This is a genomic window from Saccharothrix syringae (genome assembly GCF_009498035.1).
Classification (GTDB): Bacteria; Actinomycetota; Actinomycetes; order Mycobacteriales; family Pseudonocardiaceae; genus Actinosynnema; species Actinosynnema syringae.
Genome location: NZ_CP034550.1, coordinates 6,127,702 through 6,185,372 on the forward strand (window position 1 = coordinate 6,127,702; position 57,671 = coordinate 6,185,372).

General features: G+C 70.0%; 48 protein-coding genes and 5 pseudogenes (1 of these 53 running past the window's edge). 19 read left to right on the forward strand and 34 right to left on the reverse strand.

Annotated elements, in window-relative coordinates:
• Positions 1-496 carry the 3' end of a sensor histidine kinase gene (locus EKG83_RS26105; protein ID WP_228122205.1) on the forward strand. 980 nt of this gene lie to the left of the window's left edge, so the window shows 496 of its 1,476 coding nt (coding positions 981-1,476); its start codon lies beyond the left edge, outside the window; it ends in the stop codon at positions 494-496.
• A 348-nt stretch (positions 497-844) separates the two neighbouring features.
• On the opposite strand, the gene EKG83_RS26110 is transcribed toward EKG83_RS26105, so the two are convergent.
• From EKG83_RS26110 to EKG83_RS50020, 3 genes and pseudogenes are all read right to left on the reverse strand, one after another.
• On the reverse strand, positions 845-1,198 hold the full coding sequence (locus tag EKG83_RS26110; RefSeq protein ID WP_153278402.1) for a histone-like nucleoid-structuring protein Lsr2: 354 nt from the start codon (positions 1,196-1,198) through the stop codon (positions 845-847).
• A gap of 316 nt (positions 1,199-1,514) precedes the next feature.
• Positions 1,515-3,575 carry an NACHT domain-containing protein gene (locus EKG83_RS26115; protein WP_153278403.1) on the reverse strand — a complete coding sequence of 687 codons (2,061 nt, stop codon included), beginning with the start codon at positions 3,573-3,575 and terminating at the stop codon, positions 1,515-1,517.
• A 402-nt stretch (positions 3,576-3,977) separates the two neighbouring features.
• Positions 3,978-5,049, reverse strand: a pseudogene (locus EKG83_RS50020) (IS630 family transposase).
• A 302-nt stretch (positions 5,050-5,351) separates the two neighbouring features.
• Here EKG83_RS50020 and EKG83_RS26130 point away from each other — a divergent pair.
• Positions 5,352-5,597: an ATP-dependent Clp protease adaptor ClpS gene (locus tag EKG83_RS26130; RefSeq protein ID WP_033434896.1), complete on the forward strand. Its 246-nt coding sequence runs from the start codon at positions 5,352-5,354 to the stop codon at positions 5,595-5,597.
• Positions 5,594-6,064, forward strand: a complete 471-nt coding sequence (locus EKG83_RS26135) for a DUF2017 family protein (RefSeq protein ID WP_033434897.1) — start codon at positions 5,594-5,596, stop codon at positions 6,062-6,064. Before EKG83_RS26130 ends, EKG83_RS26135 begins: the two co-directional genes overlap by 4 nt.
• Before the next feature lie 368 nt (positions 6,065-6,432).
• Here EKG83_RS26135 and EKG83_RS26140 read toward each other — a convergent pair.
• Positions 6,433-7,044 (reverse strand): annotated as a pseudogene (locus tag EKG83_RS26140) (phosphoribosylaminoimidazolesuccinocarboxamide synthase); the annotation flags it as partial.
• On the opposite strand from EKG83_RS26140, the gene EKG83_RS26145 reads away from it, so the two are divergent.
• Positions 6,992-7,747: an aldo/keto reductase gene (locus EKG83_RS26145; protein WP_084717059.1), complete on the forward strand. Its 756-nt coding sequence runs from the start codon at positions 6,992-6,994 to the stop codon at positions 7,745-7,747. The pseudogene EKG83_RS26140 and the gene EKG83_RS26145 sit on opposite strands and share 53 nt — an antisense overlap.
• Positions 7,744-8,301 carry a class IV adenylate cyclase gene (gene cyaB, locus EKG83_RS26150; protein ID WP_033434898.1) on the forward strand — a complete coding sequence of 186 codons (558 nt, stop codon included), beginning with the start codon at positions 7,744-7,746 and terminating at the stop codon, positions 8,299-8,301. Before EKG83_RS26145 ends, cyaB begins: the two co-directional genes overlap by 4 nt.
• Before the next feature lie 790 nt (positions 8,302-9,091).
• Here the strand turns inward: cyaB and EKG83_RS26155 are convergent.
• The 7 genes from EKG83_RS26155 to EKG83_RS26185 form a co-directional block, all read right to left on the reverse strand.
• The gene (locus EKG83_RS26155) at positions 9,092-9,970 is read right to left on the reverse strand and encodes a helix-turn-helix domain-containing protein (protein WP_228122938.1); all 879 of its coding nucleotides are present in this window, start codon (positions 9,968-9,970) and stop codon (positions 9,092-9,094) included.
• Between the two features lie 1,060 nt (positions 9,971-11,030).
• On the reverse strand, positions 11,031-11,957 hold the full coding sequence (locus tag EKG83_RS26160; RefSeq protein ID WP_033434901.1) for a DUF5753 domain-containing protein: 927 nt from the start codon (positions 11,955-11,957) through the stop codon (positions 11,031-11,033).
• Positions 11,958-12,022: 65 nt separating this feature from the next.
• Positions 12,023-12,874, reverse strand: coding sequence for a hypothetical protein (locus tag EKG83_RS26165; protein ID WP_033434902.1), 852 nt, complete (start codon positions 12,872-12,874; stop codon positions 12,023-12,025).
• A complete protein-coding gene (locus tag EKG83_RS26170; RefSeq protein WP_033434903.1) occupies positions 12,871-13,296 on the reverse strand; it encodes a hypothetical protein in 426 nt (141 codons plus the stop codon). Before EKG83_RS26170 ends, EKG83_RS26165 begins: the two co-directional genes overlap by 4 nt.
• Entirely contained in the window at positions 13,293-14,495 is a 1,203-nt protein-coding gene (locus EKG83_RS26175) for a hypothetical protein (protein WP_033434904.1), read from the reverse strand. Before EKG83_RS26175 ends, EKG83_RS26170 begins: the two co-directional genes overlap by 4 nt.
• A gap of 189 nt (positions 14,496-14,684) precedes the next feature.
• Positions 14,685-15,614 (reverse strand): hypothetical protein, encoded by a 930-nt coding sequence (locus tag EKG83_RS26180; RefSeq protein WP_033434905.1) that lies wholly within the window; start codon positions 15,612-15,614, stop codon positions 14,685-14,687.
• A gap of 1,120 nt (positions 15,615-16,734) precedes the next feature.
• Positions 16,735-17,604: an SAM-dependent methyltransferase gene (locus EKG83_RS26185; RefSeq protein ID WP_322746602.1), complete on the reverse strand. Its 870-nt coding sequence runs from the start codon at positions 17,602-17,604 to the stop codon at positions 16,735-16,737.
• Between the two features lie 142 nt (positions 17,605-17,746).
• On the opposite strand from EKG83_RS26185, the gene EKG83_RS49145 reads away from it, so the two are divergent.
• Complete coding sequence (locus tag EKG83_RS49145) at positions 17,747-17,878, forward strand: hypothetical protein (protein ID WP_265590286.1); 132 nt, start codon at positions 17,747-17,749, stop codon at positions 17,876-17,878.
• Between the two features lie 436 nt (positions 17,879-18,314).
• Here EKG83_RS49145 and EKG83_RS26190 read toward each other — a convergent pair whose 3' ends face one another.
• The 4 genes from EKG83_RS26190 to EKG83_RS26205 form a co-directional block, all read right to left on the reverse strand.
• Complete coding sequence (locus tag EKG83_RS26190) at positions 18,315-19,232, reverse strand: helix-turn-helix domain-containing protein (RefSeq protein WP_033434907.1); 918 nt, start codon at positions 19,230-19,232, stop codon at positions 18,315-18,317.
• Between the two features lie 56 nt (positions 19,233-19,288).
• Positions 19,289-20,653 carry a hypothetical protein gene (locus tag EKG83_RS26195; protein WP_153278407.1) on the reverse strand — a complete coding sequence of 455 codons (1,365 nt, stop codon included), beginning with the start codon at positions 20,651-20,653 and terminating at the stop codon, positions 19,289-19,291.
• Between the two features lie 469 nt (positions 20,654-21,122).
• Positions 21,123-21,476 carry a hypothetical protein gene (locus tag EKG83_RS26200; protein ID WP_033434909.1) on the reverse strand — a complete coding sequence of 118 codons (354 nt, stop codon included), beginning with the start codon at positions 21,474-21,476 and terminating at the stop codon, positions 21,123-21,125.
• Positions 21,473-22,225, reverse strand: coding sequence for a TauD/TfdA family dioxygenase (locus EKG83_RS26205; RefSeq protein WP_051766842.1), 753 nt, complete (start codon positions 22,223-22,225; stop codon positions 21,473-21,475). Before EKG83_RS26205 ends, EKG83_RS26200 begins: the two co-directional genes overlap by 4 nt.
• A 162-nt stretch (positions 22,226-22,387) precedes the next feature.
• On the opposite strand from EKG83_RS26205, the gene EKG83_RS26210 reads away from it, so the two are divergent.
• Together EKG83_RS26210 and EKG83_RS26215 are read left to right on the forward strand one after the other, a co-directional pair.
• Positions 22,388-22,810 carry an NUDIX hydrolase gene (locus tag EKG83_RS26210; protein WP_033434910.1) on the forward strand — a complete coding sequence of 141 codons (423 nt, stop codon included), beginning with the start codon at positions 22,388-22,390 and terminating at the stop codon, positions 22,808-22,810.
• A 6-nt stretch (positions 22,811-22,816) separates the two neighbouring features.
• Positions 22,817-24,088 (forward strand): helix-turn-helix domain-containing protein, encoded by a 1,272-nt coding sequence (locus EKG83_RS26215; protein ID WP_051766843.1) that lies wholly within the window; start codon positions 22,817-22,819, stop codon positions 24,086-24,088.
• 464 nt (positions 24,089-24,552) lie between these two features.
• Here the strand turns inward: EKG83_RS26215 and EKG83_RS26225 are convergent, their stop codons facing one another.
• Both EKG83_RS26225 and EKG83_RS26230 read right to left on the reverse strand, forming a co-directional pair.
• Positions 24,553-26,589: a tetratricopeptide repeat protein gene (locus EKG83_RS26225; protein ID WP_228122940.1), complete on the reverse strand. Its 2,037-nt coding sequence runs from the start codon at positions 26,587-26,589 to the stop codon at positions 24,553-24,555.
• A 106-nt stretch (positions 26,590-26,695) separates the two neighbouring features.
• Positions 26,696-26,929 (reverse strand): zinc finger protein, encoded by a 234-nt coding sequence (locus EKG83_RS26230; protein WP_084717074.1) that lies wholly within the window; start codon positions 26,927-26,929, stop codon positions 26,696-26,698.
• A gap of 181 nt (positions 26,930-27,110) precedes the next feature.
• On the opposite strand from EKG83_RS26230, the pseudogene EKG83_RS26235 reads away from it, so the two are divergent.
• A pseudogene (locus EKG83_RS26235) lies at positions 27,111-27,861 on the forward strand (transposase); the annotation flags it as partial.
• Positions 27,862-27,889: 28 nt separating this feature from the next.
• Here EKG83_RS26235 and EKG83_RS26240 read toward each other — a convergent pair.
• The 3 genes from EKG83_RS26240 to EKG83_RS26250 form a co-directional block, all read right to left on the reverse strand.
• A complete protein-coding gene (locus EKG83_RS26240) occupies positions 27,890-29,071 on the reverse strand; it encodes a helix-turn-helix domain-containing protein (protein WP_084717065.1) in 1,182 nt (393 codons plus the stop codon).
• A 108-nt stretch (positions 29,072-29,179) separates the two neighbouring features.
• Complete coding sequence (locus tag EKG83_RS26245) at positions 29,180-29,932, reverse strand: Rossmann-fold NAD(P)-binding domain-containing protein (protein ID WP_228122207.1); 753 nt, start codon at positions 29,930-29,932, stop codon at positions 29,180-29,182.
• A gap of 445 nt (positions 29,933-30,377) precedes the next feature.
• Positions 30,378-31,250 carry a hypothetical protein gene (locus tag EKG83_RS26250; RefSeq protein WP_033434912.1) on the reverse strand — a complete coding sequence of 291 codons (873 nt, stop codon included), beginning with the start codon at positions 31,248-31,250 and terminating at the stop codon, positions 30,378-30,380.
• A gap of 271 nt (positions 31,251-31,521) precedes the next feature.
• Between EKG83_RS26250 and EKG83_RS26255 the strand changes: the two genes are divergently transcribed.
• Both EKG83_RS26255 and EKG83_RS48260 read left to right on the forward strand, forming a co-directional pair.
• Positions 31,522-32,265, forward strand: coding sequence for a hypothetical protein (locus EKG83_RS26255; RefSeq protein WP_153278409.1), 744 nt, complete (start codon positions 31,522-31,524; stop codon positions 32,263-32,265).
• Positions 32,266-32,349: 84 nt separating this feature from the next.
• On the forward strand, positions 32,350-32,850 hold the full coding sequence (locus tag EKG83_RS48260; RefSeq protein WP_211269267.1) for a helix-turn-helix domain-containing protein: 501 nt from the start codon (positions 32,350-32,352) through the stop codon (positions 32,848-32,850).
• Between the two features lie 133 nt (positions 32,851-32,983).
• On the opposite strand, the gene EKG83_RS48265 is transcribed toward EKG83_RS48260, so the two are convergent.
• Positions 32,984-33,403, reverse strand: a complete 420-nt coding sequence (locus tag EKG83_RS48265) for a Rossmann-fold NAD(P)-binding domain-containing protein (RefSeq protein ID WP_051766844.1) — start codon at positions 33,401-33,403, stop codon at positions 32,984-32,986.
• Entirely contained in the window at positions 33,349-33,885 is a 537-nt protein-coding gene (locus EKG83_RS48270; RefSeq protein WP_211269269.1) for an NAD-dependent epimerase/dehydratase family protein, read from the reverse strand. Before EKG83_RS48270 ends, EKG83_RS48265 begins: the two co-directional genes overlap by 55 nt.
• Before the next feature lie 262 nt (positions 33,886-34,147).
• Here EKG83_RS48270 and EKG83_RS26270 point away from each other — a divergent pair, with 262 nt between their 5' ends.
• A complete protein-coding gene (locus EKG83_RS26270) occupies positions 34,148-34,426 on the forward strand; it encodes a hypothetical protein (protein ID WP_033434914.1) in 279 nt (92 codons plus the stop codon).
• 57 nt (positions 34,427-34,483) lie between these two features.
• On the opposite strand, the gene EKG83_RS26275 is transcribed toward EKG83_RS26270, so the two are convergent.
• Positions 34,484-34,822: a hypothetical protein gene (locus EKG83_RS26275; protein WP_033434915.1), complete on the reverse strand. Its 339-nt coding sequence runs from the start codon at positions 34,820-34,822 to the stop codon at positions 34,484-34,486.
• 143 nt (positions 34,823-34,965) lie between these two features.
• Here EKG83_RS26275 and EKG83_RS26280 point away from each other — a divergent pair, with 143 nt between their 5' ends.
• On the forward strand, positions 34,966-35,217 hold the full coding sequence (locus EKG83_RS26280; RefSeq protein ID WP_033434916.1) for a helix-turn-helix domain-containing protein: 252 nt from the start codon (positions 34,966-34,968) through the stop codon (positions 35,215-35,217).
• 31 nt (positions 35,218-35,248) lie between these two features.
• Here EKG83_RS26280 and EKG83_RS26285 read toward each other — a convergent pair whose 3' ends face one another.
• Complete coding sequence (locus tag EKG83_RS26285) at positions 35,249-35,416, reverse strand: hypothetical protein (RefSeq protein WP_153278410.1); 168 nt, start codon at positions 35,414-35,416, stop codon at positions 35,249-35,251.
• Between the two features lie 636 nt (positions 35,417-36,052).
• Between EKG83_RS26285 and EKG83_RS26290 the strand changes: the two genes are divergently transcribed.
• A complete protein-coding gene (locus EKG83_RS26290) occupies positions 36,053-37,240 on the forward strand; it encodes a DUF6236 family protein (protein ID WP_153278411.1) in 1,188 nt (395 codons plus the stop codon).
• A gap of 481 nt (positions 37,241-37,721) precedes the next feature.
• Here the strand turns inward: EKG83_RS26290 and EKG83_RS26300 are convergent, their stop codons facing one another.
• Genes EKG83_RS26300 through EKG83_RS26310 form a run of 3 tightly spaced genes read right to left on the reverse strand, consistent with a single transcriptional unit; the run spans position 37,722 to position 43,092 of the window.
• The gene (locus EKG83_RS26300) at positions 37,722-39,824 is read right to left on the reverse strand and encodes a hypothetical protein (protein WP_033434918.1); all 2,103 of its coding nucleotides are present in this window, start codon (positions 39,822-39,824) and stop codon (positions 37,722-37,724) included.
• Complete coding sequence (locus EKG83_RS26305; protein WP_228122208.1) at positions 39,821-41,665, reverse strand: hypothetical protein; 1,845 nt, start codon at positions 41,663-41,665, stop codon at positions 39,821-39,823. The genes EKG83_RS26300 and EKG83_RS26305 overlap by 4 nt, the downstream gene beginning before the upstream one ends.
• Positions 41,662-43,092, reverse strand: coding sequence for a tyrosine-type recombinase/integrase (locus tag EKG83_RS26310; protein WP_033434951.1), 1,431 nt, complete (start codon positions 43,090-43,092; stop codon positions 41,662-41,664). The genes EKG83_RS26305 and EKG83_RS26310 overlap by 4 nt, the downstream gene beginning before the upstream one ends.
• A 404-nt stretch (positions 43,093-43,496) precedes the next feature.
• On the opposite strand from EKG83_RS26310, the gene EKG83_RS49150 reads away from it, so the two are divergent.
• Positions 43,497-44,165, forward strand: a complete 669-nt coding sequence (locus EKG83_RS49150) for an HNH endonuclease family protein (RefSeq protein ID WP_033434919.1) — start codon at positions 43,497-43,499, stop codon at positions 44,163-44,165.
• Positions 44,166-44,345: 180 nt separating this feature from the next.
• Here the strand turns inward: EKG83_RS49150 and EKG83_RS26320 are convergent, their stop codons facing one another.
• Both EKG83_RS26320 and EKG83_RS49775 read right to left on the reverse strand, forming a co-directional pair.
• Complete coding sequence (locus tag EKG83_RS26320; protein ID WP_033434920.1) at positions 44,346-44,795, reverse strand: hypothetical protein; 450 nt, start codon at positions 44,793-44,795, stop codon at positions 44,346-44,348.
• A gap of 999 nt (positions 44,796-45,794) precedes the next feature.
• A pseudogene (locus EKG83_RS49775) lies at positions 45,795-45,984 on the reverse strand (transposase); the annotation flags it as partial.
• 678 nt (positions 45,985-46,662) lie between these two features.
• Here EKG83_RS49775 and EKG83_RS26330 point away from each other — a divergent pair.
• Positions 46,663-48,573 (forward strand): pentapeptide repeat-containing protein, encoded by a 1,911-nt coding sequence (locus tag EKG83_RS26330; RefSeq protein ID WP_153278412.1) that lies wholly within the window; start codon positions 46,663-46,665, stop codon positions 48,571-48,573.
• Between the two features lie 362 nt (positions 48,574-48,935).
• Positions 48,936-49,532 (forward strand): hypothetical protein, encoded by a 597-nt coding sequence (locus tag EKG83_RS26335; RefSeq protein WP_153278413.1) that lies wholly within the window; start codon positions 48,936-48,938, stop codon positions 49,530-49,532.
• A gap of 23 nt (positions 49,533-49,555) precedes the next feature.
• Here the strand turns inward: EKG83_RS26335 and EKG83_RS26340 are convergent, their stop codons facing one another.
• The 4 genes from EKG83_RS26340 to EKG83_RS26355 form a co-directional block, all read right to left on the reverse strand.
• Complete coding sequence (locus EKG83_RS26340) at positions 49,556-50,224, reverse strand: hypothetical protein (RefSeq protein ID WP_153278414.1); 669 nt, start codon at positions 50,222-50,224, stop codon at positions 49,556-49,558.
• A 278-nt stretch (positions 50,225-50,502) separates the two neighbouring features.
• Positions 50,503-50,775, reverse strand: coding sequence for a hypothetical protein (locus tag EKG83_RS26345; protein WP_033434924.1), 273 nt, complete (start codon positions 50,773-50,775; stop codon positions 50,503-50,505).
• 182 nt (positions 50,776-50,957) lie between these two features.
• Entirely contained in the window at positions 50,958-51,860 is a 903-nt protein-coding gene (locus EKG83_RS48280; protein ID WP_211269275.1) for a hypothetical protein, read from the reverse strand.
• Between the two features lie 509 nt (positions 51,861-52,369).
• A complete protein-coding gene (locus EKG83_RS26355; protein WP_153278415.1) occupies positions 52,370-52,507 on the reverse strand; it encodes a hypothetical protein in 138 nt (45 codons plus the stop codon).
• Between the two features lie 136 nt (positions 52,508-52,643).
• Here EKG83_RS26355 and EKG83_RS26360 point away from each other — a divergent pair, with 136 nt between their 5' ends.
• Together EKG83_RS26360 and EKG83_RS26365 are read left to right on the forward strand one after the other, a co-directional pair.
• Positions 52,644-54,059, forward strand: a complete 1,416-nt coding sequence (locus EKG83_RS26360; protein WP_051766848.1) for a pentapeptide repeat-containing protein — start codon at positions 52,644-52,646, stop codon at positions 54,057-54,059.
• A 262-nt stretch (positions 54,060-54,321) separates the two neighbouring features.
• A pseudogene (locus EKG83_RS26365) lies at positions 54,322-55,129 on the forward strand (transposase family protein).
• Between the two features lie 197 nt (positions 55,130-55,326).
• Here EKG83_RS26365 and EKG83_RS26370 read toward each other — a convergent pair.
• Entirely contained in the window at positions 55,327-57,630 is a 2,304-nt protein-coding gene (locus tag EKG83_RS26370; protein ID WP_153278416.1) for a tetratricopeptide repeat protein, read from the reverse strand.
• Between the last annotated feature and the right edge of the window lie 41 nt (positions 57,631-57,671).

The window sequence follows — 57,671 nt, forward strand, 5'->3', positions numbered from 1 at the left end:
CGCCCGCCTCGACCATGACTCCACCGCCACCGCCACCGCCAGCCGTATCGCCGGCGACGACGTTCTCGACCTCACCGCACTGATACGCGATCAGACCAACATACGCCGCAGCCGCCACACCCTCACCACCGACCTGCCCGACCACCCGGTGTCGGCACGCGGCCGCCGTGCCCTGCTCGACCGCCTGCTGGGCAACCTCCTGGACAACGCCGAACGCCACGCCACCACCACCATCACCGTCCGCCTGAGCACCGCCAACGACCAGGCGATCCTGGAAGTCCTCGACGACGGCCCCGGCATCCCACCCGACGACCACGAACGCGTCTTCGACCGCTTCACCCGCCTCGACGACGCCCGCACCCGCGACACCGGCGGCACCGGGCTGGGCCTCCCCATCGCCCGCCGCATCGCCACCAACCACGCAGGCACCCTGCAGGCCGTTGACCCGGACGTCGGCGGCGCGCGGTTTGTTGTCACCCTCCCCCTGACCCCCTGATCGGCGATACGGAAGCAGTGTTGCAGCCGAATGCAAGGGTCGCCCTGCCGTAGGTGTCATGGGCGCTGTCGCGGAGTACCTGTGACGGCAACGCGCCCGGCGAGATCTGGTGTGCCCCGAACGCGCAACCGTGCCCCCACACATGCCGTCTTCCGCCGGGCCGATTTACCCGCCCCTTGCCGGTCGGCACCGGTCACAGTGCTCCCTGTGCGCCGACTTGACCGGTCCCGGTGTGCACTTCTACCCGCGTCAGGTACGGCGTTTCGGTCACATCGGGACGCCGAACCGGCTTCTCTCCCGATCTCTGCCCGCCAGCTCATCCGCGCGGATGCGGGTGTATGTCGCGGTTCAGGCGGAGTGGGCCTGCTGGAACTGTTCGATCAGTGCCGTGGAGATGCGTCCCCGGTCCGAGATCTGCTCTCCTCGGCTTCTGGCCCACTCACGGATCGCCTGGTTCTGTGCCCGGTCGCCGCCTGCGGGAACTGTCGTCCGAGTGTGGCGTTGCCGCGTAGTGCGCTGCTTGCGGCCACTGGATCGTCGTCCGCTCGCGACGAAGTCGGCGAGCCGTCGGCGCAGCTTGTCAGCGTTGCCCGCGGACAGGTCGATGGAGTAGCTGACTCCGTCCAGGGCGAAGTCCACGGTTTCCCGTGCTTCACTGCCGTCGAGGTCGTCGACCAGCGTGACGATGGTCTGCCGCGCCATGCGGAAACTCCTTGCCGGGATCGCCGTGTTCGGTGATCGGAGCGAGCGTTGCGCACTACCGAACCGGCACGAATACGCGGCCGGCCGGCCGCGCGCAGCGATTCTATCGACCGACATGGATCAGCGCAAGCTATTCCAGTGGCCGAAAGGCTCGAGATCGACGCATGTCACTGTAGGGCTAGCGCCGCCATTACCCGCAAGCGGAGCATCTCTTACCAACAAATGACAACCGATGTGCTCGTCATGCTTTCCCACGCAAGCAAGCTTGCTGAAATCGATTACTTCCGACTTGGCATGCCCGGCCTCTCACAGTACTTCAACGAAAGTGAGGGCGACGCAGATGGATCTTGCGAGAACCTTTACAAGGGTATCGGGCGGCAAGGTATTGCTGAATGCGCAAGTGACGAAACCGATAGAGGGCGCCGGTACGGTGAAGCACTCCAAGTTCGTGAGCTCGTTCCAGAAATTCCATGAGCCGCCATGGCACACCTCCGTACCTCCAGAGCAACAAGCACGTTAGGGAGTACTTGATCCAGGCACAACTGAATGGGTACAGAGAGGTGAAAAGTGCCGCCATACCCAGAGCGGTCGATAGAGAGCCGATGAAACTGACATCCGCGCTTAGCCCAGCGAGTAGCACGAGGAGCGCCATACCGAAAAAAGTAACCGCCCCGTTCAATATTGCCATGGCGCGATCAGAAGCAAGGCTGTCACGAGGATGACCGGGGTCGTCAGCCGGAATGCGGCCGACAAGTTCAATGTTAATCAACCCCAGAAGCACAACCAGCGTACCAAGTCCGACCATGATGCCCGGAGGTTGATCTCGGGCAACCAGATAACCAACCACAGGTCCCCCGACGAGGAGCCCGACAACGTACCGGACGATCGCCGCCCCGGTCGGCCGCGACATCATTTTGGGCAGGGGCACCAAGCGTGTGTCGTCGTCGCTGCCGATGAGCATGCGCATTACCAGCCCAACGAGTGCGCCGATCGCAAGGCCTACCACACAGCCCAGGATGGCCAGCACAATCAGAGTAAATACGCGCGATATCGTCAGGACGCCAGGACTGACCGACCGCGACGCGGGCGTAGTGAATATCGTCGCAACGAACAGCAAGACAGCTATGACCGCCCCAGTAATTGCACCCTTAATCGCCGAAACTTGAACTTGCGGACGGGGTAAAAGTAGACACAAGCGCCACCAGGTCAAATCTGTGCCGGGTTTCGACGCCTGAGCAGCGGCGAGGAACGCCAACACGGCAGCCACCTGCTCCGGATTCTCTTCCGGAGAGTAAAGTGCAGGAATATAGGAGTCAAGCAATAGTCGCTCCACCCCCTCGACGGTTGTTAGAGCCAACATTTGAGCCGGGTCGGTCTTGACAGGCGCGTAGGCGGTTCGAGCCAAGTCAGCCATCAACGGAGTGGACAGCGCCTGCGCCAACACCCCGTCCGGATGCGCTCGTAATTCCGCTGTAACCGGCGCAAAACGGGCATCTCCAACCGGGCGTCCAGAGTCCAAGTAGTCCGCCACCGCCTCTGCGGTCACCTCCATGAGGTCGACTACCAGCGCACGTCCCAATGGAAAACCTATCTCACCGATCGCGGCCTGATACTCCTCGGGGCGGCTGGTAAGCACTAATGGCCGGTCATAACCGACAGTGGCGGCGATCCCGCGCAGTGCTCGAACTCGTGCAGTGGTAGCGATCTCGTCGAATCCGTCCAATACGGGCAACACCATGCCTCGCCGCACCAATTCCTTCGCGGCCTCGGGCCCGTGCGGGCCTCCCTTGCTGAAAGGTGGATGCTCCACGGCGATCCGCCGGGCCAGCCAACTCTCTAGGCCCTCCCTTTCCGGGTTCCATGCCGACAGTGACACCAGCATCGGCACCGGTTCACCGGGGTTGCGCCGGTTGATTAACGCTATGGTGAGGCCCACGGCAGCCGTGGTCTTACCTGCCCCTGGGCCACCGAGAATTACCAAGCGGCGAGCAGGTAATCGATCGAATGTCTTTATCAGGTCAGCGCTGTCACCGTGAAGGTCCAGCGGAATCGAGCGTGTCAGAGTCGTCGGGGGACCGATCACCTCGTCCGCAGTCGCAGCAACTGGCCGGTCGGTAGACAGGAAGCGCACCTCCAACCCGTTCGACGGGGTCACCAGTCGAACCTGGGCTTCCTGCTCGTGTCGCCGCTTGATCAACTCCGCCAGTTTGTCGGCAGCCTGCTCCAGGCCAGCCTCCTGATCGCTGGTGGCACTGCCGCTGTCGGCGCGTCGAGAGAAGAACAGTGCCACGAACGTAAACAGTGTGAGCACCGCCGCGATGACGCTTCCCAGTTTGTCCAGCACATCCAGCACGTCCTCGTCCTGCAGCACCAGCACCGCGATAAAGGCGGTTGCCGACAGACATGCCGCTCCGAGCCACGCTCCGCGTCGATCCACTCTGACATCCTGACGATCATCCGGTACCCACGCATACGGCCTAACGAGTGTAATGACATGCAGACCGCGACATCCTGACGGCCGAGCGACATGAGCCTGATCAACGCCGTGCGCATCAACAATCTGATATCGATCCAAGCACCTCCGCCACGCAGGCCGCGCCCCGACTGGTCCTACTCGGCCTCCGGCAGAGCCAGTGGCTGCGGCGGCACGATGAGCCGCTCGGGGGCGTCCCAGAGCAGGCTGATGTGGCTTCCGAGGTGGGGGGTGGGTGTGGGCGCGTCGGAAGCTGTTCGTCGTAGCTCGTTACAGAGGTTAAATGAGCGATGGCGGTCGGTGTGGTCATGGCGTCGTGAGGGTCAGTCCGGTCTGGGCCAGGCAGCCGTCGAGTACGTCGGGGCGGTACTGGATCTTCTTGAGTTTGCATTTCACCACGCGCACGAGGTGGTCGAGGTCGGCCGCGGCGAACTCGGCCAACGACCGCTTGAGCAGCGACCATCCCTCCTCGGCCGGATTCAGGTTCGGCGCATAGGACGGCAGGTGCACCACCCGCAGCCAGTCCCGGTTCGCGTCGACGAACTCCACCAACTCGTGCGTCTTGTGGACATTCAAGTTGTCCCGGATCCGCACCAACGGAGCCCGAAGCCGGTGGTGGGTGGCCAGGAGGAGGTCCCGGTACTCGCTCCAGGTGAAGCCGCGCCGCTCGCCCTTGCGGCCGTGCCACAGCCGTAACCGGTAAAGCAGGTGCGGCCGCCGGCCGGGCCTGAAGCACAGCACGCCGGCCATGGACACCCAGCCCTGACGGCCGTCGCGCACCCGAAACACCGGGGTGTCTGTCCGCGGGGAGCCCAGCTGCGGTCTCTCGGCGGCCTCAGGCCCTGCCCTGCCTCGTCCTCGAAGCAGATCCAGGCGCCCAGGTCCGCGGCGAGTCTTTTACCCAGGGCCAGACCTCCCCGTGCCACACCCCGACCGCCCCGTCGTCACGCTCGATCGCCCGTGCGCGGGCACCTGCAGCGACCAGCCGTGCCCGCGCAACAGCCGCCACACCCCCTGCACGGTGTAGCCGACGTGGAACAACCGGCCGATCATCGTCTTGACCCGGCCCAGGATCCAGCCCTGCCCCTGGTTCCAGCCGTGGACCAACGGCCCTCGCCCCCAGCTCGCGCACCAACCGCTCCCACTGCGCCGGGGACAGCCGTTCCACCGACATCAACCCCGCCGAACGCAACGCCTCCAGCCCGCCCTCGCGCCACGTCCGGCGCCACTTCTCCACCTGCCGCACCCCCACCCGCAGCTCCGCCGCGACCGCCGTGGTCTTCTCGCCGCGGGCGAACCGCGCACCGGCCTCAAGTCGAATGCGCTCCCGGGCCTGCTGCTGGCAGGGCGTCATGCCGCCACCCTGCGCATACCTCATCCACCCGGCATACCGCGACGATCAAGAAACGTCACGGGGCCGGTTCCACCCCGCCAACACGAAATCAACCTCTGTAGGCACGGGCCTGCAGCGGGGATGTTCTCGAGGCAGTCGGCCGCCGACAGACGCACAAGTCAAGGCCGTCGGCCTATGGTGGATCGGTGCGGGTCCGGCTCTCGCCGTCATGGCGGCGACCCGGGCCGGCTGGGCGGCGTTGGTCCGGCTGTCCGGTGTCGGTGCGCCTCGTCCCCGGTGAGGGCTGTCCCTGCGGGGCGGTGGTGGGGATGGCGCATACTGCGCCGGTGGCCGATGACGCACCCTGGCGGGTGACCCTGCACGACGACGAGGTGAACACCATATTCATGGTCGCCTACCTGCTGCGTGCGTTGTGCGGGTTGGACGACCTGCAGGCGCGGGCGGCGACGATGGCGGTGCACCGGCGCGGCCGGTGTGACGTGGCGGCGTTCCCCGACCAGGGCGGCGCCGAGCGATGTGCGGTGCAGTTGCAGCGGTTCGGCCTGCACGCCACGGTGGGGCGGGGCGCATGATCCCGATTACCGCGGACTACTTCGACGCGGCGCCGGTGCCCGACGGCGTGCTGGTGCGGATGGCGGCCAATGTGGAGGACACGCTGGCCCACCAGATCACCGGCCTGATCGGGTTCCTCCAAGCGCCGGCGGTCACCCGTGCGCAGGCCCGGCTGCATCGGCGGGTGTTCCCCGACGCCTACCGCTCTCGCGCCGCAGCCCGGGACTTCCGGGGCCGCCACGCCGCGGATCTGCACGACACGGCCGCGGCCGAACGGGTGCTGGCGCGCTGCCGGGAGCGTTCACCGTTCGTGCTGGACCGGTCGGAGCTGCAGGACTGGTTGTCCACGGTGGGGCTGCTGCGGTTGCTGGACGAGCCGCGCCGCGGCGGCCGGCGTTCGGTGAGCGGCGCCTGGTACGGCCACATCCAGGACAGCCTGGTGCTGGCGGCCGATCCGGGCCTGGCCACCGGCTGGGACCGGCTCTGACCGGCGTGTCGAGTTCACCGGGCGGGTGCGTGTCGGTGGTGGCGTGGCCCGCGGTCCGGGGCCAACCCGGCCGATCAGCGCACGGGACCGACTACCGGGTCGATCCCCTTTGACACGCCGGTAGTATGCCCGATCCGCGTAGCCCCTGCCGTCTGGCGGGGGCTACGCGGCCGTCGACGCGGCGGCGAGCACGGTGACAGCGGTGGACGAGCGCCGAAACACTGCCGGGGTGGCGTGGTCGCCGGTTCGTGCGGTCAGTCGCCGTGGATGCGGCGGTTGTAGTTGAGGTGGCCGTCGAGGGCGTCGGTGCGGTAGCCCGCGTAGGCGGGATCGGTGGCCGGGTCGCGTCGGAATTCCGGGTCCTGAGGCCAGGTGTTGCCGGTGATGCGTTCGTAGACCTCGACGTAGCGGGCGCGGGTGGCCTCGACGATGTCGTCGGGCATGGCCGGGCCGGGCGGGGTCTTGTCCCAGCCGGTGGTCAGTGACCAGTCGCGGACGAACTGCTTGTCGAAGGAGGGCTGGCCGCCTTCGCGGCCGGGTTGCCACTGGTCGGCGGGCCAGAAGCGCGAGGAGTCGGAGGTGAGGACCTCGTCGCCGAGGACGAGGGTGCCGTCGGGGGCGAGACCGAATTCCAGCTTGGTGTCGGCGATGATGATGCCGCGTTCGGCTGCGATGGCCGCGCCGAAGGTGTAGATGGCCAGGGTCAGCTCGCGCAGGCGTTCGGCGGTCTCCCGGCCGACCTGGTCGACGACGTCGTCGAAGCGCATGAACTCGTCGTGGCCGGTGTCGCCGCCCTTGGTGGTGGGCGTGAAGATCGGCTCGGGGAGCTTGCTGCCGTCGAGCAGGCCGGGCGGGAGCGCGACGCCGGAGACGGCGCCGTCGCGCTGGTACTCGCGCAGGCCCAGGCCGGTGAGGTAGCCCCGGGCGATGCACTCCACGGTGATCATCTTCAGCGGGGTGCAGCGGATCGCGCGTCCGGCCCTGGACAACTTCGGCACCGACCACCTCGACGTCTACTTCGTGCACAGCACCGACTTCGGCGAACAGGACCACTACCTCACCGGCGTGGTCGACCTGCTCGACGAGTGGCGCGTCCAGGGCCTGATCCGCGCGGTCGGGATGCGCGCCCCGCACACCTTCGCCGAGCAGTGGGCCGACCAGGACCGGCCCGAGGCCGCCGACACCGGCCGGTTCCTGCGGCTGTTCCACACCATCCGACCCGACGTCCTCACCGCCCGCTACAACCTGCTCAGCCCGCTCTACGGCGCGGGCGAGACCGACATCTTCGCCTTCGCCCGCCGCCACCAGGCAGGGGTGCTGATCAAGCAGGCACTCGGCCAAGGGCTGCTCATCGGCGCCCACGACCACCGCGCCCCACGCCACTTCAGCGACACCGACCACCGCCACCACGACCCCCGCTTCGCCCCCGACGCGCTGCGCCGGCTGGCCGACCGGCTCGCGCCGCTGCACGCCCTCCACGGCACCGGCACCACCGGGCTGGCCCGCGTCGCGCTGCGCTACGCACTGCACCACGCCCCCGACTCGATCGTGCTCGTCGGGTTCCGAGACCCTGAACAGATCCACACCGACGTCACGTGCCTGGGCGGCCCGCTCACCGACGACGAGGTCGCCCGGATCCGCGCGGCACTGCACCCCGACACCCCGGAAGGACACCGTCCGTGAAGTACACCGAGGTCGAGCAGAAGTACGCCCTGCCCGACGCCGACGCCGACGCCGTCACCGCCCGCCTCACCGAACTGGGCGCCACCGCCGCCGAACCGTCCCGCCAGATCGACGCCTACTACAACCACCCGGGCCGCGACTTCCTCGCCCCGGACACCATCACCGAGTGGGTGCGTTTCCGCACCGAGCAGCGCGGCTCCTCGTTCAACTACAAGCAGTGGCACAAGCCCGGCGAGGGCACCGCCCACGCCACCGAGTACGAGACCCCCGTCGGCGACATCGAGGCCCTGCGCCACGCGTTCGAGGCCCTGGGCTTCCCACCGCTGGTCACCGTCGACAAGACCCGCACCACCTGGCAACTGGACGACGTCGAGATCGCGCTCGACCGCGTCGCCGACGCCGGCGACTTCGTCGAGTTCGAGTTCAAGGGCGAGGCCGACACCGTCGAGGACGCCCACGCCCGGCTGGACAAGACCATCGCCGACCTCGGCGTCGACCTGGGCGAACGCGTCAACCGCGGCTACCCCCACATCCTGCTGGGCCGCGAACGCTGACCCCTTGCGGGTGCTTCTGGGCGGGCGCCAGACCGCACAGAAGCACCCGCAAGGACCGTTGCGGTGGTCGGCAGCGCACGACCACGACGCCGGCGACGTGGTCGGTCACCGAATCGGATGGTCGGTGGCCGTCCGGCACGTCCTGCACGTAGGCAGGCGGTCGGGGACGAAGACCACGTAGAAGATGGGCGGGTAGGGACGCCCCAGATGGCCCTGATCACTCGGAAGTGTGGGGAACAGTGGGCCGGCGGCCTCGACGGGCTCGGCGAGCGCTGCGGTGTACCGTCCGCGCCGGACTGCGCGGACACGATCGACCATCATCCGCGCGACGCCGCAGGCGCCCTCCTGCTTCAACCACAACAGCGTCATCAGCCCGGGTTCGACCAGGCCCGGGCCGCTGACCCAGCAGGGTGGCCCGGGTGACCACAGGCAACCGCGTTCTCACCCGCCAGACGTCTGCGGCCGGCGTCCCACGGCACACCCCCGTGAACCGACCCTGGAACGAACACCGAACACACCACCGACCCGGACGCCCCCGGCCGGCACAGAGATCGACCACCGCGGCCGAGAGGACGGCGACCACCCCGGCCCGAAGCTCATGCCCTCACCCGCGCGCGAGCACGCGGTCGCGTTCGTCGGGGACCAGCGCGCGCACCGTCACCACCGCCGGGCAGTTTGCCCGGGTGGCCGGTCGACGGGGCGGCGTGCGGGCGGCGCGGGTCGGTGCCGGTGCGCCGAGGAGGCGTCGTCGGGCGGGCCGTCGTCGGGTGGGGTGTCATCGGGCGGGGTGTCATCGGGCGGGGTGTCCTTGGCTGGACGTGGTGGCCGCCTGGTGGATCGCGGTGCCGCTGAGGGCGTCGGCGCGACGGTGCAACTCCTCGACGGTCCGGTCCGGATCGAGCGCGATCCGGTCCAACTCGGCCACCAACGGCCTGTAGACGGCGTCGTGTCCTTCGGTGAATACCGTTGCGGTGGCCGTCCCGGTGTAGGCCAATGACCGCAAGGGCCGGGCGAAGGTCATCAGGGTAAACGGATGCCGTGGGCCGTGTCGCGCGGCCGGTACCAGTCGTACGCGGCGATGGAATTCCCTGCCCGCGAATGCCAACCACAGCAACTGGTTGCACATGACGTCCGTTGCGTCGTCATCCGGAACGGGTGTCGAGAGTGCCGATTCGTGGATGTAGAACACCGCGGGCGTCTCCGGTGTCCAGTCCTCGTACATGCGTTTCTGCCGGTCCAGCCGGATGCGGAGGGCGTGGTCGACGTCCTGCGTGTACGCGAGGTCGAGTCGGGCGTAGTCCTCGGTTTGCAGCAGCGGTGGCACGCCCGTGCGGTCGTAGGTCGTGATGGTCGCCGCCCGCTGCTCATGGACCGCCAGCACCGCCAGGTCGTCGTGCGCCCGCCGCGGGTGCGACCGGACGAATTCCCTGGTGACGGGTTGTCGCAGCAGTCGGTTGACCCGTTCGCACGTTTCGGTGTCGGCGTGGAGCACGCCGAGCAGGCGGGCGATGTCCCAGGCGCTTTTACCGCGTCTTCCATCTTCGAGCCTGAGCAGCGTGACCTTTGCCCAGCCGAGGACCGACAGGATTTCCTCGATGGTCATCCCGCTATTCCGGCGGGCGCGGCGGAGTTCTTCTCCGAGTTCTCTGGCCTGTGCGTTTCCGTCCACCCGGGGGGTGGCGAGGGCTGCTTTGCCGTATTCGTGCGGGGTGTCGGGCAACGACCGTGCCTTTCGGTGTCGAGGTGGTGCTGCGGGCTCCGGCCCACCGGGTGGGAGAGTGATCCCGGTGGGCCGGGCAGGGACCGGCGGTTGCGCTCCGGCGGGACCGCGGTCTCCGGCGGCCGATCACCTGGTGCCGCGGTTCGCGGTGCGGACGGTGGCGAGCGGGTACGCGGTCGCGTGCCCGACCGGACCGCGCGGTGCACGACAGGCGACGCCGGGCCGGACGGGACCATGACGCGTCGGGCCGTCCGGATGTCGGGCACGGCCGTCACCGGCTCCCCGGCATCGGCGTAGGTCTGCCGGTGCAACCGTTCCTGGCGGATGCCCGGCGCCGGCAGCGCGGCGCAGGTCGTTGCGGTCGACGCAGGGCCGGCGGCGGGTCGACCAGCGGGGACGCGGGATCGTGGTGTGGCGGCTCACCTCGGCCCACCGCCCGGTCGTCACTGCGGATCGTGAGGGGATGCCCTGTTCGTCGTGGCGGGGTGTCGATGTGGTCTGTACGGGCACGTGGGCCAGGTCGTGAAGTCCGGCGAGCACGTCGTGGGCGTTGTGGCCCGCGGCCGGCAGGGCCGCCATGGCGTGGGGGGTGAACCGCACCGGCGCGATCGGCGCGACGCTGCGCGCCGTCCGGGCCCGGCCCCGGGGCACCAGCGGCTGGAGTCGTGGGTCGCTGCTGCGGGCCAGGCGCGTGAGGTCGACCCACAGCCCCCGAAGCCCATGGTGTGGGTTTGGGCGCGTGCTTCGGCGTTGTGCAGCAGGACCGAGGCCGGCAGACCCAGCACCGCGGCGAGTTCGGCCAGGCGCAGCACGCTCGGGGTCCGGGTGCCGAGTTCGTAGCCGGCCAGGATCTGCAGGCACAACGTGCCTTCGGTCTCGCCCTCGGTGTCGGGGTGGGCGGCGCGCCAGTCCGGCAGTGCCCGGCGAAGGTCCTGACGGGTCCAGCCGAGCGTGTCGCGTGCCTGGCGGAGTTCGGCGTCCAGCGCCGGCCGGAGCCGGTCGAGCGGGTTCACGGTGCCTCCGGTCGGTCGGGGGACGGGGTGGTGGATGGGGTTGCCGTGGCGCCGGTGGTCGGCTCCGGGGCGTGGAGTTCCTCGGCCAGGAGGCGCAGCCGTGTGGTGGTCGCGGTCCGCGACAGCGCGATGCGGTCCAGCAGGTCCAGCTGTGGCGGGTAGACGTGCTCGTCGCCTTCGGTGAACACGGTGGCGGTGGGGGTTTCGCTGTAGGTCAGAGTCCTGATCGGCTCGGGGAAGGTCATCAGGGTCCAGGACCAGGGCATCAGGGTCCAGGCCCAGGGCGGTGCCTCGGGGATGTCGGGGACCAGCCGGATCCGCCACGGATGGTCGTCGTGGCGTGGTGCCAGGGCCAGCAGTTGCCCGTGTGCGATCGTGTCGTCGCCGAGGCTGCCCAGGGCGGCGCGTCCCAGGGCGGCCTCGTGCAGGTACACGGTCACCGTGGGGGCGGGTGTGCGGTCGAGCAGTCGTTGTTGGCGTGCCATGCGGAGGTCGACACGTCTGGCGGCGTCGGGCAGGTGCGCGAGGACGGCGCGGGCGTAGTCCTCGGTCTGTACCAGATCGGGTATGCGCAGGCGGCTGTAGATCGTGATCGTCGTGGCGATGTCCTCGTGGGCGGCCAGCATCGCCAGGTCGTCGGGGGCCAGTGCCGGATGCGCGCGCACGACGTGGTCGGCGGCGGGTTCCTGGAGCAGGTGGTGGACCCGCGCGTGGGTGGGGAGGTCGCTGTGGCAGGCGCCGAGGAGCCGGGCGACGTCGAGGGGGTTCGTGCCGCGCCTGCCCCGTTCCAGGTGGTGCAGCATGCCGTCCGTCCAGCCCATCACGGACAGCAGTTGTTTGACGGTGACCTGGGAGGCCAGTCGGGCGCGGCGCAGTTCCCGGCCCAGTTCCCTGCGCTGGGCGCTGCCGCCCTCATTGAGCAACGGACGTGACGTGCCGGGCAATACACACTGCCTTTCTGCCTGGGACAACGGGATGTGCGGGCCGGTCACGGCCCGGGTGCGGTGAGCGGGTCGGGTCGGCCGGTCCCGGTGATCACCGGGGCGGGCCAGGCGGGCGTGCCGAACTCGGCCAGCATGGCCGCGGCCGCGGTGGGGTCGGTGGCGGTCATCGCCGCGACCGGGTCCGGCCCGCCGGTGCGCGCCGCCGGGCCCGCGACACTCACCGCGGCCCGGGCCGCGGTGAAGTGCCGTTCGCGTCCGGCCTGGTCGGGTTGCGCCCAGCCCAGCAGGACCAGGCAGACGGCGTGCTCGGCGGCGGCCGCCGCCGAGAACCGCAGGCGGTGACCCCGCAGGTCCCGGTACAGCTGCGCGGCCCGGGTCAGGTGGTGGTCGGCGGCGTCGGGCCGGCCGACTTCGAGCATGACCGCGCCCAGCTCCCGCAGCGCCCAGGCCCGCAACAGCTCGTCGGGCACCTGGAGGAGCTGGAGGAGCTCCAGGAACTCCTCCAGCGCGTCGGCCACCTCGTGCAGCACGCCCACCGCCCGGTGCAGGCGCGCCAGGGCGTGCAGGGCGTCGCGGTAGCCGGCCACCGTGGCGGGGATCGGCGTGGCGGTGCTCGGTGCGGTGTCGGCGCGGGCGCGCCACACCGCCAGGGCGCGCAGGCCCATCCCGTGGGCCAGGCGGTGCTGACCGGCGCGGGCGTAGAAGTCGCAGGCGGCGTGCAGCAGCCCGGCCACCTCGGGCGAGGTCGGGGCGCGGTCGGCCAGGTGCTCGGTCAGGTCGCGCAGCCGCCGCATCCGCTCCGCCGGGACCTCCGCGGGGGTGGCCGCCCACTGCTGCGCCAGCGACGCTGCCAGCACGGCCACGTCGTCCCAGGGGCCTTCCGCGGCCGGGCTCACGCGGCCTGCCCGAACGTCTCGGCCCGGCGGGCGAGCCGGGTGATCGTCTCCTCGGTCGACCGAGCGTGGAGTTGTCCGCGCTGTCGGCCCGGTCGGAGCCGGTGTGCGTACTGCGCCACGATGTCCGGGGCGTCGTGGAAGACGGTGGCGGTCGCGTGGGTCGACGAGGCGAACGGCGTTCCCGTGGTGGTCTCGGCCAGCATCACCGCGTCGATGACCGCCCGCGTCGTCGAGTGGTTCGTCCCGTCCAGGGACAGCAGCGACTCGCGCACCCCGTTCAGGAGCGTCGGCAGTTTGTCCCCGCGGGGTGGGCGGGCGGGCAGAGGCGTGCGGGGCATGGTGTCGTGGTCCTCGTAACAGGTGATGCCGGCCCGGTCGGGTTCGGCGTTGTGGTCCAGGTGGTGGGGCGGGGGTGCTCTCACCGCACGGTGAGCGGGTGGTGGCGCCCTTGGCTGGTGAGCCAGTTGACGCGCCACCGGATGGGCGCCCCCTGGGGACCTTTGAAGTGGCCTTGGACGGGATGGTCCTTGTGGTGGCGGCAGGTTCCTTGCTGGTGCTTATGGGTGTCCAGGCACTTGTTCTGCCGGTACTGGCCGACCAGGTGGCGGTGCTCCAGCGGTCCCCACAGTCTCCCGGGGTTGGCAGGATGGGCGGGCTGTGTGCGGTGTCGGCTGCGCAGGCGAACCACGTGCACGTGCCCGGTGTCGTGGATGCCGGCGCGGCGGTCGCGTTTGCGTTCGCTGGTCGGCACGTGCACGAGATCGGTTTCGCCGAGCGCGTCCGTGGTGGGGCCGAGCGAGTGCAGTTGGAACAGCGCGTAGAGCGTCTGGAGCCAGGGTTGGGCGTAGAGGGGCAGAGTCGGGGATCGCAGTGGCTTTCCGATCTTCACCGTCGACTGGCCGTACCAGACGAGTTCGGCGCACTGCTCGGCTTGGAGTTCCCGCTGCATCGCTCGTGCCTGAGAGCCGGCGGTCGTCGTGCGGCCGTTGTCCCGGTTGACGGCGACGACGGTGTCGGGGGGAAGGCGGGCCCAGAGGTTTTCGGGCTGGGGGGTGTAGAAGGACACCCTGAGGCTGTCGTTCCCGTCGAGGACGCCGCGTGCCCAGCTTGCTCCGACGATAGGCACCGGCCAGGTCGCTGCGGGATCGAGCCAGATCGGTCGCTGCGCGGTGCGGTATCCCAGCTTGTCCACCAGCCGCATGCGGAAGCCGCCGATGGGCTCCTCGAACAACGCGAACCCGCTCTGGCTGGGCAGGTAGTCGGCTTCGAGTCGGGTGGCGGGGGTGTCGGCCGCGAGGTTGAGCGCCATCAACGTCATGTCCGGGTCGACCTGGTACAACGGCGCGCCGCCGAGCAGGTCGGCCTCGAAGTCCAGCATCCGCAGCACGTCGAGGTCGAGTTGGTCGTCGCGCTGTGGTGCCTCGCGAAACCACAACGGGTCGGTGGTGGCGACCTGGTGGTGGTACTTCTCTATCGTCTTGGCGATGAACTGCGAGGTCATGAGGTGATCGCGGACGTCCCTGCGCACGCGGGGCAGTTCGGCGGGCGCCGTGGCCCGCCACCGCGGAGGGCGTTGCAGTTGTTGTTGCAGCTCGGCGGGGACATCCGGAGAAATGATCATCACAGTCCTCGGCCCACGACCAGCGGTGAAGGTGGTCGTGGAGAAGTTCGTCGACCGGAGGGTTGGTCAGGCGCTTCGGGTCGGATCCACGGCGGTGGCCGGGGCCGCGACGAGCGCCGGGTGATGCCTGGCGGACAACGCGGAGGTGTCCTGGTGTGCATGGCCGCCCGGATGAGGGGAACGTCCAGGTCAGTGACCTCGGCCGGGGCGGCGCAGCAGCCAGCGGGGGTCCAGCGCGGTACCCGTGATCGCGAAGAACAGCGGCATGATGACGAACACGATCACCGCCGATGGCAGTCCGCCCAGGCCCGCCGCGGTGAGTACGGGGAGCGTGAACGCCGCGACCAGGTCGTAGAGCGTGTGTCCGACGACGATGCCCGCCAGGTTGCGGTGGTATCGCCACCCGGCGACGGTCAGCAGCACCGGCGCGACGAGGAACAGGGCCGTCGGGCCGGCGTCCAGGTGGTAGGAGACCTGCACCACGACGACGATCGCCGGTGCCCACGCGGTGTCGGCGACGGTGCGGCCCCTCCCGGCGGGCAGGTGCTCCAGGACCACCCACACCAGCATCAACGCGACGACCGATTCGACCAGGCCGGCGGCCATCGCGTGCTGGACGTCGAGAAGCCAGGGGCGGCTCCGGGCGCGCTCGCCGAACATCAGGGCGCCCAGGCCGGGCACGACGGCACCGACGAGCGCCAGCAGCGGCCCGGCGACGGTGGCGACCGGGCAGACCACGCGCAGGTAGTAGGCCAGCGCGTAGCGGGTGGTGGTGCCGAGGATCGGCCGCAGACCGGCGGTGTGGCTGTTGGTCGCCATCCGGACGCATGCCACCGTGATCACCGCGGCGGCGCAGTAGATGAGGTTGCGGGTGGCCAGGTCGGCATCCGATGCCGCCTGCGGTGGCAGGCCGGCGGCGATCCTGTGCACGTGCTCGATGTTCCTGCCCCACTGCAAGGCGAGGAACACCGACCCGGCCGCGCACGCGGCGGCCAGCATCCACCGTCGCGTGCCGGTGGCCCGCACGACCGGCTCGTCCGGCGCCGCGATCGGCCCGGGGCGCCAGAACGTCGCGACCGGCGGCGTCGCTGCCGGAGAACCGGTATCGGTGGTGGTCATCGGTTCCTCCTGTGGGTGGACGGGTGGGCGAGACGGAGGCGGCGCGGCGGAGGCGGCGCGGCGGAGGCGGCGCGGCGGAGGCGGCGCGGCGTGCCGCCCGGTCCGCGGACGGGCAACGCCGAGCCCGTACCGGGCGGGTGGGCTGCCGTGCGGGCAGGCGGCCGGTACGAGGCCGATCCCGGCCGGCAGCGGCACCCGCGGCCCCGCGGATGCCGGCGTGTCGCGGGTGTCGTGCGCGGGCCACTGGTGGGCGGCCGGTCGACCGGTGGCAGGGCGGTCCGGGCGGGGCGGCCTGTCGGATCGTCGCCCGGTGGCCGGTGCGGGGCGGGCAGCAGCATGCAGTCGGCCGCCGCCGACTCGTGGCGGGGTGGAACTCGGTGCGCGCTTGAGACACGTCGGGGCCCGTTCGGGGCGCCCGGCGGCGAACAGCGTCCCGGCGACGCGCCCTGACACGTTCGCTCGACCGGTGGAATCGACGCCAGTGGAATCGACGTCGCCCGGTGCCCGGTCGATCCGATGTGCCAGGGCCGCCTTGCCGACGGGTCCAGGGCAGCGGTCGCACGCCGGGCAAGCCGGACGTGGCCCGTGTCCCGGCCCGTGTGCGACATCCACTCCCCCGCACCGCCCGGGACGGTGGTGGTTACGTCGTGATCGGGTGGTTACGTCGTGATCGTCGAGTGCGGTGTGGGCGTGCACCGGTGCGACGTCCGGTCCGAGAACCCGGAGGCGATGCCGGAGCCGCTGGTGGACCGTGGGCGGTGGCCCGGCGGCGAACGGCTCACGGACGTCGGTCGGCGCCGTCGCGGCGCAGCGCGGGATGTTGGAAGCCGGGTGCGGCTGCCCCGGCAGTCCCACCCTGGTCGCGGTGTCGGGCCTGGGCCCGGGCCGTTGGCGGATCCGCGTGGCGTGGCTCGGTGCGCTGCGGGCTTGGATGAGGGTGAGGTGCGTGGGCACAGGTCGTGGGTCCTTGGTTGTGGTGATTACGCCCGCGAGGACGCAAGGGTGGGCAGCGGGCGCGTCGGGCACCGCACTGGGCCGCCGGTCACGCCGGCGATGCCGGCACCCCGGTCCGGTTGCCTCGACGGCGGGGTGATGAGGTCGCTTGCGTCGGGGACATCGGTCACAGCGGACCCGCAGTTGCGGGTTCGGCGTTGACCGCCAGACACACCGGGGGCGCGGGGACGTCGACGTCGACCTCGGGACACCATCGGTTGGCGCGTTGCACGGGCGCTTGCACTGTCCAACCGGCCCGCTCGACCGCGGCCGCCAGTGCCCGCTCCGGGCCGGGCCCCGGGCGGGCGGCGGTCTTGAGTGCCGCGGAGACCACCAGCAGCGACCCGACCGGCAGGATCCGGCGCCAGCCCGCCAACACCGATCCCCATCCACCGGTGCCGTCGAGGTGCTCGGCCAGTCCCACCGCCACCAGCACGACCGGATCACACGGCGCGCACCGCTCGGTGATCAGCACCCGGGTCCACGTCGAGATCGGCAGGCGGGGGTCGGCGAGCACCACCGCGTACCGGGATTCCCCGACGAGCCGGCGTCCCAACGCGGCCTCGATGCCGTCGGAGCACACGTAGGTCACCGTGGCCTGCGGCTGGTCGGCCAGGACCGTGTGCGGCGCGCCGACGCCTCCCGGCCCGCACCCCAGGTCCACGAACCGCCGCAGCCCTCGGGCGGCGGCATGGCGCACCGCGCGACGTTGGAAGGCCCGACTCGCCACCGCGGCCGCCCTGCACTCGGGACAGGCCCTGAGCCACTGCCCGGCCAGGTCGCGGTCGACCCGGAAGTTGTGACCTCCTCCCACGAGATAGTCCGTCGCGCGCCCGGGGTGCGCGACGCCGGGACCGATGCCCGACACGTGCGGCGGTGGCGCCGTGCCCGGGGCGTCTACTGCCGATGCCCCGGCATCACCGGTTCCGTCGCCGACGAAGGCGGTGATGCCGTCTCCGGGTCGTACCGACGACGTGGCGGGCACGTTCTGGTCCACTCTGGATTCACCCCTCGTGTGGAGCGTTGACGGTGGCCGACGATCTGGGCGCTCTCGGCTGGTGGCCTCGGCAGGAATCGGATCCGCGCCGCAGTGTCACGGCGCCCGTCTCCGCAGCGCGGACCACGGGGATGCCGGTGGCGTGCGGTGGTCGACGCAGTGGTCGACGCGGTCGCTCGCCGGTGGTGGGCCGGGGCGCGACGCGGTGGCGGAGGCCGGGGTGCAGGCGGGCGGCGGTGCAGGCGGCATCGGCCGGGTGGGACCGCTGCGGTGAACCGGTGGGGAGGGGGCGGCGTATGCGGTGGTTGCGGTGGACGGGCCGTGTCGAGAAGAAGGTCGCCACGGCCGGGACCGGTAGGAAGACCACGCCTGTCGCCACAGTCGGCACAGCGGGCGCGGGCCGGTCGCGCAGCACCAACTCGCCGCCGCCACTCTGGTCGGCCGCCACCCGCCGGTGCCGCGGGGCCGGTCGAGCAGCGGGTACCGCCTTGCCCACCGCCCGCACCGGCACCGCCGCAGCGGCGACACCGGGCAGGCATCGGGCAGCACAGGTCACGGTGCGACCGACGCGGTGCCCTGCGGCGCGGTCGGGTCCCCGCTCGATGCGGTGTGCCGGGGTGGCGGACATGGACGGTGATCTCTGTGTTCGGGAGGGTGCGGCAGCGGGTCGTGCGCCGGCGGGCTCGGCCGGTGGCGGCCGGTCGGGTGGGTCAGGCCGTGGTGGCAGCCGCCGACACCGCAGGTGGGGCGCCCGCCCTGGAGGGCGTCACCGTGGCCTGCTCCGGCGGGTTCCCGTGGCCGTAGCGCAGGATGAGTTCCACCGATTCGCCCGCCGACAGTGCGATCCTGTCCAGGACCTTGATCTTCTCCTTGTACCGCTCGATGGCCTCGGGGCTCTCCATGAAGACCGTGGCCATCTCGCCCCTGACGTGGACCAGCGGCGGCAAGGGATCCGGAAAGGCCACCAACGTCCCGGAGTGCCGCAGTTCCGGGATGATCGGGGTGGACGCGGGGACCACCCGCAGGACCGCGTCCCACACCTGGCTCTGTGTCACCATGTGCGACATCTGCTTGACCATGGTCCGCCGTGACCCCACGGTGCGGATGAGCGCCGATTCCGGCAGGAAGAAAGTGACGTTCGCGCGCCCTTTCCTGGCGAAGTTCCGGATCCGTTCCGACCGGTCGTCGACCACGTCCTGGTCGCCGGTCAACGCCAGGGTGTAGTCGGAGGTCTGCAGCAGATCGGGGACGAACCGGGCGTCGTAGACGACCATGCGGGCGGCCAGCTCCTCGGTGATCGCGAGGCAGGCCATCGTGTCGGAGGCGGGGATGTGCAGGCGCGCGAACGGCCCCTGGTGCCCCACCTCCGCGGCCAGCGTCTGGATGCGTTCGCGCGTCGGCCGATCGGTGCGGAAGACGCCCAGCGCGACCGAGATCTCCTCGGAGCTGGTGTTGCGGTAGCCGTTCTGGAGCTTGCTGACCCATCCCAGGGACCGGCCCATCGCCTGGGCCATGCCGGCGGTGGAGAACTCTGCTTTCTGTCGTGCGCGGCGCAGTTCTTCGCCGAGTTCCCGGGTGCGGGCGGTGCTGATGCGCGGGCTGGTGGTGTCTTCGCGTTCGGTGTTCATCGTTCCTCGTCGGGTGGGATTGTGAGCGTGTCCGGCGGTCCGGGTGGGTGCGGTGGTCACGGAACCTCGGGGGTGGTCGGTCCGTTCGGCGCGTCGGAGTCGCGGTGGTCACCGGTGTCCCGAGCGCGGATCGAGGGGTCCGGCTGTTGCCGGGCTTTGTGGGCCGGGTGGTCGTGTCCGGCATGGTGGTAGAGCCGGATCGCGTCGTCGCGGTCGCGTCCGGCCTGCTCGTAGTCGCCCAGCGCGGCGTCGGCGTCGGCCAGGGCCTGTTTGACCCGGGCGAGGTCGACAGGGTCGGTGTCGGGGTCGAGCAGGCCGGCGGCGGCGTGCAGCGTGACGATCGCTTCGGCGGCGTCGCCGGCCGCGGTGAGCACGCAGCCGAGCACCGTGAGCACATGGGCGCGGTCTCGTCGAGGCGCGTCGCGGGGCAGCTGCTCGACGGCCTGGTAGGCGTGGTCCACCGCCGCCGTCCGCTCCCCCGCCGCCAGGTGGGTCAGGGCGATCTCGGCGGCCAGTAGACCGCCAGCGGTGTCCGCGCTGGTCGCACGCCCGTCGGGGCCGGTCGGGGTCCCGGTCGGGTCGCTCTCCCCCGCGGCGTTGACGTCCCTCGCGGCGTGGAACTGCGCGAGGGCCAGGTCGTACTGGCGCAAGCCACGTCGGGCGCCGCCGAGGACGGTGTGGGCGAGGAAGCGCGACCGGGGGTGCCGGTGTCGCCGGGCCTGCGCCAGTGCCTGTTGGGCGGCTGCCTCCGCATCGGCGTAGCGACCCAGGGCGTTGTGGGACGCCCCGATCCGGGCGAGCAGCACGCCGGCCACGGGGTGGTCGAGCTGGTCGGCGGCGGTGGCTCCCAGGTCGTTGACGGCCATCAGGTCGTCGTGGCGTCGGGCATGGTGCAACGCGGGATAGGCGGCGTCGGCGAACTTCCAGGTCAACGGCAGGTCCTTGAGTGCGTAGGCCACCCGCTGGGCGCCGAGCACGCAGGTCCGTTCCGCGGCGAACCAGCCCAGGGCGGCCCGGTCGTCGGCGAACACCGGGAGTTCCGGGAGTTCGACGAACCGGTGCTCGCCGGGGGCCAGCCGCGCCGCCACAGCGGCGCAGTGCCGCAGCAGGTATCCCAGCACCCGGTACAGCGCGTCCTTGTCCTCGGCGTCGGCGGGGAGTTCGAGAACCGGTTGTCGGGATTGTCCGGTCGCCCGGTAGCGGCGGGTGGGGTCGCCGGCCGGCGCGCAGGCGTCGGCGGGGGCCGGTGTGCCGGAGACCTCCAGGACACCCGCGGCCACGAGTTCGGTGATCGCCGCCGTGGTGGTGTCGGTGTCCTGGTCGAGCAGGGCCGCGGCGGCGTCGACACCGAAGTCGTCGCCGGGCAGCAGCCGGTGCAGTGTCCTCAACCGGGCGGCGAGGGACGGTGTGGGGCTGTTCATGACGCCTCTGCGGGATCGGTCGGGTCGAAGCAGGGGGTATGGGGGTTGCGGCGGTGTGTGGGAAGTCGGAGACGGCGCACCACTGTGTCCTCCGTGGTTGCGGGCGCACCTGCTCCGACGGGCTTGCGGCTGCCCGGTCGACGCAGCCTGTGCGGTCGACCGGCAGGACGCCTGCTCACGGTGGAGTCCTCCGGCAGTCCTCTCGAGCGCCGACGGGGAGTACCGCCCCGGTCTGGTGCGTGCAGGTCGAACCGGGGCGGCTGCCGTTCGGGGACGGCCCACACTGCCCGGTTGTCAAGTATTCGGGCACACACCGGGCACACCTCGCGCGCCGGCGCTGGGCCGGTGATCAGCACCGATGCCGCACCGCAGGCGGCGAACCAGACGGGAATGCCCCGGAAGTCGATCGGCTCGGCTCCCGCCTCGATCAGGTGGGCCAACGGCCGGAAGATGCCGAAGGCGGTTCGGGCTACGGCGTCCATGGCGTCCACAGTGTCGGCGCGGACGCCACCAGCAGGCGGGGAGCGAACCGCTGGTGTGGCGCGGACAGGCTCAACAGGCCCTCGACCACATGGGACAGCGAACCGGTGCGCTCCCACACGATGCCGGGCGGCTCGTCGCCGTCTCCGCGCAACGCCATCGCGTCGGTGTCGCCGCGCACCCGGATGGCGTCGTGCCAGCCGTCCGGCCACAGTCGGAAGCCGTCCAGCCGGGTGGGGACACCGTCAACCAAGCCCTGGTGCACGAAGCGCCATCCCGCGTCCCTGATGGCGATCAGTCCCGCCAGGGCGGGGAACGCACGTACCGCGATCTCGTCGTTCATGGCGCGCTGCTCCTCATTCGAGCGGGGATGCCGGTTCGGATGCCGAGGTGGAGCAGGGGGTTGCCGTTGACGCGGTGCACCACCCGGTGCCCGGTGAACGCCCTCCTGCCGTGCAGCCACCGGTGGTTGTCGAGGACGTAGCCGTGTCCGGCGCTCAGGTCCAGCTCGACCCGGTGCCGGTCGATCGCCGCGTGCAGCGTCGGCAGCCACCGACTCACCTCGGGCGAGAACCGCACGAGGTCGTCCTGGCGCAGCCTGATCACGATCCGCCCGTCGTCGCACTCGGTGAAGACCGCGCCGAAGTGGCCGGACGCACCGCCGAAGAGCACGGACCGGGGCGCATGTAGCGCCGCAAGCGCGTCAGGGGCGGTTTCGGCGAGCGTGTCGTGCACCGCTGCCCCGTCGATCAGCACGCACTGCCCTCCGCTCACGGCGGGCTGCGAGCAGCTCAGGATCGTCAGGGCGGGCGGGTCGGCGACGCCCGAGCGGTCCGTGTGCGGCGCGAGCGCGCACGAGCTGAACCCGGCGAACGCGCCGCCCTCGGTCGAGCCGAGGTCAACCAGCGTGGTCACGCCGTCCGACGCGCTGTCCCGGTGCGGGACGACCGTGGCGACGGAGCCGGCGAGACGCAGCAGGTCCGCCGAGTCGGCGAGTCCTTCCACCAGCGCCACGCCGTGCCGCGTCAGCGCGTCCACCACGGCCGATCCGTCGTCGGCCGCGATCCGACCGCCCTCGAACGGGTCGTTCATCGTCCCCACCTCCCGAAACGCTCGTTTCGGAAGATCATGAGAACGCGCCACGCTCGAACACGTCCAGTGACAACCTGTCAACACTGCGTCAGATTCAACGGTGTCACCCGGTGCTACGTTGCAGCCTCGACGCCGTTCGCACTCCCGGAGGTCAACGCCACGATGGACCAGTTCGTCTACCCCGTCTCGATCAAGGGCGTGGTGGTGCGCGACGACCGGGTGTTGCTGCTGAAGAACGAGCGCGAGGAGTGGGAGCTGCCCGGCGGTCGGATTGAGCCCGGCGAGACGCCCGAGGAGTGCGTGGCGCGGGAGATCACCGAGGAAACACGGTGGAAGGTGACCACCGGCCCGATCCTCGACACGTGGATGTACTACATCAGCGTGGCGGAGAAGAACGTGTTCATCGTGACCTACGGCTGCCACCCGGACGGCGACGCCGAACCCGTGCTCTCCCACGAACACAAGGAAATCGGCCTGTTCACCGAGTCCGAGGTGCGCGGGCTGACCATGCCGGACGGTTACAAGCGCTCGATCGCGACGTGGTTCGCACACCTGCGCGAGGCCGACCGGGAACCGGCCCGGTAGCCGCTCATGACCGGTGGACGGTGCGAGGTATGCGGGGCCGGGCTGAGCAGGCTCGCCGTCGAGCCGATCTGCCCGACGTGCCACGCGAGCGCACGTCACGCCCCGCCGACCATGCCCGTCCGCCCGCCGACACCGGCGGTGTGGCTGTGGTCGGCCCCGGAGGCGGCAGCGGCGCTGAGGACCCGCGACCTGGCGACGATCCTCCGCCTCCACCGCCGGGTCAACGGCCTCAGCCAGGAACGACTCGCCGCGCTGCTCGGCTACGACAAGACCTACGTTTCCATGATCGAGACCGGTCGGCGCACCATCAGCGATGTCGCCACCCGACGCCACATCGCCCGCGTGCTCGGCTTGCCGATGCACGTGCTCGGCGTGACCGACAACGACGACGCCGACTTCGCCGCGATGATCCAGTTCGGCGACTCGACCATCCGACTCGCCGAGATCGCCCGCCAGTCCGGGCGCGCGGTCGACGCGGTCAACGAGCTGTGGCCGCTCGTCGCCAGGTTGGAGGCACGCGCCGCCGAGGGCCGCGCCGAGCGGGACACGATGATCCTGCTCGGACAGGGCAGGGCCGCACTCGGTGTCTCGCTGGGAACCGTCCTGCCCGAGGAGCGCCTGGCCGCCGCGGCACGGTGGACCGGCAAGGCCCTGCTCGTCGCCGAGCGCCTGGGCGACCCGGTGTTCCTCGCGCACGCGCTCCGAATGCACGGCAACGAGCTGCGCAAGGCCGACCACGTCGGCGCGGCGATCGCCCACCTGAGCCGAGCCGTGGCCGTCTCCGGTGACCGTGAGGGCCAGGGGACGGCGTTCGCCCTGCTCGCGCGTGCGGCAGGAGAGCGGGGCGACCGGGACCTGTTCGACCACGCGATCACCGGTTACCGCGACCTGCTCGACATCGGCACAGGCCGCGGAATGCTGTTCAACCCGTTCACGTTCCGCGAGATCGAACTCCGCGGCCTGATCTCGACCGGTCGCGCCGCCGAGGCGGTGCGCGTCATGCAGGCCGACCAGGTCCACGGGCCACCCGTCGCACCGCAGTGGCACATCATCGAACGCGTGACCACCGGACAAGTGCTGCTCGCCGCCCACCACCGCGACGGCGCGTCGGAGGCGTTCCGGGCGGCACTGGTTGCCGCCGAGTCGCACAGACTGCCCCATCAGGTACAACGCACGATCCGGGCGGCCGACGGGGCTGGTCTCGCCGAGATCGGCGCCGAGGGCCGCGCCGTCCTCCAGCGGCTGACCGATCAGCTTGCCCCGGCAGTACGCCGGTAGTCCGAGAACATCCGAGGTTCGTACCCGGCGCGAGGTGGTGCCGGGCAGCAGCCGGTGCGATGCCCTCAACCGGGTGGCGGCCGGTGGCGGTGTCGGGTTGTTCATGACGCCTCGGTGGAATCGGTCGGCTCGGAGCAGGAGGTATGTGGGGTCGCGGCGATGGGCGAGGAGTCGGAGGCGGGTCGCTCCGCCGTGTTCGGATCGCCGGGAGTCCGGTACCCGGAATCGGGCGGTGTCGTTCCCGCCGGTCTGCTGAAATAGACCGGCCGTCACCAGCTCGGTCAGGCCGGTGTCGAGCCAGCCGGGTTCGCGCTCGGACAGCAGGGCATGGACGGCGCCACAGGGCAGGCCACGCTCTGGGTGGGCGCAGGCCAGGGCCCTCGGGCGGAAGTCGGTGAGGTCGTCGGTCACGGTCGCAGCACGTCCAGGGGTGCGGATGGTCGGGTCGGGATTCCAGGGCACAGTCAGCGCTCGTCCTGGGCCGTCGCGGCGGCCAGGCGGGTACGGAGCCGGTCGGTGCGCGGCGAGTTGACCGATTCGTAGAGGGCCAGGGCTTCGGCGAGACGCTGCGGATAGGACGGGTCGTCTGTGGCCTGGGCGATGTCGGCCAGCACCTCCACCGCTCGCGCACGCTCGGCGGGGTTGCCCACCAGCGCCATGCCGTCCGCGGCCTCGACCGCCAGGTCACGGGCTGCTCGGTAGTGCCGCAGTCCCAGGTGGGCTCGGGCCAGGTCGATGCGCACGCGCAAGGCGTTGTACTCGTCCGGCTCGGCCAGCGCGGCGAACTCCTCCGCCGTGCGCTGCAACTGGACCACCGCCAGGCTGTACTGGCCGGTGTCCACCTGGAGCGCGCCGAGGTTGTGGTTGGCCAGGCCCTGCTCGCGCAACGCGCCCACCGCCCGGTAGGTGTTCGCGGCCAGGCGGAACTGCGTGGCGGCGAAGTCGCTGTCGCCGACCGCCCGGTGGTACAGGCCCAGGGCGTTGCGGCAGTCCGCCTGCCCCCACTGGTCGCGCAGCGTCAACCGCAACGCCAAGGCCGCTCGCAACGCCTCGTGGGCCTCCTCGTACCCGCCCAGGGAGATCTGCACCAGCCCGATCCGCTTGAGCATCTCCGCCCGGGCGGCCTCGTCGCCCAACTCCCCGGCCGCACGCAGCGCGAGCGCGTCGAGCTCCAGTCGCAACTCGTAGTGCTTGCGGTGCAGCCACAACGGCCACAGCGCATCGACCAGCAGCAGCGCCCGCCGGTACTCCCCCGCGGCATACAGGGCATGGGCGTAGGCCGCGAGGGTGTCGACGTGCAGGTCGAGCCAGGTCAGCGCCTGCGCGCGGTCGGCGAACACCACCTCCCCGAACCGGGCCAGGTCCTCGGAGGGCACCGGGTAGGGCGTACGGCGCCGGTAGGGGGTGATCAGGATGTCGGCGGCGTGCAGCGCCGGCCACAGCACCTGGTCGACCACGCGCACCACGGCGGCGGCCCGGACCTCCGGGAGGTCGAGCGTGTCGGCGAGCTCGCGGGCGACCTGGTGCGGCACCGCCTCAATGGTCCACACCGGCCCGGACATACCGGTCGGATCGATGGCGGCGCTCACGGGCGCGGTGTCGAGCGGGTGCCCGACTAGCAGCGCGGCCCCGGTCAACTCGTCGATCACGCGCCGCACGCGGCTGTCACGTCGAGACCGGGGCCCCGACGGGTCGAGACCGTGATCGTAGTCGGCCGTCCGGGTGCCCACCGGAAGCGGCCGGGCCTGAGCGGGCGGGAGCAGCGCGGTGAGCATGCGGAAGGAGAACCGGCTGGTCGGCTGCACACCGATCAGCCGGAAGAGAGCTTGGCCGAGCGGGGTCAGGCCGTCGTAGTCAGCCTGGACTGCGTGGTTCACGAGGATGTCGCCGTTCCGGTCGAGCATGTCCAGCGGGCGGTTAAGGTCGTCGACCAGGTCCGCTAACGGCACACCGGGACGGATCGCCGCGGCCGCGGCGCAGGCGGCGATGGTCAGCGGACGCCCGCAGCACAGCTCGACCAGCCTGGCGGCGGCCGGGCGATCGGAGTGCACGCGATCAGGGCCGGTGATGCCCTGGAACAAGGCCAGCCCGTCCGCATGGTCCAGAGGCCCTACCCGGTGGACGCGCGCACCGTGTTCAATCAGCGATCCCAGCGGGTGCCGGCTGGTGGTCACCACCAGGCAGGCCGAGCCGCTGGGCAGCAGCGGTGTCACCTGCTCGGTGTGCTCGACGTCGTCGAGCAACACCACCAGCGCCCGGTGAGCGGTCAGGGTGCGGTAGAGCGCGACGCAGTAGTCGACATCGACGGGCAGCACGTCCTGCGCCGCACCCAGCGCGAACAGAAACCCGACCAGGACCACGCCCCGGTCATGAGTGTGGGCTGGGCCGCCGGCGTCGAATCGGGCATACGGCACCTCGTCCGGGGACCGCTCGCGGATGTCTAGCAACCACCACACAACCAGGATCGACTTGCCGGGATCGGCAGTACAACACAAAGGCATGTACACGGGATAAGCCCTGCTCAGGGGTGCTTTAGTTGGTCTGGTCACGACCTGTGCCATCCCCTGGAGATCACGGCCACGGCCGGGACACTGCTGAATAGGGCGGTCATAGAGCACACGCCGCAATCCTGTTGCACCGCAACGGAATCTCCTCCCGTTGCCGCCACTCGCCATCACACCCCGGACACTCGTGCCACGACGCAGGCCACTCCGAAACCGGCGTGCGCTCCGGGACTGGTGAAACCGCTGTGCCGCAGAGGGTTTCGCCGTCGTCACCGGGTTGGAGGCCCCTATGGACGGCGTGCCGCTTCCCCTCGTAGGGGAGCCATCGAAACGACATCGCGCACCACCTCCACACGTCCAAGTTCGTCGATCAGGACCGTAGGAATGCGGGGAGTGGATCTTTTGCCACCCAGGCAAAGTCGCTCGAACGGGTTAAGCGATCAGTTCAAAAAGAGGTAGCGTGCCAGCTTTGCCAAAGCCCCAAGGTGTTCCAGGACCGCCGTACGCCTGAGGAGGTCATGACCGATGAGCTGTGGGCTCGCCCGGAGCCGTCGATGCCGGTGCGGCCGAGGCGCTTCCGGCACCTGGGTCGCAGGCATGCCGACGATCGGGCGGCGTTGGAGGAATCCTGTACGCGGTGCGCACCAGCATCGGATGGAACCGGCTGCCCACCGAGCTGTTGGGCGCCTCGGGTGTGACGTGTTGGCGACGGTTGACCGAGTGACATGAGGCTGGCGTCTGGCAGCAGCCGCACGAACGTCTGCTCGCCGAGCTGCGGGCGACCGGACTGCTGGACCTGTCCGCCGCACTGGTCGACTCCACCCACCTGCGCCCTCACGGGACGGACACACCGGGCCGTCCCCTGGTCCGACCGGCGCAAGCCCAGCTCCAAGCACTACCTGATCACCGACGCCACGGACGTCCTGCTCGTCGTCACCCCAATCGGCGGCAACCGTAGGCAACGTCACCCGACTGATCCCGCTCATCGACGCCGTGCCACCGACCCGGGGTGCGGTCGACAAACCCCGGCGGCGCCCGCTTCGGCTCTACGCCGACTGTCGCTACGATCACGACAAGTATCGTCGCCTGGTCAGCGCCCGCGACATCACCCCGATTGCCGCCTACCGTGGCGTCGAACCCGGCTCCCGATTGGGCAAGGTCCACTGGCCGGCAGAACGCACCTCCGCCTGACACCAGTTTCCGGCGACTTCGAGTCTACACCAAGCCGACGTCCACCAAGCGATGCTCAGGTTGACCTGCCCGATTATCGCCTGCGAAACCCATTCCGGGTTGACCACTAAACAGGCAGGCCAGCACGGTATGCCATGCCGCGAAGCTCACGGCCCACTGCGTCCCGCTTCGCCTTCACCAGAAGTTCGGCCAGTATCGAACGCATGAATGGGTGGCGATGGATACGTGCCGGGGAGATCATTTCCGCCCGCCGCAGCGCCAGTACGGCGTCATCCTGCCGACGCGGGAGCCGGGCCAGCGCGCGGCCATACTCGCGCCAGTACGCGGATTTCCTTGTAGGAGAAGGAAGGGCGTCCGGGTTCACGGTCCTTGCAATACGGGCCGCTTCAGCGTAGTCACCCATTTCGAGTGCGATGGACATACGCCACACACCGACGTTGCTGGGACCGAATCCGAACCACAGCGCGTTGCCCTCCCCGGTGTGGTCCGCGAGATCCGCCGCGTATTCGATCGCAGCCAAGCGCTCCGACTGGTTCTTACGGGCAGCGGCAATCAGCGACGACGTCAGAGTGAGCATTCCTGTGGCCTGCACTGCTTCAGGAGAGGCCGTACCGAGGTTCTGCACTGTCAAAACCTTTGACGCAAGGTCGAACGCGCCAGCGCCCATCAGACCGAACGCCGTGCCGAACGCGCTTACGGCGTGCGACAACGGGTCGTCAGTCTGGTCCGCCGCCCGTTTCGCCAACGCGGCGGCTTGCCACCCCAAATCCATGTTTGCACCGATATCACCTAGCCACGCTTGAGTCCCTTGAACGTGCGTCAACACCAGCAGTTCAAGGATTCTCTTGACGTCGCGACCAGCCTTCAACGTCGTGTGCATATCACGAATAAGGGCGGGAAGATCGCGACCGACACTGACGTAATCACACTGACGTTGCGCCTCAAGAAGAGCAGTGGCGCGTTTCGTGAGAATGTTCACCGGAACTACTTCGCCATCCGGTTCGCCCATGGTCACGGAAAGAATGGCCAGTCGAACAGGTCCTAGCGAATGATCTTCTTCGAGATGATCGACCGGAGCGAGTGTGGTGATTTCACTGGGAGCTACTTCCAGGGCATCCGCCAGCCCTTTGATAAGGGATCGACGGTCCAGTGCCCGCGCACCCGATTCCAACCGCGAAAGGTATGAGACGCTGATTCCGGCACGTCCCGCGATAACGGCTAGGGACTTCTTCTTCGCGTGACGGAGTTGGCGGAGTCTCCGCCCGACCTCGCTGGGTGCGTCGCCCATGCTTCTAAGGGTAGCCGCCCGGAACGGTGAGGCCAGACACCTCGACGAGCACATCGAGGACTTCGCCCGCGAGGCCCTGGCGACCTCGGCCCCACGGCTGGCGATCAGCTAAAACCGGCTCGCCGCCCAGGTGGCGAGCACCGCGGTCTCCTTCTCCGGGTCGATGCCGAGTTCACCGGCGCACTCGTGCTCGACCAACCGGCCCTGCCGTATCCACGCCCAGGTGTCGCGCACCGTCTGGGCCAGCGGCCGGGTCCGCAGTCCCGCCGCGCGTGCCCCCGTGGCATCGACCGCCCACGCACCCGCGTAGGTGCGCCACAGAGGCACCTCGGTCCACTGGCGCACGCCCCGCGAGACGAGGAAGTCGTCCGCCACCCACTGCAACTCCGTACCGGCGGGCGCGGCCTCGGTGACACAGGCACCGAGGAAGTCGGCGAACGTCTCGTCACCGGGAGCGGTCACGTTGAACACACCCGCGGTCTGCATCCCGAGCAGGGCGAAGGCGGCGACATCGCGGACGTCGACCGGCTGAATCGACCGGCCCGGTTCGCCGGGGGCGAGCACGCGCCCACCGCGCCGCACGCGGTTGAGCCACCACGGCAGACGGTCGACGTACTCGCGCGGCCCCAGGATCGCCCCCGGTCGGAGGATCATGGTGCGGTGGCCGCCGAACACCTCGGTGACGGCGCGCTCGCAGCCGGCCTTGGTGAAGCCGTACACGCTCGGCCCCGGATCGCCGTCGTGGCCGAAGTCTCCGTCTGCGTCAGGCGGACACTTCAGTACCGGGGACGACTCGGTCAACGGCTCGATCGGCCAACCGGCGTAGGCCGACACGGAGGAGACGAACACGTACCGGTCCACAACCGGCTCCAGGACGCAGGCCAACGTGAGCACCTCGCGTGGCACGTACCCGGAGGTGTCGACCACGACGTCCCACGGCCCGTGCGACGCCAACCGGGACAAGTCCTCCAAGCTGGTGCGATCCCCGCGCACCACGTGAGCACCGTCCGCGTCCTCACCGGTCAGGCCCGCCGAAAGGTCGTCACCTGATGCCTGGCCTCCAGTGCCGCGCCGACCACCGCCCGACCGAGAAACCAGGATCCACCAAGTACCAAAACGCGCATGGTCACCATCCTGGCGAATCCCGTTTCAAGGGAGGAACGCGGGCGACCGTCGCTACGAGGGGGCGCTTGTCCTCCGAATGATGGTCCCGCTCGTCGCGGGCTGCGAGCAGCCCACGGTCAGTAGGACGGGTATCAGCTGTCGCAGAGGCGGTGATCCCCGTGCGGTCCCCAGGCCGCACGCCTCACGGTGCGGGGAGCACCAGGCGTCGGAGCAGGTCCCGCGCCTCCTCCCGACATGCCTCGCTCCATCGGGCCAGGCACCGGGCGGCGCGCTTGCGTACGTGTGCGGGCAGGGAGTCGTCGAAGGCGATCGATCGCACCACGGTCGCCGCCTGGTCCTTGCGGTCCCGCCGGAACTCCACGGCGAACTCGGCACAGCGGACCCGGGCCACTGGGCTAGTGGCCCCGTCGCGCATCATCCGGCCGAGTTCGAGCGCGGCGGCGGTCGGGTCGGCGTCGCCGATCGCGCGCAGCACCTGAGCGCGATGCAGGGGGTTGTCGGTCGCGAGCAGTTCGCCGGCGGTCCCGAGGACCGCACGCCGATCGGCGAGGGCGAACCAGACGAGCGACTTCAGCGCCTGCGCGCGCAGCGCGGTGGAGGCGTCCTCGTCGCGCGCGAGGACCCACATGGCTTCCCGCGCCGGGATCCGCATGGCCTCGCCGAGCTGGAGGAGCCGTACGGCGGCGTGGTGGCGCAGGGCAGGACGGTGAGCCGGGTCGGTCGCGATGGCGAGCAGGACCCGAGCCGCCGCCACCCGGTCGGCCGAGGAGTAGTTGATCAGGAGGTCGGCGGCCTGGCGGCGGACTGCGGGACGCTCGCGTTCGTCGTCTCGGACGGTACGGACGGCGCTCAGCCCGTCGCCCCACCGGAGGGTGAACAGGGCGTTGACCCGGTCCCGGGACGAGGTCCCTCCATCCGCCGCGTCCTTGCGCAGGAATTCGACGATCTCCTGCGGCGGCGTGGTGGTCAAGTCGGCGACCAGGTGCGCCGCGCGCCAGCGATCGCGAGTCGGATGCGCCCGGTCGCGGACGACTACCAGCGCCTCGGCGACCACGTGGGCGAAGTGGCGCCGGCCCAGCTTCGCGAGAGCTTTGCTCGCACCCCTCGTCGGGTTCCCGGCGAGCGCGGGCCGCCTCGGGCACGTGCCGGGTGGAGAGCGCGGCCAGGGCGGAAGCCGCGGCGGCCCGTTCGGCGGGCTGGTGCTCGGGGGCGTGGAGCACCGCCCTGACCGCTTGTTCGACCTCCGCGGCGAACGGGATGTCGTCCCACACGTCCGGAGCCGGCACCCGCAGGTCGATCGGCAGCGAGCGGTCGGTGAGGAGATCGTGCTCGACCTCGGTGCGGGCCCACCGCAACATTCGGCTCACGATGCCGCGAAGCGCATCGGTCTTGATCGGAAACCGCGTGGTCGAGGTGACGAGCGGGAGCAGGGCGTCGAGGTCTTCGGCCGGGGACAGAAACATCAACCGCTCCACGGCGGTGAAGCGCTCGCAGGGAGCCGCTCGGACGTCCTGGGCGAAGCGCCGCAGCAGGGCGAGCCCGGTCAGGGTGAACGCGCGGTCGAGGCCGATGAGCGCATCGGCCGCCCTGCTCTTGTCCTCCGCGTCGCTGTAGTCGTCGGCAAGCACCTCCCGGTGGTGGGCGATCGCCTGGTCGGCGGTGTTCGGGTCGCACTCGACGAGCGCGGCGAAAGCGCTCCTGCGCTGCCGGAGCACCTGGTGCTCCTCAAGCGCCATGCGACGCAGCTCGGCCAGGGCGAGGTCGCGGGCACCGGGGCACAGCTGGGCCAGCAGGACGGCCGTGTACCGCCGCAGGGTGCGGTGGGTGTCCTCGGCGGTCAGCAACGCACGCAGGTGAGGTACCACGTCCGCACCGGACCGGGCGAGCGCTGTCACGGCCCGCTGCCAGTAGTGGAGGCCGTTGCTCTCATCGGAGGGCCGCAGCACGTCGACCGACGCCGGGTCGACCCGGGCCAGCAGCGCGGCGGCTCGGTAGCGCGCGACCGGGTCGGCGGACTCGTCCGCGGCGGCGGTGCGCAGCGCGGTCGACCCCTCGGGGCTCGTCCCTAGGCCCAATACTAGTGACTTACTGATCTTCAATTCGTCTTGTCGTTGAGTGCTGACAGGTCTTGATCGTTGCGGTATGCCGGTGGGATGCGGTATGCGCAGGGTGGCGGGCTGACCGACGAACAGCGGGAGTTCCGGGAACGGCTGCGCCTGCAGGCGGCCGAGCGGTTCGCCGCAGGTGAGACCAACACGGTGATCGCCAAGGAGCTGCGGGTCAGCGTGCGATCGGTGCAGCGGTGGCGTCGGTCGTGGGCCGCAGGCGGTTCCCGGGCGCTGGCCTCGGCCGGGCACGACCCGTTGCCGGACGAGACCGGCGGGGAACTGGGTTTCGACCGTTCCCGCCGTGCGCTGTGCGCCGGGGCAGCGTTCGTCTCCCTCGGCGACGGCGAGCGCGCCGAGGCCGAGGCGACGACGGCGCTGGAGCTGTTCGCGCGCACCCCCGAGGCGGCGCGGTGGAGCGCCGGAGAACTCGGCCCCCGTGTCGACCCCGCGGCGGCGCACACGATGCGAGGTGACCTGGCCGGGACGGAGGACGCGCTGGCCGAGGTGTTCGCGCCGGCGCCCCCGAACGCCGCACCGAGGCGCTGAACAGGCGGCTGACCAACCTGGGCCACATGCTGGGCGGCACACGCTTCCGGGCGGCGGTGGAGGCCGGGCGACTCGGCGAGCGGATCGAGGATTTCACCTCGCTGTCCCCTGCGCGCCGCCGCCCAGCTGGCCATCACCCCCGGCGGCCAGCCAGGCAGTCGTCCCACGCGGCCAGGATCTCCGCCTCGCGCCGGGGCTCGATGCCCAGTTCCGCGGCGCGCTCGTGGTCGAAGTCCGGCCGGTCGCCGGTCAGCCACTCCCACGTGTCCCGCACGGTCTCGGCGAGCGGGCGGGTGGTCAACCCGGCCGCCCTCGCCCGCGAGGAGTCCACGTCCCAGGCCCCGGCATAGGTGCGCCACAACGGCAGCTCGGTCCACTGACGCACGCCCCGCGACACCAGGAACTCCTCCGCCACCCACACCAGCTCGGTACCCGTCGGGGCGACCAGACCGGCACACGCGCCCAGGAAGTCACCGAAGGTCTCGGTGCCCGGCCCGGTCACGTCGAACACCCCCGTGACCCCCGCGGCGCAGCGCAGCGCGAACTCCGCCACGTCCCGCACGTCGACCGGCTGAATCTTCCGGTCGGGTGCGCCGGGCGCGAGGACCCTGCCTTGCCGAACCCGTAGGTCGACGGGCCCGGGTCGCCGTCGTGGCCGTAGCCGGGACCTGCGTCGGGCGGACAGTCCAGCACCGGAGAGGCTTCGGTGAGCGGTTCGAGCGGCCACCCCCGGTAGGCCGACACGGACGAGACGACGACGTAGCGCTGGACGTGGTTCCTCAGCACCCGGGCTACGGTCGAGGTCTCGCGCGGCACGTACGCCAGCGTGTCCACCACCGCGTCCCACGGCCCGTGATCGGCGAGTCGGGCCACGTCGCGCGGGTCGCTGTAGTCGCCTCGCAGGCTGAGGACGTCGGCGGGGTCGACGCCCGAAATGCCGCGCCGGAAGACCGTCACGTCCCACCGACGTTCGAGGGCCGCCGAGACCACCGCGCGGCCGAGGAAATGCGTGCCGCCGAGGACGAGAAGTCGCATGGCCCCATCCTGGCGAAGAACGAGGGCTCCGACGCCCCGGCCCGGTTTCAACCGGTGGCGCATCGTCCGGATGACGCGATGCTCGATCCCTCTCCGCAAGGCGACCTGCCGACTCCTCGAACACGCCGCCGTGGCGGTCCATTGCCACCTGGACCTGCCGACCGACGGTGTAACGCACGTCGAGGACGACACGAGGTACAGGCGACCCCCGAGGAGGAGCCATGCCCGCCGAGATCGACACCCCACCTCGCAAGGAGCAAACGTGAGGACGCTGTACTACGGGCTCGCCGTCGCGGGCTTCCTCGTGCTGGTGGCGATCACGGCGCTGCTGACGAACGAGCACGCCGACGGCCTCGGCGTCCTACTGCTTGCCTTACTGTGGCTGGCAGCCCCACTGGCCAGTTTGGTCTTCCTGATCTGGTTCATCGTCACGCTGAACTCGATCGCCCGAAGCCTGCGCGAACAGACCCACATCGCCCGGCACACAGCAGGGCAGCTGGATCTTCTCGCCGCCCGCGAAGGTGCCGACGCCACCCCCTGACGACGAAACGCCGGCGACCGGGCCTACCCGGTCGGCACCACAGCATGCCGGGATAGCTCAGTACTCCCGTCGACTTGCCCGCTCGAAGTCGTGAAGCGCATTGGCGTGGCGGTCCAGCGCCTGCTCCTGCGCTCGCAGCGCGCCCGCATGGCCGGTCAGCGCGCCATGGTGCTCCGCCATCCAATGGGAGTGCTTCGTCAACGCCTCCGTGTGCGCCTCGGTGTCCAGGTTCGCCCGGCGCAGCTCGAAGAAGGTCGCGATCCCGATGTCCAGCGTCGCCTGCGCCAGCAGCTCGGCACGCTCAGCGCCGGTCGCCTCCATGGCACGGTGCCTCGCGTCCAACGCCTTGTGCAGGTAGTCGTCGGCCTCGTCCGCCGCGTCCGTCGGTGTGCCCATCGGTCGAGCCTGGCGCGCGGCACGGACGCCGGAAACCGGCCGTTCGGGTCGTCATCCGGCCCACATGTCCCGCATCGCCACACGATCGGGTGGACGACGTCGTGAACCGTTTTCACGATCTACCGTGCACGCACCCCACCCGCATGACCGACAAGCCGCTGTTCCACACCGTCTCCGAAGCCGCGCGCATCCTCCGCGTCGCCCCCTCCACCCTGTACCGGGCGATCCGAGAGGACGCCTTCCCCGCGGTGCGCGTGCGCACCCGGTACGTCATCCCCGTGAAGGCAATCGAGGCCCTGGCCTCCGGCGCGACGCAGACGGGCGGGGTGCTCGACGTGGCCCGGATGGTGGAGGAGCGGCGGGTGGAGCGAGAGCTGGCGCAGCGCTGGCGGTGACACTGCGGATCAGGAGCAAGCCGACCGATGGTTACTCGACCAGTTCGGGCAGGCCGTCACCTTCCCGTCGCCAGCGGTACCCCTCCGCGGAGAACTCGATCACCACGGTGTAGGTCTTCCAGTAGCTCATGCCCTTGTCCGAGGCGACCATCACCACCACCTCGTCGGAAATCGTCTTGCCTGAGAGAAGGACCGCCACCGGATTCCACCTTTCGAAGGGCCACCGCACTATCGTGGGCGCGCCCCTTGCCCTCACCCCGGTAGCCGTACCGGTACTGGCCAGCGACGCGCCGTCCCGTGGCAGCCTTGACGCGCCAGCCGTCGCAGAGCCCTTTGGTGGGCATCACACGGTCGAGCCGCATGAAGACTCCAGTTGATCGACGACTCGAACGCGACGACCGCCCGACAGACAAGCACGGGGCAGCAAGTCGGCTCGCGCTCGACCGAGACCGGACTGCCGTTCCCCCTCGGTGCGGCCGAGGTGCGCGACGACCTGCACAACGTGTTGTCGACATGGGTTCGCGACCTGTGGGAGACGCACGGACCACGCCGCGAGGTGCCCACCGGAACAACAACGCGACCGTTATGTCAACGATCTAGCTGTCGCAGGGGCGATCGTGTCGCAGGTGACGATTGCCGCGGTGACGAGTTCGGCGTCAGCTCAGCCAGTCGTGGTGCAGGTGCCAGGAACCCATGTGACCCGCGCCCGTCCGTGACACCTGCACCATCCCTGCCGACGCGCCCGCCCCTACAGGCCATTCAGAAGCCGATTTTGCAGTCGGTACCTCCCTTGTCGTCTGCCGCCGTATCCACAGGATGATAACCTTGTGGGATAATGCGGACGTTCATCCGTGACGGCAAGGAGACGCAAGTGGTCAGCGGTTTCGGCTTGTATTACCCGCACGTTCACTTCCGAAATGCGGCCTGGTTGAAGAACGCGGCCTTGCACTGGGATCGCCTCGATCGCTTCTCCGCCGAGGATGCCGCTAGCACACTGCCACACCTGTCCCGAGCCGAGATTGAGCTAGCCGCTGCCGAATTTATCGGTCACATAAAGCCCAATCCTCAACAGCTTGAGGTGGCAGCCCGCGAGTTCGACTCCGTTCTGGCCGATGTCAACCAAGAGGGTCAGTGGGAAGATGCCGATCAGTACGAGATGGCTGACGGTGTGGCGACCTGGAAAATGCCGAATTCCTTGGTCGAGCGCCTAGTTGACAACGGCATGGGCAGCGTACGCGGGGGTAGAATTCATATGCAGCCAACCCTTGCACATGCATACCTGTTGGTTTTAGGGCGACAACTCGCACGAGAACGAGGAAGCCATCTGGTGGCCGACAATGAGTTCGAGCAGGCCGCCAGCACCATCGACGCCAAACGGCTTGTCGCCGGCATGGTGTCCCCGGCGTCAAATCCGCCGCTCTCCCCCGATGAACATAGAATATTTCTGGTGAATATCGCGATTACCACCGTGCTGCCACGGGGAATCGAAGACGTACCATCTCGCGAGATTATCAGGTTCCGCGAGAAGTATGCAGATCAACGTGTCCGGTTCCGGGAAGCGGTCGCTGAAATGGTGAAGGAAGCGATCGAACTCGAAGACATCAAAGACCGACAGGTTCTCATCGACCATCTGCAGTCACGCTACGACACACGGATCCACCCCCAACTGAAGCAGCTTGAGCGCGCTATGCGCCATCATGGTTGGGTGAACACCACGCTGGGAGCAGTGAATGTTCAGGCTGCGGCCCCCTCTGTTGCCAGTACTGCGCTCGCCATGCTCGCCTTCCAGCCGCCGCCTGCTGCTAGCGCGGGCATTGGCATGGGCGCTTTCGCACTCGGCGTCTGGCGTTCCGCGCGAGATAGCCGGCGCAAGCGTGAGGAGATCCTCGACAACCACTCAATGTCCTACCTGCACTATCTGAGCACGGATAGGCAACTCACGCCCAGCAGGCTGTTGGAGCGTGTCCGGTCCGCGGCGCAACCGTTTCGATACAGTCTGCCGGTTCGTAACCGACGGCGCTAGCACGGAGTTGCTGACGCCTCCGCCGCCCCGTATCCTGATCGCTCACTCAATGCGAACATCATTGATCGCTCTTGAACAGGGCAATCGTTGTGTTGTCGGGGGCTGTTCAGCGCTGGTTGAGATCCTGCAGCTCGATATTGCGGAGGGTGAGAATCTGGATTTGGTTAGCATAGAGCCGGATCGTCGCCTCCAGTTCGCGCACTGTTCGTGCATGGTCGCGGTCGGCTTGCTTCCGCGCGTTTTTGAGCGCGTAGACCTCCTGGCGTAGCGCGACCAGCTCTGGTTGCTGGGCCTCGCGGTTCGCGAAGGCGGCGACGACGGTGTCCTTGAACTGCTGAGGTGACCGGTAGTAGGAGTCCCTGCCGACGCCTGCTTCGCGGCATAGGCTGGAGATCGTCAGGTCGCCGTCGCTTGTGGCCGGTTGGCCGGTGAGCAGCCGATTGAGCGCTTTGTTCGAGGCGCGTCTGGGTGGTCGAGCGGGTCACGGGCGTGCCTCTGGAGAGTCGAGTTCGGCGATGAGGTGGTCGAGTTCGGTGAGGTGGCTGTCCAGGGCTTGCTGCTGGAACTGCGGGACCGGTCCGGCGTCCGCCGCCGCGGCCACGAGTTCGGCGGCTTGGCCGCGAGCGAGGGTCAGGCGCGGCAGGTGCACGGTGGTGGAGCGGCGCGCGTTGGAGCAGCGCAGGCACATGTTGTGCTGGGGCACTGGTCTTCCGATGATGGTGGCGCGCTTGACGCACATCGCGGTGGCGGCGTTGAAGAAGCAGTCGTTGAGCACGCCGGGATGCAGCGTCTTGGTCAGGTGCACGAGCATCGTGCGCAGCCGGGGCTCATCGGCGACGGTGCCGGGCAGGTCGCCGAGTTCCCGGCGGATGCGCTCGAACTCGGCGTCGATGCGCTGGGCCGCGGCTCCGCTGGTGCGGGCGCCGCCGTTCCAGTCGCGGTAGAGGTCTTCGACGTAGTCGAGCGCGGCGACGGCTTCCTCGGCCGCCACCTCGGAGGCGAAGCCGGACGCTGAGGTGCCTGCGTAGCCCTCGAACATCGAGAGCTTGGCGTGGTGGTACTGCCGGGCTCCCGCGACTACGCCGTACGGCTGGTGGGCGATGTGCCAGGCGAGGGTGCGGCGGAACTGCCGGGTCGTGAAGGTCCACGGTGCGTCGCCGTCGGCGGGGATGAACGGGTTCTGTGGTGTGCCGAACAGGTCGTTGACGTGGTTGTGGAATGCCATGATCCGGTTGGTGATCTTGCGGGCCAGCCGGGGTGGCGAGGTCGGCCAGAGGCGATAGCCGAACAGGTGCGTCGGGTCGTCGTTGATGTGCAGCAACAGGTTCACGGCGTCGTGGACGACGTCGAGCACCACCCACTCGGCCTCGTCACCGGAGAGCTGGCGGCCCTTGAACACCCGGCCGCGCAGCTTGTGCCGCGTGCGGCCGTCGAGGGTGGGCGCGGTGAAGGCGCAGTCGCGGCGCAGCTCCATCACCTCCATATGGCGCATGCCGGACAGGTACGCGATGACGATCCAGCAGGCGGTGCGCAGGTGGTGAACCTCGTCGTGGAGGCTGCGGTGGTTGAGCCGGGGCCGCCACAGCCGGCCGGTGCCTGGCCACTCGGAGATCGCCGTGTCGAGCCCGCCGTCCTCGTAGCCGAGCTCCGCGCCGTACTGCTCCATCAGCCGCATCGGTGCGTGCTGGTAGCTGTTGGTTCCGCTCATCAGCGCGACCAGGCTGGCGTTGGGCGCTTGGACGACGCCGTCGATCACCGCGGCGTTGGGTCGCTGTGGCAGGCAGTACAGCGGCAAGGCAGGAACTCCCCGGCCTGCGGCGCGGCGGCGTTCCAGGAACGCCCCGACTTTCTCGACCACCTCGCCGCGGTTGCAGCGGATCCCGGCCCGTGCCGCTTCGAGTTCGGCGAGTTCACATTGTGCGGCCAGCAGGTCGGTGCTGGCGGTCTGGACGTAGAACAGCGCGGCGCGCAGCAGCGGAGCGAGGATCGGTTCCGGGATGCGGGGCGTGGTGTTCTCCTCGTCGACCAGGCGCCCGGCGACCTGTGTGGCCGGGCGACCGCGCCACGGCACGATGGTGAGCCGGTCCCGACTCAGGTACCTGCCGTGCGCCTCGACGTGCTGGATCACTCCGATCCGGACCGCGATCGTGTTCGCAGTGCACCGCGTGCGCCAGGCTCGAACCACGGCGTCGAGGTGCCGCTGCCGCGCGTGGGCCAGCCGGGTGACGCCCTGCGCGCGCAACTCGGCGTACAGCAGGCTGAGGATGTTGACGTCCTTGTAGGCGTTGGTCAGCTTCATCAGCCGCGCAGGCCGCTTGCCGTACGAGGTCGGCACGGCGTGCCGTAGCCGCGAGTACAGGAACTCCTTGGCGGTGAACGCCGCGACATCGTCGGGGAAGCAGGCGAAGTCGATGCGCAACGAGCCGTTGCTGCGCGGCGCGAACGGCCGCAGATCCCAGATGTCCTCGCTGAATCGCGGTCCCCGTCCGGCTTCCGGGGTTGTCAGCGCCTCGGGTAGGACCCACGGGTCGGCGTCCACGTCGGCGGGGGTCGAGGTGGCCTCGACGGCGAGTGGGCGGGTCACGCGCGGCTCCAGAACTCGGGCGGCAGCAGAAGGCGAGCGCCTCCGGCCTCGGCGACTGCTTGGGCGGTGGCGACCTGTTCGTCGCGAAACTTCGCGCGGATGCCGTGCACGATCCGGTTCCACGCGAGGCCGAACCGGATGGTCCATTCCGGACCCGAGTACTCCTCGCGCTGTCGTTCGAGGAAGTCGAGGAACGTGAGCACCTGCGGCAGATGCCGGGTGGTGAACACCGCGTTGGTGCACTCGAAGCATCCCCACAGCGACACCGGGCACGGCTTGCCCCGCACGCCGAACGGCGAGTCGTTGAAGTCGCGGCACGAGGCCAGGAACACGTCGCGTTGCCGCGTGAGCGCGGCGTCGACCTCCTGCGCGGTCAACGTCTCCTGGCTGTCGTCGAGCCGGGCGCCGTCGTCGTCGAGCACGACGGGTGGCGGCAGTGTCACGCCGAGCGCGTCGACCAGGCCGTCCTCGACGGCCTGGTCGTGCAGCTCGTCGTGGGCGGGGATGTCGGCGTAGTGGCGGGCGGCGACCTCGGTGGTGTGGCCGCTGGCGAAGTCGGACAGCACACCGGCGGCCTTGAGGTACTGCTGGGACTTGTACGACTTGCGCAGCCGCCGCAGATCCAGCCGCACCGGCTTTCCATCGGAGTCGGTGAGGTCGGTGATGCCGTGCCGGACCTGCCAGTCGTGCAGGTGCTGCCACGGGCTTTGCCAGCCGGGCGGGAACGTTTCACGCAGGCCCAGATCACCGTGGTCGACCCACAGGTCGGTGCTGCCGCTGTGGGCGCGGGCCCGCGCGGTCAGCCGCTGCGCCAGCCTGACGAGCGCGCCGGGGTGGTGCAGGGTGCCGCCGTCGCTGATCCGCACGCTCTTGGCCCGTGCCGAGCCTGCTCGGCGCTTGAGGTAGTTGATCGTGACGAATCCGCGCGCTGGACTGCTCAAGCAGTCCGAGCGCAGCCGCTTGGCGCACTCCGGTTCCATGCCGGTCAGGCAGATCAAGGCCACGAGCAGGACGCACACGTCGGCGCGGGTCAGGTACAGTTGGGCGTTGAGGGTACGGCCGTTGCCGAGGCGCTTGCCGATCAGCGGCCGCAGGAACGCCATGGTCAGCGGGCCGTGCCGGTCGATGTGCCATAGCGCGTTCTCCACCCGGTCCCAGCCTGCGATCTCCGGGTCCTGCCCGGCCGCGGCAAGAGCCTCCCCGGCCTGGATGCGGCGCTGGATCGCCCGCACATCGGCCAGCGCGGCGTTCTTGATTGCCTCGAACACAGGGGGTGGGTAGGCGTCCAGGGGCCGTTTGCTGCGCGGGTGATGTTCGCGTGCGGCGAAGCGCAATCGCTCGCCGAACTCGGGATCGAAGGACTCCGGGCGCCGGTCGAACTCGAGGCGCAGCAGCCGCACGATGGTGGCGACCACAACACTCGGATTCCGGTGACCCGCGCCGTACGTGCGAATCAGCGCCTGCTCGAAGCCGTCCAGGTGATCTGGTTCGAGGTCGCCGATGTCGAACGTCGCCGCGTTGTCGGGCTCGGCGGCGTCGACGAAGCGCAGGAACTTTCGGATCGACATCATGGCCTGGGTGACGGTGTGCCACGCCATGTTCGGCTTGTCGGCCGCGTTGACGTGGACGAGGTCGGCGAACCGGCGGGCCAGCTGCGGGCACGGCAGCTCGGACAAGTCGATCACGCGGTCCGCGCCGTCGAGGTGCAGGCGCAGCACCACGGGACTGATCGTCGGCAGCATGGCCGGCTCGGCGGGCACCTGGTCGGCATCGGGGAACGCCGCCCACCGACCCCGGCGCCGCGGACCACCGACGGCCGCGTTGTTGGTCGCGTCGGTCATGAGACCACGTCATCGGTGATCTGGACCCGTGTCAGGGCCTCGGCCTGCTCGTCCCACTCGCGCAGCGCGGACAGCACGATCTCCTGCGCCTCGTCGAGCACGTCCAGGTAGACGAAGACGGTGTCCCGGTTGCGGTGCCCCAGCAGCAGCTGCAGGCGCCGCATCGGGTCGCCGACCAGCAGCCGCTTGACCCGCTGGCTCAGCAGCGTCTCGCCCGGCTCCATGCGCAACCGGCGGACTGTCTCACGCAACAACAAGCCCAGCATGTGCACCGCGAACGTGTGGCGCAGCGTGTGCGGGTGGACATCGAAGTCCAAGCCGAACCTCGCGCACCGCTCGTTCGCGCGCCGGAACACCGCCTGCCACGTCGACCAGCCTAGCGGCATCCCGTTCTCACCCAGCCACAACCACAACGGCCCGCCAGGCCCCGTCTCATCACCGAGCCAGCGCAGCTCACGCCGCTGCTTGATCTCCAACTGCCCGTACGGCCGCGCCCTGCCGTCGTCGGCCAAGGTCAGCGTCGACCGCCCAGCACTGCACACGCCCAGGGGCAGCGCGGCACCCGCGTACGTTCCCGCCGCGCGGTGTCGTTCGACCAGCTCGCCGCGCTCGATCTCCACGTACTGGTGCAGGCCGCGCAGCACCCGGCGCGACACGTACACAGTGCGGGCGCGCCGACGCTTCGTGATCGTCGCCGGCAAGTGCAGGTCGCCGGTGAGCCTGCGCGGCGTGATCAGCGGCAGCTCGGTCACCAGCAGACTCGACGCCTCCTGCAACCGCACTCCCGTGCATACCAGCAGATCGGCGAAGACCGCGTTACGCTCCCCGTGCCGTCCTCTCCACAGCGGATCCGCTGCGCCGCTGGGAAGTTGACCGCGTAGCCCGACATCACGCCAGAGCAAGTAGTCCTCATAGGACAGAAACCGGACGGCGGTGGACTCCTCGTCGACCTCGCGCTCGGCGTTGTGCAGCACGATCATCGGACCGGTTGGCGTGAACACCGTCTTCTCCAACAGTCGGAACGGGCGTTGGTCCAGCAGCCGCTCATGAAGCGCCCACGCCACCCACTTGTCCAACGCGGCGATGAACCGGTTCCAGGTCGACGCCGACACCTCGAACCCTGGCGTTCGGCGCCGTGCCCGCTTGTACGCGCGCAGGTCCTCCTGGTCGACGTGCCAGATTGATCGGCCGCCGCGGTGCTGGTGCAGGAATCGCCCGAACAGCATCAGGTCGCGGGCGTAAGCCTCTCTGGTGTGTTCCGATCTCGCACCCCAGCTGTCGAGCTCGCGAACGAACCGGTTGAGGTGCACGTCGTACGAGCCGTCCGGCCCAAGTACGAAGGGCATCCCCTCGCCGATCCCAGCTCGATCGAGCACCGCAGCACCGTCGACCGCCAGCCAGCCAGCATCGACGGAGGTCTTGTACATCAGCACGCGCAACGCCTTCCTGTCACAGCCGTTCGGCACCAGACAGGCGGTGGAACTGCGACAGGGTAAAAGTTACGACATAATCGGCGAATCGTGCTCCATCGCCCGCGCCAACAGCAACTCGTCCAACTCTTTGAGCTCCAACGCGGTGGCCAGCAGCTTCAGTGCATCCTCGGCCAGATCGCCGGCACGCCTAGCGTCTCTTTGCTCTTCGATGCCTTCTCGAACAGGCGCCGCCCGTAGTCGTGGGAGCTGATCCAGCTTCGTCGGCAGCCGTGACCTACCCGGATGACGTGGTCTCCCGGTCGAGTGGATCAGGTCACGCCATGCCGCCGCGCGCCGCTGGCCCCGGTACTGCTGGTTCCGACAGCTCGTGTTCGGCGGTGGACGGGGTGTGGTGGGGGATGCGGTCATGGAAGCGGGCGACGGCGGTAGCGGCAGCGGCGTGCGCGGCACTGGTCGCGCTGGTGGCACCGGGCGTGGCTCATGCGCAGAGCGGGCAGCGGGCGGAGGTGCCGCTGCGGGTGGCGGTCGCGGTCCTGCCGGTGGCCGACGAGCGTCGCGAGGGCTACGACCGCGGCCTATTCCGGCATTGGATCGACGCCGACCGCGACGGGTGCTCCACCCGCGCAGAGGTACTGCTGGAGGAGGCGGTGCAGGCACCCGAGGTCGTCGACCGCTGCACCCTGATCGGCGGCTCCTGGTACTCCTACTACGACGACGTCACCGTCACCGAGGCCCGCGCGCTCGACATCGACCACATGGTGCCCCTCGCGGAATCCTGGGACTCCGGCGCGTGGAACTGGACGCCCGAGCGACGCCGGGCCTACGCCAACGACCTCGACGAGCCCGTCGCCCTGGTGGCGGTGACCGCCAGGAGCAATCGGTCCAAGGCCGACCAGGACCCGACCACCTGGCTGCCGCCGCACCGGCCCGCCGTGTGCCGCTACCTCGTTGCGTGGGTGACGGTGAAGATCCGGTGGACGCTCGCCGTCGACCCCGCCGAACACGACGTACTCACCGAACTAGCCGCAGGCTGCCCGGACGAGCCGATCTCCGTCGAACCCGCCTGACACCCCCGGCCTGGGCCGGTTGCCCTCGGTGGCGCCGACCGCATGCTTTACCCCACGAGGTCCATCAACGGCCGCCTCGCCAGCACCGAGCCCTCACTCCCTTGCCTGACCTCGGCCGACAGCACGAATTGAAGGGCGGTAAAGGCTCGTCCGGGGACCGCGTACACGGTCCCCGGACGGTCAGGCCGGCCAGAGCTGTACGTGCCACCGCTTCACACCACGCGGCGGCTCGGGCGGATACGACGGGACGTTCGACCGGCCCGACACCACCACCAGGACCGAGTAGGCATCCGGCGCGGGCAGACGCAACGAGGTGGAACTCGCCCACGCCGTGCCCGAGGCCAGGCGCAGCTCGGCGCTGTCGACGACGAGCACGCCCTCGGCCTGCTCTTCCCAGGCACCCGATGGCCTTGCGGGACGTGATGACCAGGCCTCGACGCGCATGCGCGCGACGTGGTCGACTCCGCCGCTGCGGAAGGTGACCCCGCCGCGTCCCGCGCGGATCAGTTCGTCCGGCCCGGGTATGCCGAGCGCCAGTGCAATCTGCGCGCTGAAGTGCGCTTGGAGGACGAGGGCTCCGAACTCGGCGTACACGTCCTCCGCGACGGCGTCGAGCGGTGTCCCCGTCACGGGTCGATCCGTCCCCAGAATGCGTCGCGGGCGAGGATGTGGTCCTGCGTGTACCAGACGCCGAGGGCCGACCCGGCGTTGCCGTTCCGGGTCCCGTCGACCATCAGAGCCTAGTACTTCCACCTGACACCGGGGACCCCCATGGTGCATTCGTCCCTTCCCACACAGTCGGGACGAAGCCGCACTGCGCGGCGCAGGCATCAGAGCCTCTTGCTACCGCTTGGAATATTCTTTATTACTTCGAATACGGCGCCGACAAGCGTACCCGGTCGATCGACTCTTGACCTTCGAACAGCTTCCTCCTAGGCTCGCCAAGCTACGCTGCGCATATTGTTATGCCCACAAGGGGGATTCGTGCCTACACGTCTATACAAATTTTGTGCCGCACTCGCGGCCGTCGTGCTGGTTGCCACCGGCACCTCAACCGCCAGCGCTTCGCCTACTGCTGCCGCGGTTACCTGCGGGCCAAGTGCACCCGACAAGGACAGAGGCACCGCGCAAGTGATCAACCGGAATCCCGCCTTCCCCACCGGGGTTGCGATGCGGACCGGCCCTGGCAGCAACTGCGACCTTATCGTCCGAGTGCCCTGGACCGCCTGGGTCGACCTCAACTGCTACCGCGCCGGCGAGACCGTCAACAGTGTCACGACCTGGTCCGCCGTGCGCTATGCACAGTATTTCGGATGGATCTCCGACTACTACCTTTCCGGTCGCGGAAGCGGTTACCGCTGTACGTAACAGGGGTGACAAGAGACCAGATACCGACTCCACCGTTTCGACGTAGAGCTGCATCCCGGAATGCCAACCCGACAATCCACCCGGTGAGACACTTCTGTGATTGCTAAATGGTGTTTGGTCGTGGCCGGGCGGCGGTGAGGAGTCGGAAGAGTCCGCAGCCGACGTAGCGCTCGAAGATGCGGATGATCCCGCGTCGGGTGTGGCGTCGGACGGTGCGGCGGGCGAGGCAGGCGAGGCTGCGTGGGTCGTGTCCGAGCCGGATCAAGGCGACGGTGTGGAGGGCCCCGCTGAGGCGGCAGTCTCCGCCGCGGTCGAGGCGGTGCCGCCAGGTGCCGCCCGATAAGGCCGGCAGCGGAGCGACGCCAGCCAGGGCGGCGAACGCGGTCTCGAAGTGGAGCCTGCCTGGCTGTGACCAGGCTTGTAATACGGTCGCGGCCACTACGAGGCCCACTCTCCGCCCGAGTGGCCGTCGGCGGTGAATCTGCACGTCGAGGGCGCCTACACCGCCGCGCGCCACGTCGACGGCACTGTGCCCACACCGCCGATGCCCTACCTGGCCCCCGTGTTGTCACCGACACCTACGAGCGAGGCCGGATCGCCGCATGCCTCAACTGGACCCGCCTGCTGCCCGCCGCCGACCCAGAGCACACCCGCTGCTCTCACCGGTGTCGGCGGTCCTGGTACGCAGCCGCAGGCAGCGCCAGGCCTAGCGCAACAGGTCGTGGACCGAGGGCGGGTCGACCAGCTCCCGCGGTGCCCGTTGACGAGCACGGGCGAGACGCTGTGGTGGTGCGACACGCGGCGGCCGAGGACGAAGAAGGGCCGCCAGGTCGGGGCTTCGGCCGTCGTGGCCCGCGAGGCCGGGTTCGCCGTCGAGCACGATGCGGGCAACCACCGGGACACCGCAGCCGGAAGGAATTCACGCTGGCGTCACCCGATCGGTCGACCCGTTGCGTCGTCACTGCCCGTGTCGCTTGAATCTTCGGCACAGGTGCTCGTTGAGCTGCGCCCCGAAGGCCAAGTCCACTTGGTTCGTGCGTGGGGCTGTTCGGGTCTGGTTTTCGGATCGCGCCGCATCCGGGGTTGCGGAAGCCGGTCCCGGTAGTGGTGGTGGAGTGGGCGGAGTCTGGTGCGAAGCGCCGGGCGGGTGGGTGGCGATGATCGGGGTATGAGTAATTCCGCTGCCCGTGAGGATCCACCCCGACGGTTCGATCCACCCGTCCTGCGGCCGGTGCTGTCGCCGTGGGTCACCGCGATGGTCGCGGCCTCGGCGCTGGTCGCCGCGGTGCTGGTGTTGGTATTGCTATGGCGGTGGGCCGACCGGCTCGGCCTGCCGCCGGACAGGGTGGCCACCGCGCAGCTGGAGGCGGTGAAGATCGCGGCCTCGGTGCTGGTCGCCGCGGGCGGGCTGTACGCGCTGTACCTGACCGCCCGCCGCCAGCGCACCCAGGAGCTGGAGCTGGCCCAGCGCGACCGCGTCCAGGAGCACGCCGAGCGGGTAGCCGACGATGCCCGCGACGACGCCCGCACCCGCCGCACCAACGACCTCTACGCCAAGGCCGTGGAACAACTCGGCTCCGAGCACCACGCGGTCCGCCACGGCGCGCTCTACGCGCTGGAACACCTCGCCCAGGACAACCCCGACTACCGAGCCCCAGTGGCCAAGGTCCTGTGCGCCTACCTCCGCAGCCCTTTCACCCCACCATCCGACGCCCCCACCACCGCCCGACCACTCGGCGTGCGCCGCCTGCCGCGACGCCACCGCGCCCACCGCCTCGCCGCACCACGCCCGACCACCGGCACACCACGACCCGGCCCGCACGTCAGCCTGCTGGGCCGCCACCAGGAACGCGAGGTGCGCCTGACCGCCCAACGCATCCTCGCCGACCACCTACGCCCCGGACCCGACGCCGACCACCCCGCCCCCACCTACTGGCAGGACATCGGCCTGGACCTCACCGACGCCACCCTCATCGACTTCGACTTCGCCCACTGCCGCATCAACAGCACCGCCACCTTCACCAACGCCACCTTCACCGGCGACGCCCGGTTCGACGAGGCCACCTTCACCGGAGCCGCCCGGTTCGGCGGGGTGAGCTTCGCTGGCGACGCCACCTTCACCAACGCCACCTTCACCGGCGACGCCCGGTTCGACGAGGCCACCTTCGCCGCCGCCTGGTTCGATGAGGCCACCTTCACCGGCGACGCCACCTTCACCAACGCCACCTTCACCGGCGACGCCCGGTTCGACGAGGCCACCTTCGCCGCCGCCTGGTTCAGCGAGGCCACCTTCACCGGCGACGCCACCTTCACCAACGCCACCTTCACCGGCGACGCCCGGTTCGACGAGGCCACCTTCACCGGAGCCGCCCGGTTCGGCGGGGTGAGCTTCGCCGGAGCCGCCCGGTTCGGCGGGGTGAGCTTCGCCGCCGCCGCCTGGTTCACCGGGGCCACCTTCACCGGCGACGCCCGGTTCGGCGGGGTGAGCTTCGCCGCCGCCGCCTGGTTCACCGGGGCCACCTTCGCCGCCGCCGTCAGGTTCGGCGAGGCCACCTTCGTCGGCGACGCCCGGTTCAGCGGGGTGAGCTTCGCCGCCGCCAGGTTCGGCGAAGCCACCTTCACCGGCGCCGCCTGGTTCGACGAGGCCGCCTTCACCGGCACCGCCACCTTCACCAACGCCACCTTCACCGGCGACGCCGGGTTCGGCGAGGCCACCTTCGCCGCCGCCGCCTGGTTCACCGGGGCCACCTTCGCCGCCGCCTGGTTCGACGGGGTGAGCTTCGCCGGCGATGCCTGGTTCGGCGAGGCTACCTTCGCCGCCGCCTGGTTCGACGGGGTGAGCTTCGCTGGCGATGCCTGGTTCGGCGAGGCTACCTTCACCGCCGCAGCCACGTGCCCTGGTACGCGGGTAGCGGTGAGGCGTGATCGGGTTGATGTCTGGATGGAGGGTTGGACGGCCACGGACGCCGAGGACGGTGAGTGGACTTATCTGGTCCCCGTGCCCGCAGTGCTGTCCACACCACCTGTCGACAGCCCTTGAAACCACCATCAGGTGGAGGCGGAGACACCGATCACGGCACCGCCATCACGGGCTCTGGCATCGACGCACGCTCAACGAGCGCCCTCGGGCACCGGTGACGCACTACCCGGCAACAAGCACACTCGGCTCCAACACGCGGCGCATCCTCCCGGCCGGTTCCCATCGCAGTCCGAACGGTAGGTCCGAACACCCGAAAAGCAGGTCCGGAACCCGAAGAGTTCACCCGGAACGGACAGCGCGGCGTTGGTCAGGGCGTTCGAGCCCTGCGCGCAGGAAGCCCACCGGGTGCTTCAAGTGCGGACCGGGGCGGTGTGCGCCAGGCTCGCCGAATGGATTCAGGCGCTGTCGAACCCCGTGTCCTGTTGATCGACTTGGAGAATAGTGTCGGCGCGGTGCGGCCGCGGCGGCGCGTTCTCCAGACCCGTGTGGAGGCGCTGCTGGTCGCGGCCGGGCCGGTGCACCACGCGGTCGCCGGGTACGGCGGGGCGGACCTGGCCGACGACCCGACGGCCTCGGTGCTGGCCGAACTGGGCGTGTCCGCGCTGCGGGTGACACCGGCGCCGGACGCTGCGGAGGAGGTGCTGCTCGCGCACGCCCGCCGCGTGCACGCGTCCCTCGGCTGCCGGGCGTTCATCGTCGCCTCGGGCGACCACCGCTTCGCCGAGTTGGCCGGAATGGGCCAGCTGGAAGTGGTGGCCTGGGACGGGCAGCCGGTCGCCGTGCGGCTGGAGGACGCGGCACACCAGACCCGGCGTGTCCCCCGGCCGGGCGGCACCGTCGCCGAGACGGGCGAGGCGGCCGACACGGTGCCGCCGGGCACCGGTGTCGGGGCCGAGGCAGCGGCGCCGGTGTCGGCCGTGGGCGGCGGTGTTCGGACGATGGCGGCCGCGCTGCTGGCCGGGATCGGTGTCGGTCTCGGGCAGCGCCTGGTCGACGTGCTGCTGCCCCGGCGGCGGTGAGACGGGTCGCCCGTGGGCGGCGGTCACCAGGACACGGGGTTGGTCGATGCGGGGTTGGTCGAGGTGGTGGGGGCCGGGGCGGTCGCCGGTCGGGCGGCGATGTTGGGTTCGCCGTACCGGGCGACGAGCTGGCGGCGGAGGTCGACGGAGTCCCGGCGGCTGGTGCAGGGCAGGGCCAGCCAGGACTCCCACGTCAGCCCGTCGCGGTCGAGGGTCTGCAGGCGGCGGAAGAACTGGTGGGTGTAGCCGATGAACACCGGTGCCCCGCCGTTGCCGAACAGCACGAACGCCACCTCGGCGCCGCGGCCGGGGTATTTGCCGTTGTGCAGGCGGTCGAAGCCGGTGTCGCCGCGCCAGGTGCCGTCCTCCCGGACCGGCAGGGTCTCGACCAGCCTGGTCAGGTTCTGCCGGTCGTAGGGGATCTGGGCCAACCAGCGCCTGCCGTGCCCGGTGACCCCCTCGGCCTTCGACCACGCCCGCACCTGCTCGTAGGCGGCCAGCATCCCGCGCCAGTCCAGCTCACCGGCCCGGTGGGCCTGGGCGACCCGGCCGATGAACTCCGCTTCCGCCTCCAGCATCGCCGCGGTGATCCGGGCCCGTTCCTCGCGCAGCTGCTCCACCCACGCGGCGGCGTCGTCGATCGCCGGTACCCCGGACGCCCACGGCGCGGCGACCGGCACCTCGGTAGTCATGGCGGCGAGGGTCGCAGCCGGGGCGTACCCGTGGACGTGCCGCTTCGCGACGACACGGCAGAACCACCCGAAAGGGGATTCGTCGCCGCGGGCGCGGGCCGTGACAACGCCTGCTGATCAGGCCGTACCTGCCCGGCGCGAACACGACCGGCGCAACCCGGCGGCGCGGGGTTCACGTGGATAAGGTTGCGAACGTTCGCGTCCCTGCTAACGACGCCGCTCCCGGCGCGGCACCGACGCGGCCGGGTAAGGCTCGACCGACACGATCACTCCGGTGCTCATCGGTCGCCCAGATGCCTGGCCAGCCGGTCCACTTCGCCCGCCAACTCCCGCAGCGCCTTCGTCTGTTCCACCACGGCGGCAGCCTGTGCGGCCGCCTGGTCGTGCCCGTGCCGCAGCTCGTTGTAGATCGCCATCAGCATGTCCAGTTTCAGCCGGTCCAGGGACGGTTCCGCTCCGCGCGCCGTGTCGTCGGTCTCCAGGATCTCCCCGACCGAGATGGCGAGGACCTGTCCCGCCTGCCGGTACGGGCTCGTGGCGTCGACGGCCAAGCAGCCGCGGGTGCGGATCGCGCTCCGGCCTGTCGAGGTCGAGTTCCGTCACAACGTCCTGGCTGGCGGCCGGGACGCTGTGACGGAGGCGCACGGCTGCGGCGCGCCGGCACGGCGGGGTTCCGTGCGACCAGCCGGCCAGCTGGCCGGTACGTGCGGCCGCGCATGTCAGAAGTCGGTGGTCAACGGAGGCGGAAGCTGTTCTCCGGGCGCCGTTCGGGCATCAAGCTGGGGTGGCTCAGCCTGCCGTTGGAGGCTGTGGCCAACCATCCCGCCCACCTGCCGATGAACTCGTCGAGGTCGTCCACGGTCAGCGGTGTGAACGGCCAGGCGAGTTGCCACTCCGCCACTCCGGTCCACAGGGCCTTGGCCGCCTCCGTGCCGGGGTCGAGGGCGAACGGGTCCTGTCGCACCGGGCGGTTGATCAGGGGCGAGACCATGAACGCCGTCTCGAACCACTGGTAGCTGCCCTGGCCGGTGGGGGCGGCGTCGCAGAACCACAACGAGTGCTCTCGTCCCTCGTAGCCGTGACTGTCGGCCGGGACGAGCAGATCGATCTCGGCGTGCGCGATCACGTCGAAGGTAGGGCGGTCCCACGAGCCCCACGCCGATTCCGCCGTCCGCGTGGGACCGGTCAGGGTGAGCACGGCCTGTCCCAAGTGGATCTCCCAGCCGCCACCGCGCACCGCCTGGACGACGGCTCCCGGGGCGTTGCTGGTCAACGCGTCTTTGAACGCGTCGGCGATCCTGGCGAAGCTGCGCGTGGCCGCCTCGAACAACCCCGCGCGCCGCTGCTGCTCCGACTGCGCCACGGACTCCGCTCGCACCGACGCGGCCTTGCGGACGGCTTGGGCGCGGTTGGCCTCCTGCAACGCGGCCAACCCAGGTGAGGCAGCCCGTTCGGCCGCGCGCTCCAGGCGCTTGACCAGGTTCACGGCGTTGGGGCGGGCCTGCGGGGACTTGTACAGGCACTCCTCCACCAACACGGCCAGTACCGCCGGGGCGGACACCAGGTGCGGCACGTCGCGCCCTTCTACAGCTACAGCTTCTTCGACCCGCTGCGACACACCGCGCTCGCCGTCCACGACGGGCCCGCACCGTTGGGAACCCAGGCCGATCTCGAGTACTGGTCGCTGCTGCGCTACGCGCGGGCACGGGCCCCCAGAGCAGACGGACCCGCCGCACGACCAGGCACGCAGCACCCAACCCCGTCCCGGCACGACACCGACACCGACACCGACACCCACCAACCGGGCCATAGTCGTGACCTGCTCGGATGACATGGTCTCCCGGCCGAGTGGACCCACCCGCACCGCCGCCCGCCCCCGCCCCGGCTACTGCTGGTCACGACAGCTCGTGCCGAGCGGCGGACGGGGTGTGGTGGACATACGTTCCCTGTCAAGTCAGCGTGTTGAGCCTGCGGAGAGATCCACGGGCATGCGCCACTCCGAGGTCACGTAGTCGAGCCGCAGCCCACGGACGAGCTGTCCTCGTGGGGAGAGGTCGGCCGGCGTCGATCCGTGCCAGGCCCATTCGCAGCTCAGTCCGGAGCAGAAGGGCGCGACGCAGCGCGATCGTGTGGATCCGACCCTCATCACGCCGTGTTGTGCGCCATGATCGACGCGCGGTGGACGCCGACCAGGACGGGTGGGTAACGGCGGTCCGAATCGCCGAAGTCCTCGCGCCTCACCTGGCCTGACCAGATCGGCGCGACCTTGGCGGTGGACCTCATGCGAACACCCGCCATCCGGGTGTCGATGCGGGGAGTCCGGGACGGCGGCGGGGGCGGAGCGGGAATCTGGGGCGTGATCAGAATCAGGCGTCGGCCCCATGCGCGGCGGCTACCGGCGGTGTCGTGGTGGCGGTCGGTGTTGGTGATCGTCGTGCCGGTGGTGGCCGTGACCGCCGGCGCGGTGCTGCTATTGCTCCGAGTGCTGGACACGGGCAGTTCGACGGGCCGGTTGGAGCTGATTCGCACAGCCCTGGCGGTCGGCGCCGGGACCGGCGCGATCATGACCCTGGTGCTGGCCTGGCGGCGGCAACAGGCCACCGAGCACGACGCCGCCGAACGCCGGCTGACCGAGCTGTACCTCAAGGCCGTCGAACAGCTCGGCTCGGACCAGGCCGCGGTGCGCCACGGGGCGCTGTACGCGCTGGAACGCGTCGCCCAGGACAACCCCGACCACCGCCAGGTCGTGGTCGACGTGCTGTGCGCCTACCTGCGAGCACCCTTCACCCCTCCTCAGGACAGACCCGGCGCGCGTCGGCTGGGCGGTGTCGGCGGATCACTGCGCCGCAATCCGGCCCGCCGGATCACCTCCACCACGGCCCTGCGCCGCACCATCCTCACTCCACCCGTCACCCTGCCCGGTGACGAGCTCCGCCGCCAGGAGCGCGAGGTCCGGCTCACCGCGCAACGCATCCTCACCCGCCACCTGCGCCCTGGCGACAACTTCCGAACGTCCGTCCCCATGTTCTGGCCCGGCCTCGACCTCGACCTCACCGACGCCGTCCTCATCGACCTCGACTTCTCCGGATGCCACCTCCGCGTCGCCCTCTTCGACAAGGCGACGTTCACCGGCGAAACCTGGTTCGAGCAGGCGACGTTCACCGGCGCCGCCACGTTCGGCGGGGCGACGTTCACCGACTACGCATGGTTCGAGCAGGCGACGTTCGCAGCCCACGCCTGGTTCGTCGGGACGACGTTCACCGACGACGCCAACTTCGAAAAGGCGACGTTCGCAGCCCACGCCTCGTTCGGCAGGACGAGATTCACCGGCGACACCCGGTTCGACCGGGCGACGTTTATCCGCGATGCCAACTTCGAAAAGGCGACGTTTACGGGCGACGCCTCGTTCGACGGGGCAACGTTCACCCGCAGCGCCCGGTTCCGCTGGATGCCGCGTTCCCGGGACACCGACCACGGCGCCCGGTTCGACGGAGCGACGTTCACCTCCTACGCCCGGTTCGACCGGACGACGTTCATCGGCACCGCTTCGTTCGGCAAGGCGACGTTCACCCGTGGTGCCGACTTCAGCGCGGCCAGGTTCTATGCGCGAGCCACTTGGGAAGGAGGGTGGTTCGAGCGCGTTGCGGTCATGACCGGGGCGACGGCACGCACAAATCCTGGTGAGATGACCGATCAGGATGCGTCGGAGTGGCCGATCGGATGGACCACCGCGAACAACGTCAGCACTAGATGGATCGGCGACTGGGGCGCTATGGTCCCCCAACCTGTGGTTCTCCCGGCTGCGCGACCTCACCAGGCGACTCCGGTGCCGTGACGATTCCGGCGGGTTCCGGAAGCGTCGAGCCAGCGAACGTGCTTGTTGACCAGCCGCGCTGACAGGTGTGCACAGCGTGGCGGCCGATACTCCGTTCGGGCGGTCGATATTCCACTCGACCGGTACAGTGAGGTTTTCTCAGCGAAATAGCTGGCGGGTCGATCACGATCTGGTGGCAGGTGGGCTCTGACCTGCGGAAGGACGTGAGCCCCTGGTAGGAACAGATCTGCCGAGACCATGTTCCGTCAACCAGAGGCTCACGATGGTGACCTATTCTGCCATGCTCGACGTCCCCCGTCCTGTGATCGAGTTCCTGGCCCGCCTGCTCGCCGCCCACCGTCGGGCGATCGGCACCCCGTCCGGCAGTCGGGTGTTGGGCCCGTTCCGTCAGGCGATGCTGGTCCTGCGTTGGTTTCGTGACCGCGAGCGGGTTCATCGTCTGGCGGTCGACGTCGGGATCTCGCAGGCCACCGGCTATCGCTATCTGCACGAGGGCATCGACGTGCTGGCCGAGCGGGCGCCTGAACTACACGATGTGCTCGACCGTCCAGCACGACGAAGGACTGCCCTACGTCGTGCTGGACGGCACCCTGGTCGACTGCGACCGGGTGGCCGGGGTGACCGAGAACGGCAACGACCTCTGGTACTCCGGCAAGGGCCACCGCTTCGCGGGCAACATCCAGTTCGTCGCCGCGCCCGACGGCACCCCGCTGTGGGTGTCCGATGTGGAGCCGGGCTCGTTCCACGACCTACGTGCCGCCCGGATCCGCGCACTGCCAGCGTTGTACAAGGCCGCCCGCGACGGACTGCCGGCCTTGGCCGATGTCGGCTACACCGGAGCAGGCGCCGGTGTGCACACCTCGATCCGACCGCACCCGGACATCCCCAGCCCACTGCATGTCGACAACCGCACCCACAACAAGCTGCTGCGCGGCGTCCGCATCCGCGGCGAACGCGCCGCCGCGGAACTCAAACAGCGCTGGCACGCTCTACAGCACGTCACCATCAGCCCCAGCCGCATCGGCGCCATCGCCAAAGCCGCACTCGTCCTCAACAACGCCTGGCGCTGACTTTTGCTGAGAAAACCTCAGTGATTTCCTTTCACGTCAACGTGTTGAGCCGGACTTCGGCGCAACAGCCTTCCTGCCAATTCGCTGGTCGACGTCACGCCAGTTGACGGCGGGCAGGTAGGCGCAGCGATGCCATCGGCACTTGTGCGGCCGAGGGCATGGGGTTCAGCGGCGCTTTGGGGCAACAACTACAGGCGTTACACCTCGATGCCGGGGCTCTGCTGCTCCGCCTTTCCCCGCCAGCGGGCGAGGTTGTGGCGGGTGGCCAGGGTGTCGGGGTGGTCGGGGCCCAGGACGCGGAGCCTGTCGGCCAGCACCGTCTCCAGTGCGGCCATCGCGCCCGCCGGGTCACCGGCCCTACCCCGCCAGCAGGCGAGGCTATGGCGGGTGGCCAGGGTGTCGGGGTGGTCGGGGCCCAGGACGCGGAGCCTGTCGGCCAGCAGCATCTCCAGTGCGGCCATCGCGCCCGCCGGGTCACCGGCCCTACCCCGCCAGGAGGCGAGGCTATGGCGGGCGGTCAGCGTGTGAGGGTGGTCGGGGCCCAGGACGCGGAGCCTGTCGGCCAGCAGCATCTCCAGTGCGGCCATCGCGCCCGCCGGGTCACCGGCCTTCCCCCGCGAGAAGGCGAGGTTGTGGCGGGTGGCCAGGGTGTCGGGGTGGTCGGGGCCCAGGACGCGGAGCCTGTCGGCCAGCACCGTCTCCAGTGCGGCCATCGCGCCCGCCGGGTCACCGGCCCTACCCCGCCAGGAGGCGAGGCTATGGCGGGTGGCCAGGGTGTCGGGGTGGTCGGGGCCCAGGACGCGGAGCCTGTCGGCCAGCAGCATCTCCAGTGCGGCCATCGCGCCCGCCGGGTCACCGGCCCTACCCCGCGAGAAGGCGAGGCTATGGCGGGTGGCCAGGGTGTCGGAGTGGTCGGAGCCGAGGTGGGTGCAGGCTTGGTAATGCAGGGCGTGCCAGTAGGTGGTCGCAGCGTAAACCTGACCGGTCTTGCCCAGGGAGTTGCCAGCACGGACGAACACGAGGTGCAACGCGGGGGTGAGCAGCATGGGGGTGGTGTGGGTATGGAGAGTGTCGGTGCCGGAGCGTAGGGCCTGTTCGAGGTCGGGGTTGGTGGTGTCGTTCTCGGGCCAGACGGTGTGCAGGGCGTCGGCGGTGGTGTGGGCGAGGGTGTGGAGCCGGTCGGGGGTGAGGGTGTCGCGGACGGCGCGTTGGACCAGGGCGTGTACGGCGACTGTGCGTGCGGGTCGGTCGGGAGTCAGGGTGATCAGGGAGAATCGGTGCAGTCGGGTTAGTCCGTGGTGGACGTCGGTGGCGGTGACCTCGCGTCCGGTTCGGGTGGTGAGGTGGTCCAGGACGGGCCGGGCGGTGAACACCGCGAGTGGGGTGCCGTTGGGGTCGAGCAGAGCGGCGATCTCCAGCAGCGGCCGTACCAGGCCACCGCCCCGGGAGCCGGTGGTCCTGCGTACCCGGGTGAGCAGGCCGCGCCACCGGGAGGTCGTCGGTGACCTGGTGTCGTCGGCCCGGTCGGCGTGTTCGATGGACAGCGACCAGGTCGCCGCGACGGTGAGCTGGTGGTCGGGCAGGGCGTGTTCGGGCGGGGTGAGCTCGGCCAGGGTGCGGCGCCGGTCGGCCAGCATGGCCCGGTAGTCGGCGACGCCGAGCAGGGGTTGGTCGGTGAGGTAGGCCGCGGCCTGGCCCAGCGCCAACGGCAACCACCCCAACTCCGCCGCCAACCCCTCCAGCTGGTCCCGGTCGGTGCCGTCGGTGGTGCCGGTCAGGGCCTCGGCGAGGTAGGCCACCGCCTGGTCGGGGGTGAACACGTCCAGCTCGATCACCCGGTGACCGCCCTGCGTCAGCGCCGCGTCCCGCAACCGACTGGTAATCACCACCCGGCCGGACGGCACCGCGGGCGGGTCCAGTCCCTTCAGGGCGGCGGGGTCCTGCACGTCGTCGAGCACCACCAGCCACCGCCGCGACGTGCCCGCCAGCCACTCCCGGAACAACCCCGCCGCCCGCTCCGGCGGGCGCTCGCCGATACCCGGGTCCCGCTCGACCAGTACCCGGGCGGCGGCCTCGGCATAGGCGGTGACCACCGCGTCCCGCGACAACGCCGACACCCACACCGCCACGTCCAGGTCCGGGTCGGACCACACTGACCAGGCGTACTGGGCGGCCAGCTGGGTCTTGCCCACCCCGCCCAACCCCGACACCACCACGCCCGCCCGCTGCCGGGCGCCGACCAGCACGGCCGCGCGCCCCTCGGTCAACGTTTCCACCAGCACCGCCTGGACCTGCCGCCGCTGCTGGTAGTGCTGCGCCGGTGTGGGCGGAATCCCCACTCGCACCGGCCATGTCACCCGCACCTGACCCGTCTGGTGGACCGCGATTCGCACGTCGCGCACGTCCCGGCCGGCCTGCACCGCCACCCCGAGCTCCGACACGGTCGCGTCCTGCCGCACCCTCGGCACACCACCGTCGTCTCCGGAGCCTTCGCCCGTCACCACACGCACCCCGTTCCGCCCCGCCGGATCGACAGGCCACC

What these genes read in the sequence shown, in the direction of transcription:
- EKG83_RS26240 (WP_084717065.1), bottom strand. Translation starts at nt 29,071, where the DNA reads ATGGGCGACGCACCCAGCGAGGTCGGGCGGAGACTCCGCCAACTCCGT.
- EKG83_RS26340 (WP_153278414.1), bottom strand. Translation starts at nt 50,224, where the DNA reads ATGACTACCGAGGTGCCGGTCGCCGCGCCGTGGGCGTCCGGGGTACCG.
- EKG83_RS26180 (WP_033434905.1), bottom strand. Translation starts at nt 15,614, where the DNA reads ATGACCACCACCGATACCGGTTCTCCGGCAGCGACGCCGCCGGTCGCG.
- EKG83_RS49150 (WP_033434919.1), top strand. Translation starts at nt 43,497, where the DNA reads ATGCGGTCATGGAAGCGGGCGACGGCGGTAGCGGCAGCGGCGTGCGCG.
- EKG83_RS26310 (WP_033434951.1), bottom strand. Translation starts at nt 43,092, where the DNA reads ATGTACAAGACCTCCGTCGATGCTGGCTGGCTGGCGGTCGACGGTGCT.
- EKG83_RS26195 (WP_153278407.1), bottom strand. Translation starts at nt 20,653, where the DNA reads ATGAACAGCCCCACACCGTCCCTCGCCGCCCGGTTGAGGACACTGCAC.
- EKG83_RS26135 (WP_033434897.1), top strand. Translation starts at nt 5,594, where the DNA reads ATGATCCCGATTACCGCGGACTACTTCGACGCGGCGCCGGTGCCCGAC.
- EKG83_RS26110 (WP_153278402.1), bottom strand. Translation starts at nt 1,198, where the DNA reads ATGGCGCGGCAGACCATCGTCACGCTGGTCGACGACCTCGACGGCAGT.
- EKG83_RS26280 (WP_033434916.1), top strand. Translation starts at nt 34,966, where the DNA reads ATGACCGACAAGCCGCTGTTCCACACCGTCTCCGAAGCCGCGCGCATC.
- EKG83_RS26205 (WP_051766842.1), bottom strand. Translation starts at nt 22,225, where the DNA reads ATGAACGACCCGTTCGAGGGCGGTCGGATCGCGGCCGACGACGGATCG.
- EKG83_RS26230 (WP_084717074.1), bottom strand. Translation starts at nt 26,929, where the DNA reads ATGTCGTTTCGATGGCTCCCCTACGAGGGGAAGCGGCACGCCGTCCAT.
- EKG83_RS48260 (WP_211269267.1), top strand. Translation starts at nt 32,350, where the DNA reads ATGCGGTATGCGCAGGGTGGCGGGCTGACCGACGAACAGCGGGAGTTC.
- EKG83_RS26210 (WP_033434910.1), top strand. Translation starts at nt 22,388, where the DNA reads ATGGACCAGTTCGTCTACCCCGTCTCGATCAAGGGCGTGGTGGTGCGC.
- EKG83_RS26275 (WP_033434915.1), bottom strand. Translation starts at nt 34,822, where the DNA reads ATGGGCACACCGACGGACGCGGCGGACGAGGCCGACGACTACCTGCAC.
- EKG83_RS26215 (WP_051766843.1), top strand. Translation starts at nt 22,817, where the DNA reads ATGACCGGTGGACGGTGCGAGGTATGCGGGGCCGGGCTGAGCAGGCTC.
- EKG83_RS48270 (WP_211269269.1), bottom strand. Translation starts at nt 33,885, where the DNA reads ATGCGACTTCTCGTCCTCGGCGGCACGCATTTCCTCGGCCGCGCGGTG.
- EKG83_RS26305 (WP_228122208.1), bottom strand. Translation starts at nt 41,665, where the DNA reads ATGACCGACGCGACCAACAACGCGGCCGTCGGTGGTCCGCGGCGCCGG.
- EKG83_RS26225 (WP_228122940.1), bottom strand. Translation starts at nt 26,589, where the DNA reads ATGCCTTTGTGTTGTACTGCCGATCCCGGCAAGTCGATCCTGGTTGTG.
- EKG83_RS26200 (WP_033434909.1), bottom strand. Translation starts at nt 21,476, where the DNA reads ATGAACGACGAGATCGCGGTACGTGCGTTCCCCGCCCTGGCGGGACTG.
- EKG83_RS26175 (WP_033434904.1), bottom strand. Translation starts at nt 14,495, where the DNA reads ATGATCATTTCTCCGGATGTCCCCGCCGAGCTGCAACAACAACTGCAA.
- EKG83_RS26145 (WP_084717059.1), top strand. Translation starts at nt 6,992, where the DNA reads ATGCACTCCACGGTGATCATCTTCAGCGGGGTGCAGCGGATCGCGCGT.
- EKG83_RS26290 (WP_153278411.1), top strand. Translation starts at nt 36,053, where the DNA reads ATGCGGACGTTCATCCGTGACGGCAAGGAGACGCAAGTGGTCAGCGGT.
- EKG83_RS26190 (WP_033434907.1), bottom strand. Translation starts at nt 19,232, where the DNA reads ATGAACACCGAACGCGAAGACACCACCAGCCCGCGCATCAGCACCGCC.
- EKG83_RS26355 (WP_153278415.1), bottom strand. Translation starts at nt 52,507, where the DNA reads ATGAGGTCCACCGCCAAGGTCGCGCCGATCTGGTCAGGCCAGGTGAGG.